At 64.6% G+C, this 56,512-nt stretch carries 55 protein-coding genes and 1 pseudogene (2 of these 56 only partly in view); 33 read left to right on the top strand and 23 right to left on the bottom strand.

The window, feature by feature from the left end; all coding sequences use genetic code 11:
* From QQL24_RS13790 to QQL24_RS13740, 11 genes are all read left to right on the top strand, one after another.
* Positions 1-874, top strand: the 3' portion of a protein-coding gene (locus QQL24_RS13790; protein WP_284312742.1) for an aromatic amino acid lyase. 626 nt of this gene lie to the left of the window's left edge; 874 of the gene's 1,500 nt are visible here — the last part of the coding sequence; its start codon lies beyond the left edge, outside the window; it ends in the stop codon at positions 872-874.
* Positions 874-2,235: a UbiD family decarboxylase gene (locus tag QQL24_RS13785; RefSeq protein ID WP_284312741.1), complete on the top strand. Its 1,362-nt coding sequence runs from the start codon at positions 874-876 to the stop codon at positions 2,233-2,235. The genes QQL24_RS13790 and QQL24_RS13785 overlap by 1 nt, the downstream gene beginning before the upstream one ends.
* Positions 2,236-2,504: 269 nt before the next feature.
* Positions 2,505-3,074 (top strand): UbiX family flavin prenyltransferase, encoded by a 570-nt coding sequence (locus QQL24_RS13780; protein WP_284312740.1) that lies wholly within the window; start codon positions 2,505-2,507, stop codon positions 3,072-3,074.
* Position 3,075: 1 nt separating this feature from the next.
* Positions 3,076-4,320: an N-carbamyl-l-glutamate amidohydrolase ErtE gene (gene ertE, locus QQL24_RS13775; RefSeq protein ID WP_284312739.1), complete on the top strand. Its 1,245-nt coding sequence runs from the start codon at positions 3,076-3,078 to the stop codon at positions 4,318-4,320.
* Between the two features lie 109 nt (positions 4,321-4,429).
* Positions 4,430-5,704, top strand: coding sequence for an NAD(P)/FAD-dependent oxidoreductase (locus QQL24_RS13770; RefSeq protein WP_284312738.1), 1,275 nt, complete (start codon positions 4,430-4,432; stop codon positions 5,702-5,704).
* 166 nt (positions 5,705-5,870) lie between these two features.
* Positions 5,871-6,761, top strand: a complete 891-nt coding sequence (locus QQL24_RS13765) for an ABC transporter permease (protein ID WP_284312737.1) — start codon at positions 5,871-5,873, stop codon at positions 6,759-6,761.
* A complete protein-coding gene (locus QQL24_RS13760; RefSeq protein ID WP_284312735.1) occupies positions 6,758-7,600 on the top strand; it encodes an ABC transporter permease in 843 nt (280 codons plus the stop codon). The genes QQL24_RS13765 and QQL24_RS13760 overlap by 4 nt, the downstream gene beginning before the upstream one ends.
* Positions 7,601-7,726: 126 nt before the next feature.
* Positions 7,727-8,794, top strand: a complete 1,068-nt coding sequence (locus tag QQL24_RS13755) for an ABC transporter substrate-binding protein (protein WP_284312733.1) — start codon at positions 7,727-7,729, stop codon at positions 8,792-8,794.
* A 156-nt stretch (positions 8,795-8,950) separates the two neighbouring features.
* The gene (locus QQL24_RS13750; RefSeq protein WP_284312899.1) at positions 8,951-9,547 is read left to right on the top strand and encodes a cupin domain-containing protein; all 597 of its coding nucleotides are present in this window, start codon (positions 8,951-8,953) and stop codon (positions 9,545-9,547) included.
* On the top strand, positions 9,537-10,601 hold the full coding sequence (locus QQL24_RS13745) for an ABC transporter ATP-binding protein (RefSeq protein WP_284312731.1): 1,065 nt from the start codon (positions 9,537-9,539) through the stop codon (positions 10,599-10,601). The genes QQL24_RS13750 and QQL24_RS13745 overlap by 11 nt, the downstream gene beginning before the upstream one ends.
* A gap of 31 nt (positions 10,602-10,632) precedes the next feature.
* Positions 10,633-12,063, top strand: coding sequence for an aldehyde dehydrogenase family protein (locus QQL24_RS13740; protein ID WP_284312730.1), 1,431 nt, complete (start codon positions 10,633-10,635; stop codon positions 12,061-12,063).
* Between the two features lie 144 nt (positions 12,064-12,207).
* Here QQL24_RS13740 and QQL24_RS13735 read toward each other — a convergent pair whose 3' ends face one another.
* Complete coding sequence (locus QQL24_RS13735) at positions 12,208-12,525, bottom strand: hypothetical protein (RefSeq protein WP_284312728.1); 318 nt, start codon at positions 12,523-12,525, stop codon at positions 12,208-12,210.
* Positions 12,526-13,134: 609 nt separating this feature from the next.
* Here QQL24_RS13735 and ku point away from each other — a divergent pair.
* From ku to QQL24_RS13700, 7 genes and pseudogenes are all read left to right on the top strand, one after another.
* Positions 13,135-13,944 carry a non-homologous end joining protein Ku gene (ku, locus tag QQL24_RS13730; protein ID WP_284312726.1) on the top strand — a complete coding sequence of 270 codons (810 nt, stop codon included), beginning with the start codon at positions 13,135-13,137 and terminating at the stop codon, positions 13,942-13,944.
* Between the two features lie 179 nt (positions 13,945-14,123).
* Positions 14,124-14,264, top strand: a pseudogene (locus tag QQL24_RS13725) (arginase family protein); the annotation flags it as partial.
* A gap of 825 nt (positions 14,265-15,089) precedes the next feature.
* The gene (locus QQL24_RS13720) at positions 15,090-16,388 is read left to right on the top strand and encodes a porin (RefSeq protein WP_284312725.1); all 1,299 of its coding nucleotides are present in this window, start codon (positions 15,090-15,092) and stop codon (positions 16,386-16,388) included.
* A 709-nt stretch (positions 16,389-17,097) separates the two neighbouring features.
* On the top strand, positions 17,098-17,403 hold the full coding sequence (locus QQL24_RS13715) for a helix-turn-helix domain-containing protein (protein ID WP_284312724.1): 306 nt from the start codon (positions 17,098-17,100) through the stop codon (positions 17,401-17,403).
* Between the two features lie 974 nt (positions 17,404-18,377).
* Entirely contained in the window at positions 18,378-19,607 is a 1,230-nt protein-coding gene (locus QQL24_RS13710) for a CynX/NimT family MFS transporter (RefSeq protein WP_284312722.1), read from the top strand.
* Positions 19,604-20,020: an ACT domain-containing protein gene (locus QQL24_RS13705; protein WP_284312720.1), complete on the top strand. Its 417-nt coding sequence runs from the start codon at positions 19,604-19,606 to the stop codon at positions 20,018-20,020. Before QQL24_RS13710 ends, QQL24_RS13705 begins: the two co-directional genes overlap by 4 nt.
* Positions 20,017-20,640 carry a uracil-DNA glycosylase family protein gene (locus tag QQL24_RS13700; RefSeq protein WP_284312719.1) on the top strand — a complete coding sequence of 208 codons (624 nt, stop codon included), beginning with the start codon at positions 20,017-20,019 and terminating at the stop codon, positions 20,638-20,640. Before QQL24_RS13705 ends, QQL24_RS13700 begins: the two co-directional genes overlap by 4 nt.
* Positions 20,641-20,915: 275 nt before the next feature.
* Here QQL24_RS13700 and mug read toward each other — a convergent pair whose 3' ends face one another.
* The 5 genes from mug to QQL24_RS13675 form a co-directional block, all read right to left on the bottom strand.
* Entirely contained in the window at positions 20,916-21,422 is a 507-nt protein-coding gene (gene mug / locus QQL24_RS13695; RefSeq protein WP_284312717.1) for a G/U mismatch-specific DNA glycosylase, read from the bottom strand.
* Positions 21,423-21,428: 6 nt separating this feature from the next.
* Positions 21,429-22,067 carry an alpha/beta hydrolase family protein gene (locus QQL24_RS13690; RefSeq protein WP_284312716.1) on the bottom strand — a complete coding sequence of 213 codons (639 nt, stop codon included), beginning with the start codon at positions 22,065-22,067 and terminating at the stop codon, positions 21,429-21,431.
* Positions 22,064-22,426 carry a DUF488 domain-containing protein gene (locus QQL24_RS13685; RefSeq protein WP_284312715.1) on the bottom strand — a complete coding sequence of 121 codons (363 nt, stop codon included), beginning with the start codon at positions 22,424-22,426 and terminating at the stop codon, positions 22,064-22,066. Before QQL24_RS13685 ends, QQL24_RS13690 begins: the two co-directional genes overlap by 4 nt.
* Positions 22,423-22,947: a peptide-methionine (S)-S-oxide reductase MsrA gene (gene msrA, locus QQL24_RS13680; protein ID WP_284312713.1), complete on the bottom strand. Its 525-nt coding sequence runs from the start codon at positions 22,945-22,947 to the stop codon at positions 22,423-22,425. The genes QQL24_RS13685 and msrA overlap by 4 nt, the downstream gene beginning before the upstream one ends.
* A 349-nt stretch (positions 22,948-23,296) precedes the next feature.
* Complete coding sequence (locus QQL24_RS13675) at positions 23,297-23,815, bottom strand: methylated-DNA--[protein]-cysteine S-methyltransferase (protein WP_284312711.1); 519 nt, start codon at positions 23,813-23,815, stop codon at positions 23,297-23,299.
* A 195-nt stretch (positions 23,816-24,010) separates the two neighbouring features.
* Here QQL24_RS13675 and QQL24_RS13670 point away from each other — a divergent pair, with 195 nt between their 5' ends.
* Entirely contained in the window at positions 24,011-24,985 is a 975-nt protein-coding gene (locus QQL24_RS13670) for a pyridoxal-phosphate dependent enzyme (RefSeq protein WP_284312710.1), read from the top strand.
* 109 nt (positions 24,986-25,094) lie between these two features.
* Here the strand turns inward: QQL24_RS13670 and QQL24_RS13665 are convergent, their stop codons facing one another.
* From QQL24_RS13665 to QQL24_RS13655, 3 genes are read right to left on the bottom strand one after another with little or no spacing between them, the layout of a single operon-like run.
* Positions 25,095-26,279, bottom strand: coding sequence for an acetyl-CoA C-acetyltransferase (locus QQL24_RS13665; RefSeq protein ID WP_284312709.1), 1,185 nt, complete (start codon positions 26,277-26,279; stop codon positions 25,095-25,097).
* Positions 26,280-26,305: 26 nt separating this feature from the next.
* Positions 26,306-27,007 (bottom strand): SDR family NAD(P)-dependent oxidoreductase, encoded by a 702-nt coding sequence (locus QQL24_RS13660; RefSeq protein ID WP_284312708.1) that lies wholly within the window; start codon positions 27,005-27,007, stop codon positions 26,306-26,308.
* 36 nt (positions 27,008-27,043) lie between these two features.
* Positions 27,044-27,628, bottom strand: a complete 585-nt coding sequence (locus tag QQL24_RS13655) for a TetR/AcrR family transcriptional regulator (RefSeq protein WP_284312707.1) — start codon at positions 27,626-27,628, stop codon at positions 27,044-27,046.
* A gap of 380 nt (positions 27,629-28,008) precedes the next feature.
* Here QQL24_RS13655 and QQL24_RS13650 point away from each other — a divergent pair, with 380 nt between their 5' ends.
* The 3 genes from QQL24_RS13650 to QQL24_RS13640 all read left to right on the top strand — a co-directional run bounded on the left by QQL24_RS13650 (position 28,009) and on the right by QQL24_RS13640 (position 29,813).
* Entirely contained in the window at positions 28,009-28,398 is a 390-nt protein-coding gene (locus tag QQL24_RS13650) for a GntR family transcriptional regulator (protein WP_284312706.1), read from the top strand.
* Entirely contained in the window at positions 28,395-29,282 is an 888-nt protein-coding gene (locus QQL24_RS13645) for a slipin family protein (RefSeq protein ID WP_284312705.1), read from the top strand. Before QQL24_RS13650 ends, QQL24_RS13645 begins: the two co-directional genes overlap by 4 nt.
* 168 nt (positions 29,283-29,450) lie before the next feature.
* Positions 29,451-29,813 carry a hypothetical protein gene (locus QQL24_RS13640; protein ID WP_284312703.1) on the top strand — a complete coding sequence of 121 codons (363 nt, stop codon included), beginning with the start codon at positions 29,451-29,453 and terminating at the stop codon, positions 29,811-29,813.
* A gap of 117 nt (positions 29,814-29,930) precedes the next feature.
* Here QQL24_RS13640 and QQL24_RS13635 read toward each other — a convergent pair whose 3' ends face one another.
* The 12 genes from QQL24_RS13635 to QQL24_RS13580 all read right to left on the bottom strand — a co-directional run bounded on the left by QQL24_RS13635 (position 29,931) and on the right by QQL24_RS13580 (position 44,525).
* Positions 29,931-30,575: a cysteine hydrolase family protein gene (locus QQL24_RS13635; protein ID WP_284312702.1), complete on the bottom strand. Its 645-nt coding sequence runs from the start codon at positions 30,573-30,575 to the stop codon at positions 29,931-29,933.
* A 95-nt stretch (positions 30,576-30,670) separates the two neighbouring features.
* Positions 30,671-32,515: a cytochrome c biogenesis protein DipZ gene (locus QQL24_RS13630; RefSeq protein ID WP_284312701.1), complete on the bottom strand. Its 1,845-nt coding sequence runs from the start codon at positions 32,513-32,515 to the stop codon at positions 30,671-30,673.
* Between the two features lie 96 nt (positions 32,516-32,611).
* Positions 32,612-33,106: a peptide-methionine (R)-S-oxide reductase MsrB gene (gene msrB / locus QQL24_RS13625; RefSeq protein WP_284312700.1), complete on the bottom strand. Its 495-nt coding sequence runs from the start codon at positions 33,104-33,106 to the stop codon at positions 32,612-32,614.
* Between the two features lie 162 nt (positions 33,107-33,268).
* A complete protein-coding gene (locus QQL24_RS13620; protein WP_284312699.1) occupies positions 33,269-34,333 on the bottom strand; it encodes an FUSC family protein in 1,065 nt (354 codons plus the stop codon).
* Between the two features lie 421 nt (positions 34,334-34,754).
* The gene (locus tag QQL24_RS13615) at positions 34,755-35,840 is read right to left on the bottom strand and encodes an ABC transporter ATP-binding protein (protein WP_284312697.1); all 1,086 of its coding nucleotides are present in this window, start codon (positions 35,838-35,840) and stop codon (positions 34,755-34,757) included.
* A 30-nt stretch (positions 35,841-35,870) separates the two neighbouring features.
* Positions 35,871-37,028, bottom strand: coding sequence for an exo-alpha-sialidase (locus tag QQL24_RS13610; protein ID WP_284312696.1), 1,158 nt, complete (start codon positions 37,026-37,028; stop codon positions 35,871-35,873).
* Between the two features lie 11 nt (positions 37,029-37,039).
* Positions 37,040-38,260, bottom strand: coding sequence for a sialidase family protein (locus tag QQL24_RS13605; protein WP_284312695.1), 1,221 nt, complete (start codon positions 38,258-38,260; stop codon positions 37,040-37,042).
* Positions 38,261-38,315: 55 nt separating this feature from the next.
* Positions 38,316-39,782, bottom strand: a complete 1,467-nt coding sequence (locus tag QQL24_RS13600; RefSeq protein WP_284312694.1) for an aldehyde dehydrogenase family protein — start codon at positions 39,780-39,782, stop codon at positions 38,316-38,318.
* Entirely contained in the window at positions 39,779-40,654 is an 876-nt protein-coding gene (locus QQL24_RS13595; protein WP_284312693.1) for a carbohydrate ABC transporter permease, read from the bottom strand. The genes QQL24_RS13600 and QQL24_RS13595 overlap by 4 nt, the downstream gene beginning before the upstream one ends.
* A complete protein-coding gene (locus tag QQL24_RS13590) occupies positions 40,654-41,571 on the bottom strand; it encodes a carbohydrate ABC transporter permease (RefSeq protein WP_284312692.1) in 918 nt (305 codons plus the stop codon). Before QQL24_RS13590 ends, QQL24_RS13595 begins: the two co-directional genes overlap by 1 nt.
* Before the next feature lie 90 nt (positions 41,572-41,661).
* Entirely contained in the window at positions 41,662-43,023 is a 1,362-nt protein-coding gene (locus tag QQL24_RS13585) for an extracellular solute-binding protein (RefSeq protein WP_284312691.1), read from the bottom strand.
* A gap of 440 nt (positions 43,024-43,463) precedes the next feature.
* Positions 43,464-44,525, bottom strand: coding sequence for a GlxA family transcriptional regulator (locus QQL24_RS13580; RefSeq protein ID WP_284312690.1), 1,062 nt, complete (start codon positions 44,523-44,525; stop codon positions 43,464-43,466).
* A gap of 275 nt (positions 44,526-44,800) precedes the next feature.
* Here QQL24_RS13580 and QQL24_RS13575 point away from each other — a divergent pair, with 275 nt between their 5' ends.
* From QQL24_RS13575 to QQL24_RS13540, 8 genes are all read left to right on the top strand, one after another.
* The gene (locus QQL24_RS13575; protein WP_284312689.1) at positions 44,801-45,763 is read left to right on the top strand and encodes a dihydrodipicolinate synthase family protein; all 963 of its coding nucleotides are present in this window, start codon (positions 44,801-44,803) and stop codon (positions 45,761-45,763) included.
* A 6-nt stretch (positions 45,764-45,769) separates the two neighbouring features.
* Positions 45,770-46,069 (top strand): UxaA family hydrolase, encoded by a 300-nt coding sequence (locus QQL24_RS13570; RefSeq protein ID WP_284312687.1) that lies wholly within the window; start codon positions 45,770-45,772, stop codon positions 46,067-46,069.
* On the top strand, positions 46,062-47,288 hold the full coding sequence (locus tag QQL24_RS13565; protein WP_284312686.1) for a UxaA family hydrolase: 1,227 nt from the start codon (positions 46,062-46,064) through the stop codon (positions 47,286-47,288). Before QQL24_RS13570 ends, QQL24_RS13565 begins: the two co-directional genes overlap by 8 nt.
* A gap of 38 nt (positions 47,289-47,326) precedes the next feature.
* Positions 47,327-48,343, top strand: coding sequence for an ABC transporter substrate-binding protein (locus QQL24_RS13560; RefSeq protein WP_284312685.1), 1,017 nt, complete (start codon positions 47,327-47,329; stop codon positions 48,341-48,343).
* An 87-nt stretch (positions 48,344-48,430) separates the two neighbouring features.
* Positions 48,431-49,198: an ABC transporter ATP-binding protein gene (locus QQL24_RS13555; RefSeq protein WP_284312684.1), complete on the top strand. Its 768-nt coding sequence runs from the start codon at positions 48,431-48,433 to the stop codon at positions 49,196-49,198.
* A complete protein-coding gene (locus QQL24_RS13550; protein WP_284312683.1) occupies positions 49,185-50,006 on the top strand; it encodes an ABC transporter permease in 822 nt (273 codons plus the stop codon). The genes QQL24_RS13555 and QQL24_RS13550 overlap by 14 nt, the downstream gene beginning before the upstream one ends.
* A 26-nt stretch (positions 50,007-50,032) precedes the next feature.
* The gene (locus QQL24_RS13545) at positions 50,033-51,112 is read left to right on the top strand and encodes an Ldh family oxidoreductase (protein WP_284312681.1); all 1,080 of its coding nucleotides are present in this window, start codon (positions 50,033-50,035) and stop codon (positions 51,110-51,112) included.
* Positions 51,109-52,608 (top strand): aldehyde dehydrogenase, encoded by a 1,500-nt coding sequence (locus QQL24_RS13540; RefSeq protein ID WP_284312680.1) that lies wholly within the window; start codon positions 51,109-51,111, stop codon positions 52,606-52,608. Before QQL24_RS13545 ends, QQL24_RS13540 begins: the two co-directional genes overlap by 4 nt.
* 111 nt (positions 52,609-52,719) lie before the next feature.
* Here the strand turns inward: QQL24_RS13540 and QQL24_RS13535 are convergent, their stop codons facing one another.
* Entirely contained in the window at positions 52,720-53,610 is an 891-nt protein-coding gene (locus QQL24_RS13535; protein ID WP_284312679.1) for an FHA domain-containing protein, read from the bottom strand.
* A gap of 102 nt (positions 53,611-53,712) precedes the next feature.
* Positions 53,713-53,988, bottom strand: coding sequence for an arginase family protein (locus QQL24_RS13530; RefSeq protein WP_284312678.1), 276 nt, complete (start codon positions 53,986-53,988; stop codon positions 53,713-53,715).
* Between the two features lie 259 nt (positions 53,989-54,247).
* On the opposite strand from QQL24_RS13530, the gene QQL24_RS13525 reads away from it, so the two are divergent.
* From QQL24_RS13525 to QQL24_RS13515, 3 genes are all read left to right on the top strand, one after another.
* Positions 54,248-54,733 carry a hypothetical protein gene (locus QQL24_RS13525; protein WP_284312677.1) on the top strand — a complete coding sequence of 162 codons (486 nt, stop codon included), beginning with the start codon at positions 54,248-54,250 and terminating at the stop codon, positions 54,731-54,733.
* Positions 54,730-55,335: a L,D-transpeptidase gene (locus tag QQL24_RS13520; protein WP_284312675.1), complete on the top strand. Its 606-nt coding sequence runs from the start codon at positions 54,730-54,732 to the stop codon at positions 55,333-55,335. Before QQL24_RS13525 ends, QQL24_RS13520 begins: the two co-directional genes overlap by 4 nt.
* Before the next feature lie 284 nt (positions 55,336-55,619).
* Positions 55,620-56,512, top strand: the 5' portion of a protein-coding gene (locus tag QQL24_RS13515) for an amino acid ABC transporter substrate-binding protein (protein ID WP_284312674.1). It continues 124 nt past the right edge of the window; the window shows 893 of its 1,017 coding nt (coding positions 1-893); it begins with the start codon at positions 55,620-55,622; its stop codon lies off the right edge, out of view.

Here is a 56,512-nt window from a genome sequence, read left to right as displayed (position 1 = left end):
CAACGCGGCGACGCTGGCGGGCGCCCTGTCGATGGAAGGCTTTCGTGGCAATTTGCGCTCCTGGCGCGAGGAGGTCGATCTGGCGCGTGGCCAGCCCGGGCAGATCCGCTCCGGCAGGGCGCTGCGCGAAGCGCTGGCGGGAAGCCGACTCTGGCAGACGGGCGAGGCGCGCTTCCTGCAGGATCCGCTCAGCTTCCGCTGCATCCCGCAGATCCATGGCGCGGCGGAGGCGGCCTATGATTTCGCCCACGCCATCTTCGAGGCCGAGTTGTCGGCGGCCTGCGACAATCCGCTGATCGATGCCGCCACCGGCGCCTTCCTCTCGCATGGCAATATGGAGACCAGCGCCTGCTGCCTTGCCATGGACACGCTGCGCCAGGCTCTCGCCAAGCTGATCGAAGCCTCGGGCCAGCGTATCCACAAGATCCAGTGGCCGGGCTTCACCGGCCTGCCGACCAGCCTCGCTGTCGAGCCGGGCGCCATCGGCGGCGTGCAGTTCCTCAATCTCGGTCACCTCGCCGGTGCCAATGTCGGCGCCGTCCGACAGGCGGCCTTCCCGGCCCTGCTCAATTATTCCGGCCAGCTCGACGACGGTGTCGAGGATGTCGCCGGCAATGCGCCGCAGTCTGTGGCCGAGACGGTGCGCAGCCTGGTGCCGGCCTGGAATGTCGTCACGCTGGAGGTGGCCTGCGCCGTCTGGGCCGTGCATCGCCGCGACGTGCCGCTGGAAGCCCTCGGCAAGGGTCTGCAGCCCCTCGCCCGCGAGATCCTGGCTTTGCTGCCCATCGGCCGCGAGGGCGAGGCGATCTTCGATCTCGGCCCGCTGGTCGAGGTGGTAAAGGCGGCCGCCGGCCTGCCCGCGGGGGAGAAGTGATGGCTGACCAAAGCTTTCGCGGCACCCTGGAGCGCCTGGCCGAGTGGGGCGAGTTGCACACCGTCGAGCGTGAGGTCGACCTCCGCTTCGAACTCGGCGCGGTGCTCGGCCTGCGCCAGCACGACAAGCCGCAGCTCTTCGCCAAAGTCGCGGGGCATGAGATGAAAGTCGCCGGCAATGTCATGAATTCGCGTGAGCGCATCGCAAGGCTGCTGGATACGGATCGGGCCGGCCTGCCCGGCCGCATCCTCGATGCCCTCAGGAGGCAGATCCCGCCTGTCACGATCGAGACCGCGCCCGTGCAGGAGGTGGTCCACCATGCGCCCCTCGACCTTGCCGCGCTGCTGCCCGTGCCGACTTGGTTCGAGCATGAGACCGGGCCTTACATCACCGCCGGCGTCATCGTCGCCCGCGATCCCGAGACCGGAAGGCGCAATGTCTCGATCGCCCGTCTCAGGCTCGACGGCGGCGGCCGGGTGATGGTCGGCATCGCCAGGAACCACCATCTCAATCTTCTTGCGGAGAAGGCGAAAAGTCTCGGCCAGCGCCTGCCGATCGCGGTAGCCATCGGCAATCATCCCGCCGTGCTGCTGGGCTCGCAGATGTATCTCGGCCTGGGCGATGACGAATATGACGTGGTCGGCGGCCTCCTCGGCGAGCCCTTGCAGCTCGTGCGCTGCCTCACCGTGCCGCTGGAAGTCCCCGCCGGCGCCGAGATCGTGCTGGAGGGTTTCATCGATGCCGGCGACCTTGTGCCGGAGGGCTCGGTCTCGGAATTTCACGGCTTCTACGTCAATTACGGACCGGGCACCGGCGGCGCCATCGGCTGCGTGACCCATCGGCGGGACGCGGTCTACCAGGCCATCCTGCCGGGCTATGCGCCGGAACATTGCTTGCTCGGCGCCGTCGCCATCGAGGCGGTGTGCTGCGAGGCGCTGAAGCGCGTGATCCCCGCCGTGCGGCGCGTGGTCGTCACCGATGGCGGCATGGGGCGCCTGCACGCGGTGATTGCCATGCACCGCCCGCGCCCCGGCGAGGGCAAGCGCGCGGCGATCCTGGCGATGGGACAGATCAACCTGTTCAAGCTGGTGATCGTGGTGGAGGACGATGTCGACCCGGAGGATGCGGCGGAGGTCGAGTGGTCGCTGGCGGCGCGCTTCCGGGGCGACGAGGACCTTATCGTGCTGCCCGGCATGAAGGCCGACCGCTGCGATCCCGTGCATCAGAGCATGACCGTGACCAAGATCGGCCTGATCGCGACGACCCGGCCGGGCGATGGCGAGCGGGAGAGCCGTTCGGAATTTGCCCGCGCGCCGGCCGAGGTGCTGGCGCGGGTGCGGGCAGAGCTGGGGGAGTATTGAGATCAGATGCCGGTAAACGCAAACGAAGGTCGAGCAAGGCGCGGCACTCCTTCCCCGACTACGGGGAAGGTGGCATTGCGCAGCAATGACGGAAGGGGGAGGGTGGCGCAGGCTTCAAAGGCCCCCTTGCCCGAGCGTCGCGCCGCTCTCCCCCTTCCGGCGCTACGCGCCACCTTCCCCGCAGTCGGGGAAGGATTGCGGCGCGCCTCACGATTCAAGGTGGCGTTTCCAAGAGGCCGGCAGGATGCTGGCGGTCCCAGGAGTGCCCTATGAGTCGGCCCAAACGCCTCATCGTCGGCGTCAGCGGCGCCTCGGGCTTCGATTATGGCGTGCGCATTCTCGAAATGCTGCGCGGCGAGAGCATCGAGACCCATCTCGTCGTCTCGCGCGCCGCCATGACGGCGATGGCGCATGAGAGCGAGATAACGGTTGCCGGCCTGAAGGCCCTCGCCGATCACACCTACGACAACCGTGACATCGCCGCGCCCATCGCCAGCGGCTCTTTCCGCACAGCCGGCATGATCATCGCGCCCTGCTCGGCCAAGAGCCTGGCCGAGATCGCCATGGGCACGGGCGGCACGCTGATCGCCCGCGCCGCCGATGTGGTGCTGAAGGAGCGCCGCCGCCTGGTGGTGCTGTTCCGCGAGACGCCGCTGCATCTCGGCCACTGCCACAACATGCTGCGCCTCACCGAGATGGGTGGAATCGTCATGCCGCCGGTGCCGGCCTTCTACCCACGGCCGAAGAGCCTTGACGAGATGGTCACCCATACGGCCGCCCGCGCGCTCGACTTGTTCGATCTGGAGATCCCGATGGATGGGCGCTGGAAGGGAGGCTGACATGCCGGAAGACCGCCTCTGGCAGGACCTCATGGCCCTTGCCGAAATCACCGATCCCGCGAAATCTTATACGCGGCGCTGCTTCACCGACCGCTTCCTGGAGGGCCGGCGCTGGCTGGAGCGGCGGTTCGCCGAGGCAGGGCTCACCACAAGGCTCGACGAAGGCGGCAACCTGATCGGACGGCTGGAGGGTGGGGTTTCGGGCCTCAAGGCGCTGGCGATCGGCTCGCATTCCGACACCGTGCCTTCGGGTGGCCGCTTCGACGGGCCGCTCGGCCTCCTGGCCGGGCTGGAGGTGGTGCGCCTCCTCAAGGACCGTGACGTCGCCCTGCGCCATCCCCTGGAGATCATCGACTTCCTGTCGGAGGAGCCGAGCGACTATGGCCCTTCCTGCATCGGCAGCCGCGCCATGACCGGCTTTCTCGATGCCGGCATGCTCGGCCTGCGCAACCCCGCAGGCGAGCCGCTCCAAGAAGCGATGACGCGCATGGGCGCGCTGCCGGAGCGGCTCACCGCACCTCTGCGCAACGACGTCGCCGCCTTCCTCGAGCTCCATATCGAGCAGGCGCGCGTGCTCGAACAGGGCGGCCTCGATATCGGCTTGGTCACCGGCATTGTCGGCATCGCAAGGGTGGAAATCGAGTTCACCGGCTCGGCCGATCATGCCGGCACCACGCCGTTTCATCTGCGCCAAGATGCGCTGGTGGCGGCGGCCGACCTCATCCTGCAGGCCCGCCGGCTGGGCGAGCATTTTTCGCGCACGCGCAACGGCTATTTCATCGCCACCACCGGACGCATCGAGGTGCATCCCAACGCCTCCAATGTCGTCCCGGGGCTGGCGCGGCTGATGGTGGAGGCCCGGGCCGAGCAGGCCGCGCATCTCGACGCCTTCCTGGAAGAACTCGCGCTGGCCAGCCTCGCCGCAGCCTCTGCTGCCGGTGTGGAGCGCAGCGCCTTCCGTCCGATCTCGCGCTCCGAGCCGTCGCCCTGCGACGGGCGGTTACGCGATCATCTGGCGGCGGCTGCGGGCGAGCTATCGCTGAAAACGATCTCGCTCGCGAGCGGCGCCGGCCACGATGCGGGTTTCATGGGGAGGATTGCGCCCATGGCCATGATCTTCGTGCCAAGCCGGGAGGGGAGGAGCCATTGCCCGGAGGAATGGACGGAGCCGGCCCAATGTGCAGCCGGGGCGCGGGTCCTGTACGAGGCGGTGCGACGAATCGATGGGGACATCGCCTTCGGGTGACGGGCGGGCCTTTCGGCTGCGAGGCCACGCGCATGCGAAACGCGCATTGCAATCCGGAATTTCTGATATATGAAAATCTAAGATCATATTTCATTTTTCGGGGCAGCCCATGCCGTTCATGCAGCCGCTTTGGTCTCCAGGCGCGCAGATGGTCGCCGCAACGCCTCTGGCAGATCTTGAAGCGCCCCATGTTACGGTCGTCGGCGGAGGCATCCTCGGGCTGTCCTGCGCGCTGCATCTCGCCCGGGCCGGCCGCTCGGTCCGCGTCCTCGAGGCAGCCCGCATCGGTGCCGGGGCATCGGGGCTGAACGGCGGGCAGGTCATCCCGGGCCTCAAATATGACCCGGATCAGCTGCTGCAGCATTATGGCGAGAAGCGTGGTGAGCAGGTCATCGATTTCGCGGCCTCGACAGCCGATCGGGTTTTCGATCTCATCGCCGCCGAAAAGCTCGACATTCCCTGGCAGCGCAAGGGCTGGATCCAGGCGGCCCATACCGAGAAGGCCGCGGAACTCGCCTGGCGGCGGGCAAAAACGTGGACCGGGCGCGGTGTCGCTGCGCGTGCGTTGTCGCGCGACGACGTCGCGACCTTGACGGGCGCCGAAGGCTATGTCGGCGGCTGGCTCGACCCGCGTGCCGGCGTCATCGATCCCCTGGCCTATACTCTGGGCCTCGCCAAACTTGCGGCGCAGGCGGGGGTTCTGATTGCCGAGGACGCCAGAGCCTTGCAACTCCGCCGAGATGGCGCGCTCTGGCGCATAAGGACAAGCACGGGCGTGGAACTGCGTTCGAGCCACGTCATCGTTGCAACCAATGCCTATGCGGACGGGTTGGTGCCCGGCCTTGCTCGTACGCTCCTGCCGCTACACTCCTTTCAGATCGCGACCTTCCCGCTTGAACCGTCGGCCCTGGCGCGGATCCTGCCCGGCGGGCAGGCCGTCTCGGATTCGCGGCGCATCCTTGTCTATTATCGCAAGAGCCCCGATGGCCGCTTGATGCTGGGCGGCCGCGGCTCGATGGCCGAGCCCTCGCAGCCGCGGGCATGGGCGCATCTCGAACATGCCCTCGTCCGCCTGTTCCCTGGCCTGCGCGGCCTGGCCATCGAGAAGCGCTGGTTCGGGCGTGTCGCCATGACGCTCGATCACCTGCCCCATCTGCACCAGCCGGAACCGGGCCTGACGATCGCTGCCGGTTGCCAGGGGCGCGGCGTTGGCCTGATGACGGCGCTCGGTCCCAGGCTCGCCGATTACGTCCTCTCCGGAGATCCCCGGACCCTCCCCTTCGATCTCACGCCCATCCGGCCCATCCCGCTTCATCGCTTCCGCCATATCGGCATGGGGGCGGCGATCGCCTGGTATCGGTTCCTCGATGCACTCGATCGCTAGAGCAAAAAGCGTTCAGGTGGGAGCGAATTTGGAAATTAACTCACTGGTATCAAAAGCATTTTGCGATTCTTGGTGATTCGATCTGAAAGTAAGACGCTTTAGTTGTCGCGATTGACTTTTTTCATAAATGTGAAAATTATCGTCTCGTTTCACGGCGCGATGTGACATGACGGTCGCTTCCTCATCCCTGCCATCGGCCCGTTCTCGAAACCGGACCTGGCTGTTCAATGTCCTCATGTTGCTTCCGGGGGGCTTGGCGACCTGCGTGCTGGTGCTGTTCGCGCTGGCGATCGTGCTGATGCTCGGCTTTCGCCTCAATGACGGCTCGCTCCTGGGCAGCGGCTTCACGCTCTCCAATCTCGCCAGCGCCATTTCGGATCCGCTTTATGCCGCCGTCCTCCTGCGCTCCCTGGCGATCGCCGGCGTCGTGACGCTTGCCACCGTGGTGACCGCCTATCCCGTGGCCTATTATCTGGCATTCCATGCCGGCGCCCGGCGTGGCCTGCTGCTCTTCCTGGTCACCCTGCCATTCTGGACCAGCTATCTCCTGCGTGTCTTTGCCTGGAAGATCGTGCTGGCCTTCAACGGCGTGCTCAACTCGGTGCTGCTCGGCACCGGCATCTTGTCCCAGCCGAGCCTCGCCTTCCTCAATACGCCCGCGGCGGTGGTGGTCACCTTGGCGCATGCCTATGCCGCCTTTGCCATCCTGCCGATCTATGTGGCGCTCGAGACGATACCGCGCTCACTCCTCGAGGCGGCGTCCGATCTCGGCGCGCATCCCTTCGCCCGCTTCCGCCGCGTCGTGCTGCCCTTGTCGATGCCTGGCGTGCTCTCCGCCGCCCTCGTCGTTTTCGTGCCGACCGTCGGCGACTATGTCACGCCCGCCCTCGTCGGCGGCCCCTCCAGCACCATGATCGGCTCGATCATCCAGGCTCAGTTCGGCAAGGCCAATGACTGGCCCTTCGGCGCCGCTGTCTCCACGCTGGTCATGCTGGTGATCGCGGCAGTCATTCTGCTGGTGGCCATGGCCAGCAGGCGTTTCGGACGTCGATCATGAACAGAACCGGGTCTGAGCAGGGCAATCGCTGGCTGGGCGCCTATGTGGGTGCCTATCTCATCTTCCTCTATTTGCCGATTGTCCTCATCCCGCTGTTTTCATTCAACGATTCCATTCAGATCGCCTTCCCGATCAAGGGCCTCACCCTCTCATGGTATCAGAGCCTTCTCGACAATGAGGCGCTGCATGGCGCCCTCGTCACCAGTCTCGTGGTTGGCCTGAGTGCGGCGGCGCTGGCAACGCTCCTCGGCGTCACCATCGCCTATATGGAGATCAGCGGCGGGGGAAGGCTCGCGGCGACGATATCGGTGCTCTCGCGCCTTCCCATCCTGATACCGGGGGTGATAATCGGCATCGCCCTGCTGATTCTCGTCAACCTGGCCGGTCTCGGTCCGTCGCGCATGGCCATGATCCTCGGCCACACCCTGGTGGCCCTGCCAACGACCGTCGTGGTCATGCGCGGACGCTTTTCCGTCCTGCCGCGCAGCCTCGGCGAGGCGGCCATGGATCTTGGCGCCCGCGAATGGACGACCTTCCGGCGGGTGATACTCCCGCTCAGCACGCCGGCAATCGCCTCCGCCTTCATGCTCTCCTTCCTCACCTCGTTCGACGAGTTCGTCGTGGCGTTTTTCCTGGCCGGCACGGAGCCCACCCTGCCGGTCTTCATCTGGGCCCAGCTCAGATTTCCCAAGGCTTTGCCCGGCGTCATGGCGCTGGGCACCGTCATCCTCACCGTCTCCATCGTCTTGGCGACGGCAGCCGAACTTGTCCGTCGCCGCGGACTGAGTGGAAAGGCCGCGATACCGACCGGCGCAGTCGGTCCGCTGTCAGCATCCTAAAGCAAAATGCGCTCAGGCAAGAGCGGGTCTACAAATTAACTCGTTGATATCAGAAGCATTTTGCGATTCTTGCTGATTCGATCTGAAGGTAAAGCATCCTAGAAGCACACAGAGAGGGAACTAATCATGCCAATGAAGAAACGATCCGTCCTGGCTAGGGGATTGGCCCTGCTCGCCCTGGCTGCCACCGCGATGACCGGCCCGGCGGCACAGGCCGCGGACAAGCTCAGCTATTTCACCTGGTCCGGCTACGAGCTGCCCGATTTCAACAGGAGTTTCCTCGCTGCCCATCCCGACGGCGTCAAGGCCTCGGTGTTTGGCGACGACGACGACGCCTTCACCAAGGTCAAGGCCGGCTTCAGCCCGGACATCGCCCATCCCTGCTACGACAAAGTCTCGCGCTGGCAGAACGCGGGCCTCATCCAGCCCATCGACACCAAGCGAATCAAGAAATGGGACACGATCTTTCCCGTCTTCCGCAACCTGCCCGACCTCCAGGCCGGCGACGGCAAGGTGTGGATGGTGCCGTGGGATTGGGGCAATACCTCGATTCTCTATCGGACCGACCTGATCAAGAATCCGGAGCAGAGCTGGAACCTGCTGTGGAACAAGGATTATGCCGGCCGCATCGCCACCATCGATGCGGTACATGACACGCCGATCGTCGCCGCCCTGCTCGCCGGGATCAATCCCTTCGACATGACACCTGCCGAGATGGACAAGGTCGCCGACAAGCTCAGAGAACAGCGCCCCCTGCTGCGCAGCTACACCACCGACATGACCTCTGTGGAGCAGTCGCTGGCGAGCGGCGAGCTCGTCGCCGCCATGACCTGGAATGCCTCGGCGACCACCCTGAAGAAGCAGGGCGTATCGGTGGAGTTCATGAAGCCCAAGGAGGGCATGCTCACCTGGGCCTGCGGCATCGTGCTCCTGAAGGATGCCAAGCATGTCGATCTGGCCTATGACTTCATAAACAGCCGCCTCGAAGCTGAATCGGGCAAGGAACTCATCACCCAGTATGGCTATGGCAGTGCATCGAGCGCCGCCTTCGCCCTGGTGCCGAAGCCCGATCTCGATCGTCTGCAGCTTCCCTCCGATCCGGAAGTGGAGCTGAAGACGACCATCTTCACCGGGCCGATGAAGCAGAACGAGGATCTCGCCAAGATGTTCGAGAAGATCAAGGCAGGCGGCTGAAGCGTTTTGCGATTTGCCGGACTCGGTGAGAATCGCAAAGACGCGTCGAAACAAAGAGTTAGAGCGGATGCCGCCATGCCCTTTTGCGGCATGGCGGTTCCACAGGAGAGATCGATCGTGAGTTCGGAAGATTTCAGCCAGACGCTCGACCCGACGGTGCCGCGCCTGGCGTCCGAGGTGACGGAGGCCGATGTCCGTGTCGGGCGCCGGATCAGGGCGCTCCGGCTCGAACGCAATCTCGGTCTGATCGACGTGGCGCAGCGGGCCGGCATTTCCGTCGGGGCCCTCAGCCAGATCGAGCGCGGCCTCAGCTCGCTGCGCGTCCGCGTACTCTGGCCACTCGCCGCGGCCCTCGACGTCGAGCCGCACAGCCTGCTGGTCGATGGGGCCGACCAGGAGAGCGATCTCTATTGCGTGAGGTCGGCCAATCGGCGCGTGCTCCCGGTGTGGTCGGAAGGCATCCGCAAGGAACTGCTTTCGCCGCCGGGCGCCACTCTCACCGGCCTGCTGGTCTATATCGAACCGGGTGGAGGGACTGCCGAAGCCTATGCCCATGCCGGCCATGAGTTCGGCCTCGTGCGGACGGGTGAGGTGGAGCTGACGATCGACAATGTTCTCTATACGCTCAAGGCCGGCGACAGCTTTGCCTTCAAAAGCACCCTGCGCCATTCCTTCTGCAACACCGGCTCGCAGCCTTGCGAGATCGTGTGGGTCAACACGGTGAAGCCGTCGGAGGTGCGCAATGGCGCTTGAAACGCTGCTGCGGCTGGAAGCGGTCTCCAAGATCTTTCCCGGTGGTGCCGTCGGCCTCGACGCTGTCGACCTCGATATCGGCCAGGGCGAGTTCCTCAGCCTGCTGGGCCCTTCCGGCTGCGGCAAGACGACGAGCTTGCGGGTGGTCGGTGGCTTCGAGCAACCGAGCTCCGGCCGCGTGCTCCTCGACGGCCAGGACATCACGGGCCTGCGTCCCTACGACCGGCCGGTGAATACCGTCTTCCAGGATTATGCGCTCTTCCCGCATATGAATGTGGAGGAGAATGTCGGCTTCGGCCTGTCGCTGCGCGGTCTCGGCGCCGCCGAGACCGGCAGGAGGGTGAGGACGGCGCTCGATCTGGTCGGGCTGGCCGACAAGATCGGTGCCCGAGTTTCCGCCCTTTCCGGCGGGCAGCGCCAGCGTGTCGCCCTGGCGCGCGCGATTGTCTGCGAGCCCCGGGTGCTGCTGCTCGACGAGCCTCTTTCGGCCCTGGATGCCCATCTGCGCGAACAGATGCAGGTCGAGTTGAAGCGCCTCCAGGCGCAGCTTGGCACCACCTTCATCATGGTCACCCATGACCAGACCGAAGCCTTGTCGATCTCGGACCGCATCGTGGTGATGAATCGGGGACGCATCGAACAGATCGCCTCGCCGGCCGTTCTCTACGACGCGCCGGCGACGCGTTTTGTTGCCGGCTTCATCGGCACCATGAACGTGCTGGAATGCCGGCTGGTCGAGCGCCGCTCCGGCACAATCATCGCGGCCGCGGGTCCTCTGACTTTCGAAGCGGGTGCCGGGGACAACGCCTCCGGGGGCACCCTCCTCGTCGGTATCCGGCCGGAGGATGTACTTATCGAGCCCGATGGCGTACCGGGGCGGGTGATCGGCACCGTGTTTCATGGCCGCACCCTGAGGCTGCATGTCGAATTGCTCGACGGCACCCCCTTGACGATCGACGCGCCGCGCAGCGATCTCAGTGCAGACTATGGTTCCGGCCAGACCATCCATCTGCGGGTGCGGCCCGGTATTGCCCGCATTCTGCGTCCGAACTGACCACCACTGCGACCCCTGAGAGTATCCCGACATGTCCAATCATCTGCAGTTCTATATCGACGGCGCCTGGGTGGACCCGGCCGTGCCGAACAAGCTCGATGTGATCGATCCTGCGCACGAAGAGGCCTACACCGCCATCTCGATTGGCTCGCAGGCCGATGTCGACCGGGCCGTGGCCGCCGCCAAGGCCGCCTTTCCCGCCTTCGCGCGGACCACGAAGGCGGAGCGCCTTGCTTTGCTTCGCCGCATCCTCGAAATCTACAATGAGCGGTTCGAGGATATCGCACAGGCCGTGTCGCAGGAAATGGGCGCCCCGCTCGCCTTTGCGCGCGAAGCCCAGGCCTGGGCCGGCCGCGGCCATCTTGAAAGCACGATCAAGGCGCTGGAGGACTACGCGTTCGAGCATCAGCGCGGCACCACGCGCGTCGTGAAAGAACCGGTGGGCGTGTGCGCGTTGATCACGCCCTGGAACTGGCCCCTGAACCAGATCGTCTGCAAGGTGGCGCCGGCCATCGCCGCCGGCTGCACCATGGTGCTGAAGCCGAGCGAGATCGCGCCGATCAGCGGCCTGATCTTCGCCGAGATCATGCATGCGGCCGGAACGCCGAAGGGCGTGTTCAATCTCGTCAATGGTACCGGGCCTGACGTCGGACAGGTGATGGCAGGGCATCCGGACGTCGACATGGTCTCCTTCACCGGCTCGACGCGGGCCGGCATCATCGTCGCCAAGACGGCAGCCGATACCGTCAAGCGCGTTGCCCAGGAACTCGGAGGCAAATCGGCCAACATCATTCTGCCCGATGCCGATTTCGCCACGGCCGTCAGCAAGGGCGTGGAAGGCTGTTTCGGCAATAGCGGCCAGTCCTGCGACGCGCCAACCCGCATGCTGGTGCCGCTCGATCGGCACGAGGAGGCGCTGACGATCGCCAAGGCAGCGGCGGAGCGCCACAAGGTGGGCGATCCACGCAAGGAAGACAGCGTGCTCGGCCCCGTGGTCAGCCAACTGCAATACGACAAGATCCAGCGGCTGATCCGCAGGGGCATCGAGGAGGGCGCCACGCTCGTCACCGGTGGCCCCGACCGGCCGGACGGTCTCAATCGCGGCTATTATGTTCGCCCCACCGTCTTCGGCGGCGTAACGCCGGACATGACCATCGCGCGCGAGGAGATTTTCGGGCCGGTGCTCTCGGTGATGCCCTACAAGGATGAGGAAGAGGCGATCGAGATCGCCAATGACACGGTCTACGGCCTTGCCGCCTATGTCCAGTCGAGCGATATCGCCCATGCGCGGCGCGTGGCCTCCCGGATGCGCGCCGGCTCCGTTTACCTCAACTATCCCGACTGGGACACCTTCGCGCCGTTCGGGGGCTACAAGCAGTCCGGCAACGGCCGTGAATATGCCGATTTCGGTATTCACGACTTCCTGGAGATCAAGGGCGTGGTGGGCTACGGCGAAGCCTGACCGCGCAAAGCCTGCGGATCGAGGCGCGCCACACGCGGAGTGTCGATCTCCACAGCCCCTTCGAGAGTCGAAGGGGTGAGATCGGCATTCCTGGAAACGATACGTGCCGAAAAGAAGATGTCGATCAGTGATCGACACTCCATTTTATGGATCGAGCCGCGGGAGCGTGCTGGCGCGATAGCGCTGCGCGGCCTCCCTGCGGTCCTCGTCCCGGGAGGGCAGCCAGGCCGCGACCTTGCGGTCGATCTCAGCCCGGCGACTGACCAGATCGGGCTTCAGCGAGAAACTCGCGGTGATGGCCCTCAGTGCATCGCATTCCAGGGCACGCCCGGAGCGGGTCCAATGCCGCCTCAGGAAGAAGGCGATGAGGGTCTCGACATGCTCCTTTGTCCGATTCTGGGCATCGTTGAAGTAGACCAGGGTCACGATGCGTGACCGCGGCCTGAACCAAAGCTTGCGCATGGAATGTTCTTCTGTGGAGGTCACTCTTCGTCTGCCGCCGCCGGTCAAGGCAGGCGTACAGATGTGCAGCATCGGCTGCAGCGGTTGTTCAAAACGCCACTCTCAGGAAAACCGCCTTGGCGGTCATTTACTTGTGTGGGATTTGCCGAGAAGAAGCCGAGCGGTTCCGATGGCATACGCCAAAGCAGGCGTTGCACGATTCAAGGAACTATTCGAATTATTCTGGGAAATGACGCGCCGGCTGCTGTAATCGCGACGGTTAAGGTCTTCGATGGAACTTGGCGATGGAGCCTTGTTGTTTTGTCCCGTCAATTGAAGATTTTGTAATTATAGGCCGACTGCGGCGCCTGACCCTGAGTAATTCTGTCGCAGTTGTCCGATTTTTGAAAATAGGGGTCCGGTGGGGCGCAGGTTTGGAGTGGCGGGCCTCACCCGGAAGGGCGGCTGATCTACGCTGCAGCCCCGTCCGCGAGCGCCTTCACCGCCTTCAGGTTCCTGACAAAATCGGCTTAGGCGGCCTCCCGGGCCGCCGCTGTGATGTCCGCGCTGCCAGGAACCAACCTCCCGGAAAGCACGTTCACTTGAGCTACAGCACTTCTTGGAGGCGTGATGGCCAAGCCGAGAGCCAATTGGAAGGGCGTCCTCAAGATCGGCGAGCTTGCCGCCGGCGTGGCGCTCTATACGGCGGCGAGTACCACCGAGCGGGTCGCCTTCCACATGCTCAACCGCAAGACCGGACATCGCGTGCAGCGCCAGTTCGTCGATGCCGAGACCGGCAAGCCGGTGGAGCGGGACGACCAGGTCAAGGGGTATGAGACGCCGCAGGGCGAGACCATCATGCTGGAGCCCGAGGAGATTGCCGCGGCGGTGCCCGAGAGCGACAAGACGCTGACGGTGGCAGGCTTCGTTGCGCTGGACGCCATCGACACCGTCTATTTCGACCGGCCTTATTATCTCGCCCCCAGCGACGAGAGCTCCGCGGAGGCCTTCGACCTGCTGCGCGAGGGCATGCGAAGCGTCAAGGTGGCGGCGCTGGCGCAGGCCGTGCTGTTCCGCCGCCTGCGTGGCGTGCTGATCCGTCCGGAAGACGAGGGCATGATCGCCACCACGCTCAATTTCGACTACGAGGTCCGCTCGCAGGAAGAGGCTTTCGCCGACATCCCCAAGCTCAAGCTCGACAAGGAGATGCTCGACCTCGCCGGCCACATCATCAAGACCAAAAGCGGCCGCTTCGACCCCGCCGCCTTCGACGACCGCTACGAGGCTGCGCTGGCCGAGCTGGTGAAAGCCAAGATCGAGGGGCGCAAGATCAAGCCGCAAGCCAGGAAGCGCGAAGGCAAGGTGGTGAGCCTGCTGGAGGCGCTTCGCGAGAGCGCCAAAGGCGGGGCGGTGGCGAAGCCGGCGAAGAAGCGGGCTTAGCGGCCGAGGATCGCCGATCCAGCGCACGGGAAGTGAGACGAACGATCTTTTCCCCCTATCTCGCCAGCGTTCGAACCGGCCCGGCACCGTTTTGGACCTCGGCAGATCCGCACCGAATCCTGCATGATCCGCCCCTACAACATGGCGACGCGGGCGGCCCCCCTTGACAGCCTGCAGGCGGCTGCTGGGGCCTCGACCTGGTAGGCTGCGACCTCGTGGAAGTGTCGCCGCCCTATGACCCGGCCGGCAATACCGCCATCACGGACGCCAACCTCCTGTTCGAGATGCTTTGCGCGCTGCCGGGCGTGCCGCGGTGCTGACCGACGACGGCCGGAGCACGGGAATAGCCGGACCAGAGATTGCATCGGCGTGTGGCTCTATCGAATTGCGCACCTCCTGCGTGCGGCCTTGATCCGAACATCCTCTGTCGGCCCGGATGTCTGCCTGCCTCGATTCCCGTCCCATCCCGCAGACTCGCAAGCCCGTGGGAATGAAAGGTATCCCCGCGTGCCGCCTGCCGGGATTCGCCGCCATGGTCATCCTCCCGACTCGCCCTTTCGGGCCGAGGGCCGATTTGAGGGCCTCGGATCCGACGCAAATCCCCTCCCGCTCCCAGTCTCGGCCTGTGGAGGCCACCGGGGCGTGCTCCACTCAGCAGGCCGCCGAGAGTCGTCAAACTACTGAATAAAAGCAGCTCGTACCGTTCTCGTGATCGCCTCACGGTCCTTGGGAAGAGAAGAACAGGCGACATGTTAGGACGGCGTCGGACGGTAGCTTATCGCCTATTTTTTGCCTCCGATATAATTCTTTATATAATAAAAATAGATACAGAATAAAGTATATGTATCATAAAAGACACAGATTTATGTATTTTATTACTTCGAGATTTTGCGAGATATACTATATTTATGCTTCAACTTAGGGTGTGTCTTTTCGGTGACATCGCGTTTATAAAGCGACTCTACTTGGTGATTCATCGCCAAAACGCTGTTGTGCAACCAAAAGGAGTGCACCAAGATCACGGCAACGATCCCTGACGGGTCGTGTCCGGATTGCAAGTTCTGCGTGTGATCGGGGTCTCGCGAATCGGTCGAAGCACCAAGCGGCGCTCTCGATCAAATAATAACTGTCTTGGAGGTCATCTAATGACGATGAAGTCTCTTCTCCTCGGCGCCGCTGCTGGTATCGCTGCTATCGGCGCTGCCCAGGCTGCCGATCTGCCCATGACCAAGGGCGAAGCCGTCGAGTATGTTAAGGTCTGCACGACCTTCGGCCCCGGCTTCTTCTACATCCCCGGCAGCGACACCTGCCTGCAGATCAAGGGCGAAGTTCGCGCTGACTACCGCGTTCGCGGCATCAGTGGTTCGGAGCGTCTCGAAACGATTGTCGACGGCGGCGCCGGCGTCATCACCCGCAACAGCCTCAACCTCACCCGTGATCAGGACCGCACCCGCTTCGGCGCTGAAGGCCGCATCGCGTTCGACGCCCGCACCCAGACCGACTACGGCCTGCTGCGCTCCTACTTCCAGATCAACGCCGACGGCATGAACGCTGCCGGTAAGACCCAGCAATTCACGGTTGACAAGGCCTTCATCCAGTTCGGCGGCCTGACGGCTGGTTATGCCCACACCTTCTTCGGCTATTACGACGCCAACTATGGCGACACGATCTGGGCGCCCTACTACGCCTCGTCGAACACCGTCAACCTGCTCGCCTACACCGCTGAATTCGGCGGCGGCTTCAGCGCCACTCTGGCTCTGGAAGACGGTCGCGGCCATCGCGTTGTCGGCCCGAATGCGCTGGGCTATGGCGGCCAGGTGAGTCCGGATATCGTCGGCAATATCGTGGTCGACCAGGGCTGGGCGCTTGGGCAGCTCTCCGCTGCCGTGCATCAGGATCGGGTGAACGAGGCTGCGCACCTCGCCGGTGGCGATGACAAGTGGGGCTATGCCGTCGGCGGTACCTTGCTCTTCAAGATCCCGGCTATCGACAGCGGCCACTTCATCGTTGAAGGTGCTTATTCGGACGGTGCGCTTGAATATCTCGGCACCAATTCGACGGCTTTCGGTGGCGACGACTTCTATGCCGGCCCGAACAACACCCGCAAGGGCAAGGGCTGGTCGATCGTCGGCGAACTCGGCGGCAACATCACGCCTGTGCTGAACGCCAACTTGGTCGCTAGCTATATCGACACCAAGTACAACGACCTGCCTGGTTTCGGTGGTCACGATCAGTTCAACAAGGAATTCACGATCGCCGGCAACCTGACCTACACGATCGTGAAGGGCCTGACGCTTGGTGCCGAAATTGCGTATACCCACGCCAGCTTCAATCAGCTTGAGAGCAGCACCACGGACGCAACGACGGAAGAGACGACCACGGTGTTTCACAAGGGCCACGAGAATATCTGGGAAGCTGGCATCCGCCTGAAGCGGACCTTCTGATCTCTCAAGTTCTCGACGGAAAAAATTGGGAGGCCCGGTCGTTACAACCGGGCCTCTTTCTGCGTCTGGGCCTTGCTCGCAAGGCCTGGCCCAGCGGCCCCACGCCGACCCGACCATCCCAGGAGCGACAGCGCGCTATTGCTTCGAGTGCAGGCGCTATAGCCCGTAGAATGTTTCTATCGATAGCTGGCGCGCATTTCCGAATCCAATGCCCGAGGCCTCGCATATTGCGTGCGTCCAACGCCCAGGAAATGGCAACGACAAAGGCGAATTCCGACCCTCAAAGCGCTTGCGCTGCGTGGTACGGCCTCCTTCCTTGGCAATTATTCATATTGTTCACGCGTACGCCATCGAACCGGAAGTTCAGCCATCGCCTTCGCCGCCAAGATTCCGCGCCGTTATCCCCAAGAACATGATCGTGCCGTACACCACTTTGTGATAACGATACTTTGATCGTTACTTGACCAGTATACCGCTGGGTGTGTCACGTAAAAAATGCATCTTATCAACTTGAACGGTATCTTTTTTAATACAATTAATCTATGGCTTCAACTGTTTATAAAATATATATTGTAACATACCCCTGAGTTATGTAATGTAAGAACCGATTTTAGATGTCTTGCATTCACTTGTAACAATCGTAGAAAAATTTCGACATACCTCTTTAGAGGGCATTCTGAGGTGGCAAGTGGACGGCACGAGCATTCAAATGACGCGCAATCTCGCGGGGCGACGCCCGCGTTCCGTACAGAAGAATATCACGCTGATGCAGGTGCACTGGCAGACCTTCGGCGATGATCTGCGGGCGGAAAGGACGAAGCGGGGCCTTACCTATCGGCAGTTCGCACAGCTTACCGGCGTAAACTTCAGCACGTTGGCACGGCTCGAGAGCTTTTATACACCCTGCAATACCGAGACGTTCATGACTTTGGTCATCGAGATGGACAAGGACCCGCGCGACTATATTTCGCGCCGTTCCGTCGGGTTTGCGGACTGGATCAAACAGGCGGACTGAATTCGTTCCAGAGTCTAGCCGGAGTACTTAGGGGCCGTTGGAAAATAAGTGAACCGGCAAGCCGGTGTCGGGAGTGCGGGAGAGGCGCGGTGCTTGAAGCGCTTGATCTTGAACGATCCCTTGGTCACCCGGTCAAACGTCTCGCCCGTGCTCGGATCAATCGACGGCGCTCTGCGTGGCATCCTCCTTCGCCAATGATAGAGGCGTTGGAGTACGTTGAACAGAATATGAACTAATATTGATTATTTCTCGTTCCCATGCTCTCATCCGTCTTGGAACGAAGCGTCAGCAGCCGGCGTCTGTACAACCCGGCCCCGAACGCCTCCATCCACCCCGACAGCCTATCCAGGTGGTAGGCGCATGCGGCGGTCCTGCTTCTCTCGAAGCCGGCCTCCAGGGGTGACGAGCGGGACAGAGGGATCGGCACCCCATGGAAGTGCCACGCGATCCCTGGACGGAGCGTGAAGGGCTTGAGCCCGGCACCGCCTTCGTCCCCATCTCCCGCCGATGCGGTGAAGACGGTTCATGCCACTGTCCGGCCAGGACTGCAGCGCTGAGCCCCTTTACCGAGCCGGCTGGCTCAGGTTCGGATGGTCCGTGCCATCCGCTCCCGGCTCGCCTCCGCCTTCAATAGGCGGAAAAACAGGTGGCCTTGCGCGCCTTGTCAGCGTGCCGGGCAGCCGGAACGGGGCGATGGCGGCTTGCACCGACAGTGCGGCCTGCATCTTCCATGATCTTGCTTTCACGGCTGCTCCGCAGCCGCCATCGCCCGGTCTCCTCATCAACCCAGCCGGAAAGGCGTGGGAACGAGGGCGCTTGCGCATGGCAGGTTCTTTCAAGACGGCGTCCCTGCAAAATCGCGGTTGAGCGGGTGCCGCTATAGGCCTATTTGATAGCGGGGCCTGCAGTCGGTTGGCGCCGTTCCCGATGGGATGTACCCTCGCTTTCCTGCCATTCCTTTCGAAACGAAGATTTTGAGCGACAAAGTTTTTGACACCGCGGCGCATTCGCCCGCCGAAGCATCTGCCGCCGCGGCTGCCGGCCCCCTGCTCGGCATCAGCCTGGTGCTGATCGCCTTCAATCTGCGTGCCGTCTTCTCCAGCCTGTCGACCGTGCTGCCCGAGGTTATCAGCGACACCGGCCTCGGCCCGGTCTGGGCCAGCGTGCTCACCACGCTGCCGGTGGTGTGCCTGGGCGTCTTCTCCTTCCCGGCTCCGGCCTTGTCGCGGCGCTTTGGGCCGGAACGTGTCATCTTCGCTTCCATGCTGCTGGTCGCCGTCGGCACGGGGCTGCGCGGGCTCGGCCTGCCGCCCTTCCTGTTCGCAGGCTCGTTCCTGGCCGGCGCCGGCATCGCGGTGATCAATGTCCTGCTGCCGGGCCTGGTGAAGCGCGATTTCCCGCGGCGCGTCGCCATGATGACAGGGCTCTACACCATGGCGCTGTGTGGCAGCGCGGCCGCCGCCGCGGCCTTCACGGTGCCTTTTGAAAGGTCGCTGCCCGGCGGCTGGCCGGCGGCCCTGGCTTTGTGGGGCCTGCCGGCCCTGGCGGCGGCCCTGATCTGGGCGCCGCAGGCCCTGAAGACCGGCCGGCACGCCACTGGCGCGAGGCCTGCGGTCCACGGCCTGTTCCGCGATCGCCTCGCCTGGAAGGTGACGCTGCTCATGGGTCTGCAATCGGCCATGGCCTATATCGTCTTCGGCTGGATGGCGCCGATGCTGCGCGACCGTGGCATGGAGGGCGCCAGCGCCGGCTTCGTCCTCTCGCTCTGCGTGGTCTTCCAGATGCTGGCCTGCCTCGCCTTGCCGGCACTCGCCACGCGCGGTCGCGATCAGCGCTGGGCCTGCCTCCTGATGTTCGGCTTCGCGGCGCTCGGCTTTGCCGGCTGCTACTTTCTGCCGCTTTCGCTGGCCTGGATCGGCGGCGTGCTGAACGGCATCGGCCAAGGCGGCCTGATCGCACTGGCGATGACACTGATCATCCTGCGCTCGCCCGACGCCAATGTGGCCGCCCGGCTGTCCAGCATGGCGCAGGGCATCGGCTATATCCTCGCCGGCTTCGGCCCGCTGCTCGCCGGCGTGCTACGCGGCGCTACCGGCAGCTTCGCCGCGCCGACCCTGCTGTTTCTCCTCATTGCCCTCATCGGTTCCTGGGCCGCCCTGGAGGCTGGGCGCAACGAGATCGTGAAGGCGCGCGTGGAACCATGAGTGGCGAGACCGATCTTGCGCGCCTTCTCGCCACCATGACGCCTGTGCTCCAGCCCGGCCGCTTCGTCTTCGTCACGCTGCCAGCGGGCGCTGAAACGCCTACTGCCATCACCCCGGTGATGTCGTTCCGGGAGGCGGAGGGGCTGACGCTGATCCTGTCGGAGGAAGCCGCCGCCCGGTCGGGACTGCAGGGCGTCTTCCCCAGCCGCATGATCACCCTAGAGGTGCATTCCTCGCTCGAGGCCGTCGGCTTCCTTGCCGCTATCACCGGCCATCTCGCCGCCGCCGGCATGGGCGTGAATCCGGTCTCGGCCTTCTACCACGATCACCTGTTCGTTCCCGCCGAGCGAGCCGAAGAGGCGATGCGCCTTCTCACCGAGCTTTCGGCGGCGGCTCGCGAGGGCAAGGCTTGAGCGCCGCGCTCGACAGCCTGCTCGCCGAGCTTCGCGCCTGCCGCATCTGCCGGGACACGCCGCGCTACGGGCCCGCCTTGCCGCATGAGCCGCGTCCGGTGATCCAGGCTTCCAGCGAGGCGCGGCTCTGCATTGCCGGCCAGGCGCCCGGCATCCGCGTGCACAGATCCGGCCGCCCCTTCACCGACCCCTCCGGCGTGCGGCTGCGCGGCTGGCTCGGCATCGGCGAGGAGGTGTTCTACGACTCCAGCAAGGTGGCGATCGTGGGCATGGGCTGCTGCTTCCCGGGTCTCGATGCCCATGGCGGCGACCTGCCGCCACGGCGCGAATGCGCGGAGATCTGGCGCAACCGCATCTTCGAGCAGATGCCGAAGATCGAGCTCCTGCTGCTGATCGGCCATTATGCTCAGAATTGGCATCTTGGAGCCCAGTTTCTCGCCGGGGGCATGACGGAAACGGTGGCGCGCTGGCGAGAGATCTATGCCGGAGAGAGCCACCCGCGTATGCTGGCGCTCCCCCATCCATCCTGGCGCAACAGCGGCTGGCTGAAGCGCAACCCCTGGTTCGAGACGGACCTGCTGCCGGTGCTCCGAGCGGATGTGGCGCGGCTGCTAAAATAAGGGCAGCCAGTGGCTAAAACACAGCGTAAGCCTGAATGGCGCGGGCAATCCTTCCCCGGCTTCGGGGAAGGTGGCATTGCGTAGCAATGACGGAAGGGGGAGAGCGACGCGACATAGCCGGGGTTTGGGAAAGGTAGGCGCCACCCTACCCCTTCCGGCCCGGCTTCGCCGGTCCACCTTCCCCGAAACCGGGGAAGGATTATCCGCGCCTCGTCTTGTGAAGTTCAGCTGTGTAAATTCGAGAGCCACCAAGGTAGGAATGAGCGCGCGCGCTTCTATCCAACCGCCAGCCGGAGCGCCCGGTAGGCTTCCACCAGCGCTTCCAGCGTGAAGGCGCGGTTGAGGCCGCTGGGATTGGGCAGGACCCAGACCGAGGCGCCGCCGAAGCGGTCGGGCTGCGGCCCCCACGGGATCACGGCCTTGCCGGCAATGGCTCCATAGGCCGGCTTGCCGAGAAAGGCCACGAAGCGCGGCGCATAGCGGCTGATCTTGGCCTCGAGCGCCGCGCCCGCCGCGACCAGTTCGCCGCGCGACAGGTCCGCGGCGCTGCGGGTCGGCCGGCCGACCGCGGCGGTGAGGCCGTAGCCATACTCGACGAGCGTGGCATCGTCCTGCGGGCGTAGCTGCAGCGGCGTGAAGCCGGCGAGGTGCAGCGCCCGCCAGAAGCGATTGCTGGGGCTGACGAAACTATGGCCGGCAGCGGCAGCGGTCGCCCCGGGATTGATGCCGCAGAAGATTACCGACAGGCGCTCAGCCAGGATATCGGGAAGCGTGTCGGCCATGATGTGTCAGGGCGCCACTCTTGCAGCCCAGGCCGAGACGGCGTTCGCCATGGTCTTCATGTGGTCGGCGGCGGTGAAGCCCGACACCGCCTTGCGCGGCTTGAGATCATGGTCGCCGTCCTCCAGCCAGAGGATCTCGATGGCCTTGGAGAGGATATAGGCGGAAACCTCCTCCCGTGTGCCGAAGGGATCGCGCGTGCCCTGCACGATCAGGGCTGGTGTCTGCATCGCCAGGAGGTGAGCGGTGCGCAGCTGTTCCGGCTTGCCTGGCGGATGGAAGGGGTAGCCGAGGCAGAGAAGGCCGGCGATCTTGCCCTGGTCATGGAGTTCGTCGGCGATCATGCTGGCGACACGCCCGCCCATCGACTTGCCGCCGATGATCAGCGGCCCCTTGGCGCCGAGCGCTTCGACCGCGGCGTGGTATTCCGGCATCACTTTCTCCGCCTTGGGCGGCGGCTTGATACCGGCGCCGCTGCGGCGGCCAGCCATATAGGCGAACTCGAAGCGGGCGACGCGGAAGCCCGCCTGGGCGAGCGCCGCGGCGCTGGCCGTCATGGCGGCCGAATCCATCGGCGCGCCGGCGCCATGCGCGAGAAGGATGGTGTGGCTGCTGTCACTAGGCCCGTCGAAAAGGAAGCTCGTCATGGCCGCTCATTCTCACTGAGATAGTCGACCAGCGCCTGCGCGTTGTTGTGAAGCGTGTCGTGGGCGCCGTAGAGAAGCGTGACCGGGCCGGCTTTGACAAGTCCGCGCAGCGTGGCGACGGCGCTTTCATTGGCATCGAGCTCGGCGTGGTAGCGGCGGCGGAACTCGTCCCAGCGATCGGGCTGATGTCCGAACCACTGGCGAAGAGCCGTGCTCGGGGCGATCTCCCTGAGCCAGAGGCTCAGGGATGCCGTCTGCTTGCTGATCCCGCGCGGCCAGACCCGATCGACCAGGACACGCTGCCCGTCCTCGGGCGAGGCGGGATCATAGATGCGCTTGATGCGCAGCCTTTCCGTCACTCGGCCGCCGTGGCCTGCCTGCGCACCGGCAGCTTCCAGTTGGGGCGGACGAAGTGGCAGGTATAGCCATCGGGATAGCGCAGCAGATAGTCCTGGTGCTCGGGCTCGGCCTCCCAGAAGGGGCCGACGGGCACGACTTCGGTCACCACCTTGCCGGGCCACAGGCCGGAGGCCTCGACGTCGGCGATGGTGTCCTCGGCGATGCGCTTCTGCTCTTCGCTCGTATAATAGATCGCCGAGCGATAGCTCATGCCGATATCGTTGCCCTGGCGGTTGCGCGTGGTCGGATCATGGATCTGGAAGAAGAACTCCAGCAAATTGCGATAGCTGGTCTTCGTGGGATCGAAGATGATCTCGATGCCCTCGGCATGGCTGCCGTGGTTGCGATAGGTCGCGTTCGGCACATCGCCGCCGGTATAGCCCACCCGGGTTGAGATCACGCCGGGCTGGCGCCTTACCAGATCCTGCACGCCCCAGAAGCACCCACCGGCCAGGACTGCCCGTTCAGTTGACGCTGTCATGTCTAACTCCCTGAGCTTGATTTTGCAGAGCCGGATATAGGCACTGTAACCTGCACTTTCGAGCCGGCACAACTTTTGTTGATCGGAGGGGAGGGCGGCGGAGCTCGGCCTCGATTGCAAACGTCGCGTAGCCCCTCACCTCTATCCTCTCCCCGTAAGAACGGGGCGAGGGGACTTCGACGATGCGCTTATTTCTCAAGCGTCTCATCTCGCGCAACGGTTGGGCCAGATGAGCCATCGTCGAATAAACTCGACGATTGCGCCCCCTCGCCCCGTTTTTACGGGGAGAGGATAGAGGTGAGGGGCTACGCGACGCTTGCGAGATTCTCATAAACCGAACAGTGCCAACTCAAGCCGCCCTCTGCGCCATCGCCCGCCGCTCGCGTTCCAGCAGCGCCCGCTTCCTGCGCACGCCCCAGCGATAGCCGGAGATCGAGCCGTCCTTCTTGAGCACGCGGTGGCAGGGGATGAGGATGGCGAGGGCGTTGTCGGCGATCGCCTTCGTCACGTCGCGGGGGTCGCGCGTGCCGAGCCTTGCCGCGAGCGCGCCATAGGAGATGGTCTCGCCCGCCGGGATCTCGCGCAGGAGCTGCCAGACCTTGAGCTGATAGCCGTTGCCGCGAGGATCGAGCGGCAGACCAGGATCCTCCTCGGGATGATCGATGAGGCGGGCGAGCCTGGTTACCGTCTCGGCAAGGCCGACATCGTCGGGTTCGAGCGTCGCCTCGGGCAAACGTTCCTGGAGGGCGTCCAGCAACCCCTCCCATTCATTGCCGAACTCGAAAGCGACCAGCCCCCTGTCGGAAGCAGCCACCAGGAAATCGCCGAGGGAACTGCTGCCCCAGGCATGGCGAATAAGGTCGGACATCACACTCTCCTCTTGGGTCATTGAGCTTGGGATCATGGATAGCGCCGAATATCCGGGCTCACGACCCGGTTCCTGCTTTGCCTGGCATGCCGTCGTCGCTGCTTCACTTTTTCACCGATTGGCTGGCTTCCCCTCGCCAGCCCGATGCTCTACGGCCTCTTTGTCACGCGGTGATTGATCGCCAAGGGAGCTTCCATGCAGGCTGACGTCTTCGATATGGCAGCGCGCTCCGTGCAGGCGCGCCAGCGCATCCGCGATTTCATCTACGAGACGCCGCTGATCCCCTCGAGGGCGATCGGCCTGGAAAGCGATTCCGCCGTCTTCTTCAAGGCCGAGAACCTGCAGCTCACCGGCTCGTTCAAGATCCGCGGCGGCGCCAGCAAGATGACGTCGCTGCCGCGGGACCAGGGCGTGATCACCGCTTCCTCCGGCAATCACGGCATCGGCGCGGCACGGGCGGCGCAGGCGATCGGACAGAGCCTCACCGTGGTTCTGCCCGAGACTGTCACGCCGGCCAAGCTCGACCTCATCCGTTCCTTCGAGGCTGAGATCATCCTCTACGGCGCCGAGACCGGGCAGGCCGAGCGGCACGCCCGCGCGCTAGCGGCCCAGCGGGGGCTGGTCTATGTCTCGCCCTACAATGACGAGGAGATCGTCGCCGGCCAGGGCACCATCGCCCTGGAGCTGATCAAGCAGGTCCAGCCGCTCGACACTGTCTTCATCGCCATGGGCGGCGGCGGCCTCATCAGTGGCATCGGTTCCGTGTTGAAGCATTTCAGCCCGAAGACGCGGGTATTCGGAATCTCCGCCGCCAATTCCGCGGCGCTGGCGGCCTCGATGACGGCCGGTCGGGTGGTGGAAACCGAGCATCTCAACACGCTGGCCGATGCGGTTTCGGGCGGGCTCGAGGAAGGCAGCATCACGCTCGGCCTGGCGATGGCTGTGATCGACGAGGTCATCACCTGTTCGGAAGAGGAGATCGCGACGGCGATGCACGATCTCCTGTTCAAGGAGCACCTGCTCGTCGAGGGCGCCGCGGCCCTTGCCCTCGCCGGCTTCCGGAGGGTTGCCGGCCGGCATGGCGGGCAGAACAATGTCATCCTGCTGTGCGGGGGGAATGTCGATGCTGGGAGCGCTATTGCGGCGATGACGAAACGGGATCATCGCTAGCTTTTTGGGGGGCGGGTCTTCAGACCCGGCTCTTGTGCCGGCGTGTGCGGTCAAGAGCCGGGTCTGAAGACCCGCCCCCCGACTGCACCACCATGAGGGGTTCCAGCCCTCACATCGTCTCCAGCGCCAGCGCGATGCCCTGGCCGCCGCCGATGCACAGGCTGACGATGCCGCGCTTCAGGCCGTCGCGCTTCATCGCGTGGAGCAGGCGCGTCGTCAGCACCGCGCCGGTGGCGCCGATCGGATGGCCGTGGGCGATGGCGCCGCCCTCGACATTGACGATGTCCTCGGGCAGGCCGAGTTGCTTGATGGCGGCGAGGGGCACGGCAGCGAAGGCCTCGTTGATTTCCACGCGCTCGATATCGGCAAGCTTCCAGCCCGCCCGCTCCAGGGCGATGCGGATGGCCGGCACCGGGCCGAGGCCGAACAGGCCGGGTTCGACGGCAGCAACACCATAGGCGACGAGGCGGCCGGCTGGCGTGAGCCCTTCCTTCTCGGCGAAGGCGCCGGAAGACACGATCATCGCCGCCGCGCCGCTGTTGAGGCCGGGCGCGTTGCCGGCGGTGATGGTGCCGTCCTTGCGGAAGGCGGGCCGGAGCTTGGCAAGCACCTCGGCCGTGGTGTCCGGGCGCGGCGCCTCGTCGGCCTTGAAGCTCTCCGGACCCTTCCTGCCCTTGATCTCCACCGCCACGATCTCCTCGGCAAAGTTGCCCGCCTTCTGCGCGGCGGCGAAATTCTGTTGCGAGCGGGCGGCGAAACGGTCCTGCGCCTCGCGGGTGAGCTGCACTTCTCTGACCAGGTCCTCGGTGTGCCAGCCCGAATGCTCGCCGGAGAAGGCGTCGTTCAGCCCATCGGTCAGCATGCTGTCGAGGATTTGGGCCGGACCCATGCGGTAGCCCCAGCGCCCGCCGTCCATCAGATAGGGCGCGCGATCCATGTTCTCCATGCCGCCGGCTACCGCCGCCTCGATCTCGCCCGCGAGGATCTGCTGGGCCGTCGTCACCACCGCCTGAGCACCGGAGCCGCAGACGCGGTTGACGGTGAGCGAGGGCACGGTAACCGGCACGCCGCCGCCGATGGAGGCCTGCCGGGCCGGGTTCATGCGATTGCCCGCCTGGATGACATTGCCCATCACCACCGAGCCGATCTTGCCGGCATCGAGACCGGCGCGGCGCAGCGTCTCGCGCACGACGGCTGCGCCGAGCTCGGTGGCCGGCGTACCCTTGAGGGAGCCGTTATAGGCGCCGATCGCCGTGCGAACGGGATGGCTGAGAACGATATCGGCGCGTGCCATGGCAAAACTCCTGAAGATATGAGGGCTCAGAAATGCTCGACCCAGGGCCTGAGCTCGACTTCGAGCGACCAGGCATCGCGCGGCTGGCGGATGAGATCGAGATAGGTCTGGGCGATGCCTTCGGGCGACAGGGTGGAATCAGGCCGGTCGGCGGGATCCGGGCGCGCGGCGCTGCGCACTCCGCCGTCGATGACGATATGGGCGACATGGATGCCCTTCGGCCCCAATTCGCGCGCGCTGCTCTGGGCGAGGCCCCGGAGGGCGAACTTGCCCATGGCGAAGGCCGCGGATTGGGGAAAGCCCTTGACGCTGGCGCTCGCGCCGGTGAGCAGGATGGCGCCGCGCCCGAGCTGTAGCATGCGCCGGGCCGCCTCGCGGGTGACCAGGAAGCCGCCGAAGGCGCTCACGGCGATGGCGTTGCGCACGGTCTCCGGGTCGAGCTCGGCGATCGGCCCATGAGCGCGTGCCGAGGCATTGTAGACGACGACATCGGGCGTACCGATTTGCCGGCTTACCTTGTCGAAGACATCGGCGATGGCAGAGGCATCGGTCGCATCGGCCGGCAGGGCGAGCCCGCCGATCTCGCCGGCAAGGCCGGCCAGCTTGTCGGCATTGCGTGCCACCAGGGCAACCTTCAGCCCCGCGGCGGCGAATTTCCGCGCCACGGCGGCACTGATGCCCTGGCCGGCGCCGACGATCAGGGCGGTGGAATAGGGGATATCGGTCATGAAGGATCCTCCGGCGGCGATCAGCCGCTTCGAATTTCAGGGGGTTTGCGATGATTCCCGGGTCAACAGCGCCCGCCGGGCCGCGGCGAGAATCTCTTCGGAGAGATGGGGATCGTCCACCGCCCGCGCCAGCACCACGGCGCCCAGCATGGTGGCGAGGCCAGCCATGGCCCGCTCGCGCTGGCTGGCCGGGCCACGGGCCGGCAAGAAGCGGGAAAGCCTGGCGATGGCGGCCTCGATGCCCTCCCGAAACACGCCCCGGACCGGCCTCTCGCGCCGCCCCGTCTCGCCGGCGAGGGCGGCATAGGGGCATCCGTCGGCGGGATTGTCCCGGTGCGCCATGGACAGATAGGAGGAAACCAGCGTCGCCAGCGGATCTTCCTCACGCCCCAGCAGCCGGTCCCAGCGGCGCTGCGAACGCTCGGCCGCCTGCCGGCAGGCCGTCTCGATCAGCGCCTCCTTGGAGGCAAAGCTTTTGTAGAAGCCCCCACGCGTCAGCCCGGCCGCGGCCATCAGGTCATCGATGCCGACGCCATCGAAGCCGCGCTCGCGAAAGAGCCGGTCGGCCGTTTCGATGACCCGCTCCTTGTTGCGGGCAGCCTGTTCACGGGAGACGCGCAAGGAGGGCTCCTGGGTTGGATATGTTTTGGAATTTAGATGATAATTGACATCTAATTCAAGTGCTGTGGCTGCATGGCTGGGTCGCGGGCCGAGCACGGAGCCATTAGAAGCGCCACTCGTCCGATAGAGGCGGGCCAAACGCGGAGCGTCGATCACCGATCGACAATCTTGGAACCGGTACGCTTGCAGGGAAAAGAAAGATGTCGATCCCGCCCTAGCGGCGGACCCCGCGGACCCGGCTCGTGGCGGAATGTTGCCCGACTCTTGCAAAGATGGTGGCGACAGCAAAATTCCTGACGTTACGATACCTGTTCGGACACATCCTTGACACCAGGTTGGACTCATAGCACTGTATGAATGTTATCATACAGGCATACGTGATGTTGGAAAGGTTTCACATCGAGCCCTCCGGTGTCCCGATCTATATCCAGATCCGGGACCAGGTCCTGCGGGTGATCGGGGCCGGACTGCTTAAGCCCGGCGAGCAGATGCCGACCATGCGCCAGGTCGCCGTCGCGCTCCGGATCGACCTCAACACCGTCAGGCATGCTTATGACGCCCTCGCCCGCATGGGGGCCCTGACAGTTCGGCCGGCGCGCGGCACCTTCGTGGCAGAACATCCGCCCATGCTGGATCTCTCCGTCGAGGCCCGGCGCCTCGACGATCTCGCCCACCGCACCATCGCCTCTGCCAAGGCCGGCGGCATCGATCCCGCCGAACTTGCACAGCGCATTCTCGCCATCAGCACATCGGAGGAGAGCGACCAATGAGGAATATTTCTGTCTCGGGCAGCAATGCCCTCGCCACTTTGCTGTCGACGATCTTCCTGGTGCTCGGCGTCCTGGCCGCGGCGGCCGGCTATCGCAACGACCAGACCGCGCTCTATATCCTGGCCGGCCTGCTCCTGATCATCAGCTTCCTGATCCCGCGCAGCCTGGTGATCGCCGACCAGTGGGAGCGCAAGATCGTACTGCGGCTCGGCCGCTACCAGGGTCTTCGCGGCCCCGGCCTCTTCTTCATCATCCCCTTCATCGACACTGTCGCGGCCTCGATCGACCAGCGCATCCAGACCGTGGCCTTCAATGCCGAGCAGGCGCTGACGCGCGACACCGTGCCTGTCAATGTCGACGCCATCATCTTCTGGCAAGTGCACGACACCGAGCGCGCCGCGTTGGAGATCACCGATTATCGCGGCGCGATCTCCCAGGTGGCGCAGACCTCGCTGCGCGAGATGATCGGCTCGACCGATCTCAGCAGCCTGCTCTCCGAGCGAAAGAAGAGCGACGAGCGCCTGCGCGAGGAGATCGGCGCCAAGACGGCCGAATGGGGCGTCAGCGTCATCACCGTGGAAATCCGCGACGTCGCCATCCCCGCCGCTCTGCAGGACGCTATGAGCCGCAAGGCCCAGGCCGAGCGCGAGAAGGAAGCCCGCGTCATTCTCGGCTCCTCCGAGCAGCAGGTCGCGCAGACCTTCGTCGCGGCCGCCGAGATCTATGCGAAAACCCCGGGCGCCATGCAACTGAGGGCAATGAACCTGATCTACGAGGCCACCAAGGAACGCGGCATGACCATCGTCATCCCCTCCAGCATGGCCGACAGCATGAATCCCGGCCTGCTGGGCGGACTTGTGGGGGCGGGGACGATCGGGGCCTGAGGTTGATTCGGAGTGGCGGTCGAAGACCGCCATTCTTTCACGCGCGGCGTTTGAAGAAAGGAAGATGGCGGTCGGAGACCGCCACTCCGCGTTTCCTGCGCCTCCATTGCTGGAGCAGCGCATTGCCCATGGCTGCTCGGATCAGCCATCCCACCGTGCCTTGAGACGATGATACCGCCCGTCATCACAAGATCGTGCCACGCCGAATTTCCGGCTTGCCCCATCTTTCCGCTCGACTATGGTGCCCTCTCGATCGGAACGCTCTGGTGGGAGCACGGCATGGCGGTGAGTGCCTTGAAGGGGCCGACGCAGCAAGGGCTGGCGGAGGTCGCGGCGATCGCACGGGCCAATGTGAAATCGGCGGTCGTTGCCAAGGCGACGATCGTCGATGACCGTTATGCTCTGACATTCCGCGTCTCGCCGTCCGACGATGCCGCCCGGGCGAAAGTGCTCGACGAGATGGAGCGGGCGCTGAACAGCCAGCGCTCCGACCCCGAGGATGCCACCGGGGTCGAGTTGCAGTTCGATTGACGGCCGGCGGAGACAGACACGAGGGCTGAAGGCGGGATCGCCATCTTTCTTCGGTCATCGTTTCCAGGAATGTCGACCGGTGATCGACATTCCGCGTTTGGCGCGTCTCTCCCGCCCTCAGGCCGCCTCGTAGCCGCGCGACCTGGTCTCGACGCCGCCGGCGCCCTTCAGCTCCGCGAGAAACTCCTGGTGTGTCATCGGCCGGGAGAACATCGGATAGTTCTTCTCCACCGCCAGACGCTGCTCTTCCTCGCTCAGCGTCGCCGTGCAGTCCTTCAGGGTGACGACGTCGTAGCCCTTCTCGTAGCCGGTGCGCATGGTGGATTCGACGCAGCAATTGGTCAGGAAGCCGCCGAGGGCGATGGTCTGGACGCCGCGGCTGCGCAGGATGAAGTCGAGATTGGTGGTGGCGAAGCCGCACAGGCCGCGCTTGCCCTCGATCACGATGTCGCCGGGCTCGGGCTTGAGCACGTCGACGATCTCGGCGCCCCAGGAGCCCTGGCGGAAGGACTTGCTGTCGACGACGCCCTTGAGGATGCCATACGGGCTGGGGCGGAGTTCGTGATAGTCCTCGGTGAAGGTGATCGGCGCAAAGACGATGGTGGCGCCGGCGGCCCTGGCCTGTTTTACGGTCTCCACCGTGTTGGCCAGCATATTGGTCTGGTCCATCACGCCTTTCACGGCCCCATGCAGGGTGCCGCCTTCGGTGGTGAAGTCGTTCTGGTATTCGATGAGAACCACGGCTGTCGATTTCGGATCCATAGGTCGTCTCCCGGACTTGGCGAAGTTCGCGCTATGTATGGAGCAATATGACGCCAAAGGCGAGACCGCTTCCGGCGATCGTGGTCAGGAGGCCTTCACCCGAAGGTGAAGGCGAAGGCCTGGGCGCCAGGGTCCTGGAAGTCGATCTCGAAGGTGTGGTCCGCGACCGGCTTGTTCTGGCGGATCAACTGGTAGAGCCGCTGGTTGGTGATGGTGCCGTTGCCGTCGGCATCGATGTCGACGCCATGATCCTCGCCCGGCGCCTTGCCGTCGACCAGAACACGGAAGCGCACCGGCTTGCCGTCGCTGCCCGGCCCGAGCACCAGATGCAGGTCGCGGGCGTGGAAGCGATAGGTGATGCTGCCATTGGCGGCGTTGAGGGTCGCCTTCTCCTTGTCGACCGTCCAGTCGCCCGATAGCGTCCACTGGTTGAGGTCGAGCGGACCGGCCTTGGCGTAGACCTGCGACTTGTCGACGACCATGCCCGAAGGCGCGATGAAGTTGTCGGCGCGGTCATAGCCGATATAGGTCTCGGGCGAGATCACGTCGCTCATGTCGGCCGCGGCTTCCGCGCCCTTGGCATCGACCGAGACGACGCCCTGCGCGACATTGGTCTTGCCGGCTTCCCTCAGCAATTGCTGGATGATCTGCTCGGACTTGTCGTAGTCGCCCTCGCCGAAATGGTGGCCGCGGACGCGGCCCTGCGCATCGATGAAGTAATGCGCCGGCCAGTACTCGTTGTTGAAGCCCTGCCAGATGGCATAATTGTTGTCGACGGCGACCGGATAGTCGATCTTCAGATCCTTGATGGCCTGCTTGACATTGTCGGCATTCTTCTCGAAGGCGAATTCCGGCGCGTGGACACCGATCACCACCAGGCCCTGATCCTTGTATTTCTCCGCCCAGGCCCGGACATAGGGGATCGAGCGCAGGCAGTTGATGCAGGAATAGGTCCAGAAATCGACCACCACCACCTTGCCGCGCAGGCCCTCGGCGGTCAGTGGCGGCGTGTTGAGCCATTCGACCGCGCCCGAGAGCGACGGGAGTTGCCCCTCGACTGGCAGCGTCTCGCCGCCCGCGGCGGGCTTGGCCTTCATCATCATGGCCGGATTGGCGCTCATCGTCATCGAGTTCTGGTCGCCGGAATTCTGGTCACCGGAATTCTGGTCGCTCTTGGCAATCACCGAGGAAGTCGGCTGGGTGTCGGAGGGAGTGGGCCTCACCTTGTCGACCAGGCCTTGTTCGACGGCCGAGGTGCTGGCCAGCGAGACCTGTGTCAGGAAGCCGGTATCGAGGCCGAGGGCGATGGCGCCGACGCCGGCGATCACCAGCACGCCGAGGCCACGGCGGATCCACTCGCCGACGCCGAGCGATTTCTTCATCGCCGTGAACACGCGCCCGCCGATCAGCAGCGCCAGGGCAAGCGAGGTCGCTGCGCCGAGGGCATAGGCGAGGAGCAGGATCGTGGTCTGCACATTGGCGCCCTGCAGCGCGGCGCCGGAGAGCACGAGGCCGAGGATCGGGCCGGCGCAAGGCGCCCACAGCAGGCCGGTGGCAATGCCGAGCAGGAAAGAGGGTCCAACCGAAGAGCCATTGCCGTCCTGGCTCGACGCCGCCTGAGACAGGCGCGAACCGGCCGAAACCAGCGGACGCGTCAGCCAGTCGGACAGATGCGGGAAGAGCAGCGTCACGCCGAAGATCGCCAACAGGCCCATGGCGATCCAGCGGCCATATTCATTGGCCTGCACCGCCCAGCCCCCGCCCACCGCGGCGAGCGTGGCGACGGCGGCAAAGGTGAGGGCCATGCCGAGCAGCAGCGGCAGGCCGCTCTTGATGAAAGGCTTGTCGGCCCTGGCGAACACGAATGGCAGGACCGGCAGGATGCAGGGGCTGAGGATGGTCAGCACGCCGCCGAGATAGGACACGATAAAAAGCAGCATCGTAGAGCCTTAGAAGGGAAGGAACGCACCAATCCGGCCGGATGCATCGCGGCCCGGCATCGGCACCTTCCGGAAACACAGCAGCGCCGGAAAAATTCAGGCCGCCGCCGCCACGAATTTGAGCGCCACGCCGTTCATGCAATAGCGCAGGCCGGTCGGCTTCGGACCATCGTCGAAGACATGGCCGAGATGCCCTTCGCAGCGCCGGCAGGCGACCGCGGTGCGGGTCATGCCAAAGGAGTTGTCGTCCTTGGTCAACACGGCATTGTCGAGCGGCGCCCAGAAGCTCGGCCAGCCCGTGCCGCTGTCGAACTTGGTCTTGGAAGAGAACAGGGCAAGATCGCAACCTGCGCATGTGAACACACCGGTGCGCTCTTCATGCAGCAGCGGGCTGGTGAAGGGACGCTCGGTCGCCTCTTGCCGCAGCACTGCATATTGATCGTCGGTGAGACGCTGGTGCCATTCGGCATCGCTCAGCTTGAGATGATCCGCGCCGGCGGCAAGCGCGGCGCCGTTGCCCAGCATGCGGCCAGCCGCGAGGACGGCGATGGCGCAGACGCCGGATTTCAGAATCGTGCGACGGTTCAGCATGGTGCTTCTCCAGGATTGATCGGTGGATTGGAACCACCCGCAATCGGCTACGAACGCATACGCTATTTCGTTACGGGAATAACGCCCGTCACGACGAGTTGATCGTTTCGTGAGAGCCGCCGGCCCCGCTTCGCGGATAAATTGCTGCCGGCTTTTGCCTCTTCACGGATCGGCAGGCGATTTTCGGTGCCTCGAAAACAGGGGTCGCAACAGGACCGCGGCGGCCATGCCCAGCGTGCCCCCGACGACCGTCTCCCAGGTGCGGGCGGCAAGCTCGTAGAAGGAGTGTTCGCCTGAGACGGCCAGCGTCACGATCAGGGCGAAGGCATAGGCCCCGCAGGCGATATCATAGCGCTCCGGAAAGGCCATGGCGTAGATGATCATGGCAATGGCCGCGACAGCCCAGACGAGGAGCGGCGCATTGATGGCCAGCGGCAGGAAGGCGATGGCAAGCGGCACGCCGACCATGGTTCCAAGAATGCGGCTGCGTATCCGGGCAAGCGTCGTCACCGTCGAATTGGTGATGACGAAGGTGCAGGCGCATATGGCCCAGGACGATTTCTCGAGGCCGAATTCGCCATTCAGGGCCACGATCACCAGCGCGGCAGCTGCGGCCTGAAGACCCATGATGAACTCGATAGGCAGCCAGTCGTCGAAGTCGGTCGAAACCGGCGTCGTCACCGCCAGGATCGGATGTTCGGCCGGCCCGCTCAGAAGGCGCGGCACGACAGCGGCGACCATCGCGATCACGGTGGCAATAACCACCACGTCGACATCATCCAGGCGCAGTCCGGCGTTGTAGGCCAGGAGCTGGCCGATGAAGATCTGCGAGCCGATGCCGGCGCTGAAGGGCGTGAAGCGCTTGAAATAGCCCACGCAGAAGGCCCCGCTGACCAGCGGCAGTTCGAGCCCCGCCGCCCCGACGACATTGAGCAGGCGGACGAGCACCACATAGCTCAGGGCGCCAAGGCCGGCACTGCCGCAAAAAAGCACAAGGTCCCGCGAACTCTGCCAGCGGTTGGCACGATTTTCCGAAACGCTCGCCCAGAGCGCAAAGCTCCCGGCGATCACGCTCAGCGTGACATTATGCCCGGCATGCTGTGCGATCTGCGGCATCAGGCCGAGCATGGCCGCGATGCCATAGGCCGTGACGAGCCTCAGGCCCCGGATGCGGCGATGCGTTCCCGGATCGAGCCTTTCCAGCCAGTCGAGGACCACCATTCCCATGCGCGCCTCAGGCAAGACGTCAGACTTGGAAAGCCAGTATTATGATCGTTAAGAGACGTCGCCTCTACATGCAAGACCCGCTCTGGAACCCAACATCGGCACGACTCTACAGAAAAGGCCACCGCGGAGGAGAAATTTCCTTAACCTTCAAAGCTTAGATCACAACACCAAATTGACGGCAAAGCGCCACGACTTCGAACGCTTGCAGCAACGAAGGCCGCGAATTCAGGAAATGTCAGGCCGCTATCGTGACAGCCCGAGACAGGAAAGGCTTGACCATGCTCGCATCCACCCTGGTGACCGCTGTCTTTCTCGCCATCCTCGTCGACCTGCTGGGGGCGACGTGAACAAGATGCTCTCCGCCATTGCGAGCGAAGCAATGATGGAATGGGCTGCGCTTGCGACACCCGAAGGCAGAACATCATGACAACCTCTGCCCCTCCGTCGTAAAGACATGGCATCTCTCGCGCGGGATGCCGAGCATGAGAGTGCCCTGCGGCGCCTGGGTGCCCGGGCAGCGTATGGTCAGGCGGCCCGCCTCATGACTGGGTGCGTGGAGATACATGGCGCCGCCGATATATTCGCTGAACTCGACCCGGACGGGCAGGCGTGCCGCGCCGCCCTCGCCGATGAGCAATTCGTCGGGCCTGATGCCGATTTCGATGCCATCGCCAACGGCCAGCGAGCCCCTTTCCAGCAACGGCAGGGTCAAGTGAGCGGGATCGATGCCGGGAATGGCGATCTCGACCGCATCCGGCGGCAAGGCCGTGACGCGCCCGGTCAGGAAATTCATGCGGGGTGAGCCGATGAAATTGGCGACGAAGCGGTTCACCGGCCGCTCATAGAGCTCGGCGGGCGAACCCACCTGCTCGATCTGGCCGTCATGCAGCACGACGATGCGGTCGGCGAGCGTCATCGCCTCGACCTGGTCGTGGGTGACATAGATCATGCTGGTGTTGAGCCGGCGATGCAGTTCCGCGAGTTCGAAGCGCATTTCCACGCGCAGTTCCGCGTCGAGATTGGAGAGCGGCTCGTCGAACAGGAACAACGAAGGCGCGCGCACGATGGCGCGTCCGATCGCCACGCGCTGGCGCTGGCCGCCCGAGAGTTCGCGGGGGCGGCGGGCGAGCAGGGGGGTGATCTGCAAGGTCTCGGCCGCCTTGGCGACCTGCGTCGCGCGTGCCGCCTTGGGCACCCCGGCCATCCTGAGCGCAAAGCCCATATTATCGGCCACCGACATATGCGGATAAAGCGCATAGGATTGGAACACCATCGCAAGCTTGCGCCCGGCCGGCGGCACGCCACGCATATCGCGGCCGTCGAAATGGATGGTGCCCTCGCTCGGCACCTCCAGCCCACAGATCAGCCGCAGCAAGGTGGACTTGCCGCAGCCCGAGGGGCCGACGAAGACCGTGAAGGCGCCGTCGGGCATGGCGAGGTCGATGCCGCGAATGGCTTCGAAGGTACCGAACCGCTTGACCACGCCGGCCAGTTCAACATGCGACATGAGGGCCACCCTGGGGAAAGCTTGCTGGAGTCATGAGAGCCTCGCCGTCAGGCTGTGAATACCGGTCACGCCCTCGCGATCCCTGGCGTAGAATACGACCATGAGATTGCCATCCGAGCGCCTGACAACTGTTGGGTAACCGAGATCTTTAGTCGGCAAATCACCCACGAGTGTCATCGGCCCTGCCCCCCAGCTCAGGCCCTGGTCGCGGGAGAGATGCAGCATGATGCCGAAGGGCGGCGAGCGCTGCCCGCTGACGCAGGCGATTTCGCCGCCGGGCAGAGCGATCAGCTGCGCGGGATAGCTGCCTATGCCCGTCGGCACCGGCTTCGACCAGCTCAGGCCGCCATCGTCGGAAGCCACGGCATGCAGGATGCGGCTGATATTGTCGCGCAGCAGCATCAGCATGCGCCCGGAGGGCAGCAGCAACGGCGCCGGCTCCTCGAATTCGTGCCCCTGCCCCGCAGCTACGAGCATCGGGGCGCCCCAGCTATCGCCGCCATCGCGCGAGCGCACCGTGAAGACCGCCCGGTAATGCGGCACGTCCGAGAGCGGCAGCAGGATATCGCCATCGGGCAGCTCCAGCGCGCCGCGCAAGCCGTAGCCGCCGCTGAAGGGCAGTGTATCGATATGGGAGGTGGTGATGAAGGTCCGCCCGCCATCGTCGGACAGATGCACCACCGTCTCGCCGCCCCCGCGCGCCCAGGGGAAACTCTGTTCAGCGAAACTCTGTTCGGCAGAGAGCCCGCCGGCGGTGAAGCTGTCGAGCTCGGGTGAAGCAGCGAGATGGCGCATCAAGGTTCCCGGCAAGGTGAGATCGGCGCGGCCCAAGGTGCGGGCGAGCGGCAAGGGCAGCCATTCGAAGCGCCATTGGTTGAGCAGGACGCGGCCGTTGCGCAGCACCGTCAGCCCCGCGCATTCGACGCCGCTCCAGTCATAGGCCGGCACCACGGCGGGCGCGCTCCAGCTCCGGCCCTCATCCTCCGAGCGCATCAGCACATTGCGGAACTCCGGATCCTGCGGCGGGTGCAGCGTCAGCATCCGCCTCGGCGCCCGGTTGAACACCAGAAGGAAGGCGCCGTCGGTGGCGACGGCGAGATGCGGATGGGCGCAATAGGCATGAGGGTCCCGGTGGAGCACCCTGCGCTCCACCACCTCGACCCCGATATCAGCCACATCCGTCCGCATCGTGTCCGCCTTCAGACCCGGAAGCGCGTGCAGCGCACATATTGCAGCGGCTTCGGGTCGTCATTCCATTCATGATAGGAGCAGACCACAGTGCCGTCGGCGACCTGCGCCACGCTCGGATAGCCGATATGCTGGTAGATGCCCGGGTGGTGCCAGTTCACGCCGCCGCCGGCGATCTTGCCCGATTCCGGCGTCATGCGGCTGGAGCCGGGCGTATCGGTGACGGTCTTGCCCGGCACGCCGCCTTCGCGGATGACAAACTCGTTCTTCACGTCCCAGGTGACGCCGTCTTCCGAGATGAGGCCGCGCACGCCATAGGGCGGCCGGCGATAGCCGTAGACCATGAGGTAGCGGCCGTCCTGCAATGCGATCAGCTCGGCCGGATAACCCCAGATATTGGTCCATTTCGGCGGCGTCCAGGAGAAGCCGTCATCCTCCGAGATGGTCATCACCATATTCTTGGCATCGCTGCTCGGCTGGGTGTGGGTGCGCATGAAGCAGACGAGGCGCCCGTCCTTGAGGCGCAGCAGCGCCGGCTCCTCATAATCGATGATGCTGGCGGGATCATAGGCGAGCGTCGAGAAATATTCCCAATTGTCGCCGCCATCGTCCGAGCGCATCAGGGCCGAGCGCGTGGTCTCGCCCTCGCCCTCCTCCTCATAGCCATGGATGCGGCCATAGAGGCCCATCAGCAGCGAGCCGTTCGGCAACTGCCAGGAGCCGAGACGGCAGCCGCCATGCTTGAGCGGACGGACATTCACGGGGATCGGCCTGGTCCAGGTGGCGCCCTTGTCGGTGGACTTGATCACATAGGTGCCGAGCCAGCCCTGCAGCTTGTAGGTCCAGGTCCAGTCGCCCCATTCCGGCGTGATCGGATGGGAGGACCAGGAGGGCTGCTCCGGGCGCACGCCGCGCTTGAAGAAGCCGGTGATGGTGAGGTTGACCAGCAGCGTCCCGTCTTCCAGCTCGCAGATGCCGCAGTCCCAATTGCCCTCGGTGGCGCTCCAGGGCAGCACGACATGCGGCTCGCTCCAGGTCTTGCCGCCATCGGTGGAGCGGGTCATCAGTGTCTGGCCGCTGTCATGGTGGAAGGGGAAGCGCTCTTCGTTGAAGACCGCCAGCAGGTCGCCATTCCTAAGCGTCCGCATGGCAATCTGGTTCACGCAATGCTCGGGGTGGCGAAAGATATCGTGATGCTCGATCTGGCTGATGCCGCCCACAATCTGGTCCATGACTTCTGTCTCGCGTTTCCTGTTGGAGGTTTGGGATGGCTGAATGGCACCCGGCCTAGAGGCGGATGCCGACATTCTTGATCTGCACATAGTTCATGATGCCGGGCAGCCCGCGCTCGCGGCCGACGCCGCTGTCCTTGATGCCGCCGGTCGGGGCCTGCTGGCCGCCGATGAACCAGCCATTGATCCACACGGACCCGGCTTCGATATCCTGGGCGAGACGCAAGGCGCGGCCGATGTCCTGGGTGTAGAGGCCGGCGACGAGGCCGTAGCCGAGGCCGTTGGCGAGCGCCTTCGCCTGCTCTTCCGTCTCGAAGGAGAGCGCCACCGCCACCGGGCCGAAAATCTCCTCGCGCGCCACCACATGGGAGGGCTCGACGCGGTCGATGATAGTCGGCTCGACGAAATAGCCGCGGTCGAGATCCCGTGGCCGGCCGCCGCCAAGCCGCAGCCGCGCGCCCTCGCTCAGCCCCTTTTCGAGATAGGCGTTGACGCGCTGATACTGCTCGGCCGAGACCACGGGACCGAGGTCGCGATCGGCGAGGCCGGGACCCACCGTCAGCCCCTTCGCCGCGTGGGCCAGCCGCTCCAGGAACGCGTCATGGATCGCGCGGTGCAGGATCAGGCGCGAGGAGGACGAGCAGACCTGGCCGGAATTGCCGAAGGCGCCATCGAGGATGTCGACGACGGCGCGGTCGAGATCGGCGTCCTCGAACAGGATCACCGGGTTCTTGCCGCCGAGTTCGAGCACTGCCGGCTTCAGCCCGCGCGCCGCGCCTTGATAGACCAGCCGCCCGGTCTCGACCGAGCCGGTGAAGGTGATGCCGCGGATATCGGGATGGGCGACGAGGGCCGCGCCGGCCTCCTCGCCATAGCCGGTGACGACATTCACCACGCCCTTGGGAAGGCCGACCTCGCGGCAGCATTGCGCGAATAGCAGGGCGCTGAGCGGCGACTGCTCAGCCGGCTTGATCACCATCGTGCAGCCGGCGGCGAGCGCCGGCGCGACCGAGCGGGCGAGCATGCCGAGCGGATAGTTCCAGGGCACGATATGGGCGGTGACGCCGGCCGGCTCCAGCAAGGTGAAGTCGATCACCGAACGGCCGAGCGGAATGGTGGCGCCTTCAAGCTTGTCGGCGGCGCCGGCATTGTAGCGCAAGGTGGCGACGACGCCGTCGACATCGCCGCGCGATTCCCTGAGCGGCTTGCCGACATCCAGCGTTTCGACCCGGGCGATCTCGTCCTTGCGGGCCGCGATGGCATCGGCGAGCTCGAACAGCATCCGTCCACGCTGGGCCGGCGTGAGGTCGAGCCAATCGCCCTTGGTCGCGCGTTTGGCGGCGGCGACGGCCCGGTCGACATCGGCGGCACCACCGCGGGCGGCCTGGCCGAGCTCTCCTTCGGTGCTGGGATCCACGGTGGCGAAGGTCTCGCCGGAGGCAGCCGCCGCGAAGGCGTCGTCGATGAACAGAGAGCACGGCAGATCGAGGCCGAGCGCGGCATCTCGGGATTGGACGGTCACTGCTTGATACTTCCTTGCGAAATGCCCTGAATGAAGTAGCGCTGCAGAAAGAAGAACAGCAGCAGGCTGGGAACGCTGAGGATGGTCACCGCCGCCATGGCAACGGAGAAACCTTCGAGCTGGGTGTGCGTGCCGACCACCGGCGTGAAGGCGGCGATACCGACAGGCAGGGTCTTCATCGATTCATCGAAGGTCACCAGCAGTGGCCAGAGGAAGTTGTTCCAGTTCAGGGTGAACAGGATCACGGTGGCGGCGATCGCTGGCGCACGGGCGAGCGGTAGGGCGATCAGGAAGAACAGGCGCAGCGGCCCGGCGCCGTCGACCCGCGCCGCCTCCTCGATCTCGCGCGGGAAGGAGAGGAAGAACTGGCGGAAGATGTAGACGCTGAAGACATTGCCGATGGTCGGCAGGATCAGCGCCTGGTAGCTTGAGGCCCAGCCGAGTTTGATGAAGCCGAGCAGCATGGGAACGATGGAAACCTCGGTCGGGATCATCAGCGAGGCCAGGAAGAGCGCGAACAGGGCGTCGCGCCCAGGGAATTTGAGCCGTGCCAGCGCATAGCCGGCCATTGCCCCGAACAGCACCGAGAGCGCGGTGGACGTCACGGCCTGGATCAGGCTGTTGAGCCCCCAGCGCACCACGGGATAGCTGAAGACCTTGACATAATTATCGAAAGTGACGCGGCGCGGAAGCCATTCGATCTCCTGCGTCATCACGTCGGCCGGGTATTTCAGCGAAGTCGAGACCATCCAGATGAAAGGCGCGAACCAGGCCACCGCCACGATCATGCCCAGCACCCAGATGGGCAGGTCGACCGCCGTCATCCGCCGCTCGTCGAGCCAGTTCCGCATGCTTCTCGGCATGACGCTCATCAGGCCCGCTCCGAGAGAAGGAAACGCTGCAGGAAGGTCAGCACCAGGATGCCGATGAAGAGTAGGATGGCGATGGCCGAGGCATAGCCGAACAGGTTGCGCACGATCGCGGTCTGGTAGACGTAGTAGATCGGCGACTGCGACGAGGTGCCCGGGCCGCCATTGGTCATGACATAGACCTGGCTGAAAATGCGCAGCGTCGAGATCAGCTGCAGCGTCACCACCATCGACAGCACCGGACGCAGATGCGGCAGGATGATGAAGCGCAACCGGTTCCAGCGCCCGGCGCCGTCGACCATGGCAGCCTCGGTGAGATCGGACGGAATGTCCTGCAGCGCCGCGAGGAAGAGCACGAAGGCCAGGCCGAGATCCCACCAGACCGAGGCGATGCTGACGCCCACCAGCGACCATCGCGTCGAGGTGAGCCAGGGCACGCCCTCGATGCCGAAGAAGCCGAGATAGTGGTTGAGCAGGCCGTATTGGGTGTCGAGCAGCCACACCCAGACGAGGCCGATCACCGTGGCCGAGACGACATTGGGCGCGAAGAACAGCGCACGTGCCAGACCCGAAAGCGGATAGCCCCGGTTGACGAACAGGGCGAAGACAAGGCCGAGCGCCGTTACGCTCGGCACGATCAGCAGGCCGTAAAGCAGCGCGTTCTCGAAGCCGACCCAGACCCATTTATCGTGGAAGGCCTGCGTATAGTTGTCGAAGCCGATCCAGCGCGGGCTGCCGACGATACTCCAGCGGGTGAAGCCGACATAGATGCCGAAGAACACCGGCAGGATGTTGAACAGGAAGAAGGGGATGGTGAAGAAGGCCACGAAGAGGTAGCCGACCGCATCGATGCGCCTGTCGTCATCCGCTTTGGGGGCCCGGCGGGCTGGCTGCTTGTCGATGAGGGTTGCGGTACTCATGGCCTACATCCAGACGGCAGTTCCAAGGTCCGGCAACCAGTTGCCGGACCACGCTTGTCGATGTCACGATTAATGCGCGCACGTTAGGGCTCAGCCCTCGTCGAGGCCGCGCTGCCACTGGTCCTGGATCTGCGACATGGCTTGGTCGATGGTGGTCTGGCCGGCCCAGACGCCGTCGAGCGTCTTTGCCAGGAAGTTGCCGCCCGAATAGATAGTGAAATCGGGGCCGGCGACGACCGGTATCTCGCCTTCGGTCGCGAAATCCATGCCCTCGACGAAGGGACCGCGCACGTTCCAGGGCGCGCCTGCCGTCTTGTAGTCGGGACGGGACAGGATGGATTTGCGCGGTGAGGCGCCCCGGCCGACCGTGGTCCACAGGAAACTGTTGTCCGACAGCCATTTGACGGCCTGCATGGTCGCCTCGTAACGGCCCTTGTCGGGCTGGACGTAGAGTTCGAGACCGCCCTCCTCGCGATAGGTGCGCAGCGTGCCACCCACATTGGGGAAGAACGAGGTCTGGAAGTTCAGCTTCTGGCCGAGATAGCCATTGAGCGTCCACGGCCCCGTCCAGAAAATGCCGCCCTGCCCGGTACCGAAGGCCTTGTAGCGGTCGGTGACGTCGCGGGTGGAGACCCTGTGCTTGTCGAAAAGGTCGAGCACCCATTGCATGGCGGCCTTGCCGGCATCGGGATTGACGCAGGCCGTCTTGAGATCGTCGCTGGCGCGGCGGAAGCCCAATTGGGCGGCGATGATGCCCCAGGTCACAGTCGTCTGCACGCCGGAACCCGTCATCATGATGCCGGAGCGCGTGACCTTGTCGCCCTCGCGCTTGGTCATCGCCATGGCCCAGTCGAGCAGGCTCTTGGCATCTTTCGGCGGCTTGGAGGGGTCGAGGCCTGCTTCCTTGGCGATGTCGAGATTGATCTCGGGCTGCAGGCTCATCAGGTCCATCGGGACCATGAAGAGCTTGTTGTCATATTTGGGATAGCGCGCGGCCGTCAGCGAGGATTCGGAGAAATCGGACAGGTCGAGGCCGGCCTGCTTGGCGAGGTCGTCGAGCGCAACGGTGACCTCGTCGCGTGCCATGGCAGCGCCCTTGCCGGCTGTGCCCCAGCCGAAGTCCGGCGCCTTGCCGGTGGCGGCGGCGGCCAGGACCTTGGTGACATATTGCTCCTCGGGCACGACTTCCATACGGATCTTGACGCCCTTGTCCTTGTGGGCGTCGTTGAAACTGTCGATCATCTTGGCCCAGACCTCGCCGTCGGAGGCGGCGAGCCAGCTCCAATGCACGATCTCGACCGGATCGGCGGCGATGGCGGGGCGTGCGGCAAGGAAGGGCGTGCTGGCGACGAAGGCCGCCGCGCCGGCCCCGACCAGGAATTCGCGCCGGCTGGCCCCAAGCAGGGGCAGGCCCGCCAGGGCGGTGCCAGCCAAGTCTGTTTTGATCTTCATCTCTATCCCTCTCCGGCTCGAGCTGATGCTCGCTCTTTCTCGTGGACCTCGCGAAGTTTTGATCTTGTTCATCGCAGAGGGTTGGCTTTGAGGCACGACTGGACGCAAGGCAATGTCAGGTTTTCGAAGCAGCCTTAGACTTGATGACGACAAAATTCGAACGTTCGCAGAAACACCGTTTCTGCGTGGCTATCGGTTTCATTCTCTTTCTAGTCGCGACGGGCGTGAGTAACTCTACGGACTATTTGCCGCTCACAACCCCAGGCTGGATGCTATAGTGAACCAGTTTGCCACGCAGAGTTGACCAAAATAGTCTCACTGTTTGCTTTTATGGACAGCGCAGGGCGCTATCATCATGGGATCGTCATTTATTTGGGGGCGAGAGGACGCGAGCGGCGAGCTTCATTCTCAGCCGCTTCATCTCGCCCGACTGGCATGGATTACTGCGCCTCGCCCGTTGGCGGCGTGATCGAGAGGCGCCGCACCTCGGGCCGGTAGGTCTGGCTCTGGCCCCGGCGCAGCGTGTCGCGGAAGGCCCGCGGCGACATGCCGAACTGGGCGAGGAAGGCCCGCGCGAACACCGACGGGTAGGAAAAGCCGCAGGCCGTCGCCACGTCCTTGATGCTGAACTCCTCATAGAACAGCATGTTGCGCGAGGCCTGCAGGCGGATGCGCAGATAGAGCCGCATCGGCGTCTCCTCGAAGCTGCGCTGACATTCGCGCAGCACCGTCTTGTGCGACACGTCCAGGCGGTGGGCGATCTCCTGCAGCGAGAGCGGGAAGTCGAGATGACGCTCCATCAGTGCGAGGATGCGGTCCGACAAAGTCAGCTTGGCGAGCTTGGGGCGATCGTCGAGCCGCTGCGGCGCGCTGGCCGGCCGCGGCGTATGCACCAGGGCGTTGGCGACTTCATTGGCCAAGGTCGGCGATTTCAGCCGGCCGATGATATCGAGCATCATGTCGAGCGTGGCGACACCACCGGCGCAGGTGATGCGCTGGTTCTCGATGAGATAGATCTGGCCGTTGACGCCGACCTGCGGAAAACGCTCCTTGAAGGAGGGCACGGCCTCCCAGTGCAGCACCACCTGGCGGTCGTCGACGAGGCCGGCCTGCGCCAGCGCGAAGGAGCCGGTATCGACGGCGCCGATGGTGGCGCCGAACCGCGCCACGCCGCGCAACTGGTTGAGAAGCCTCGGCGAATTGCGCTGCACAGGCAAATTGCCCTCGAAGACGAGGTAGTAATCGGCATGCGGCATGGTCTGCAGGCTGTCGTCGGCCGACATCCACATGCCGTTGCTGGCCCGCACCGGCGCGCCGTCCTCCGAGACGAAGCGCCAGCGAAAGAGTTCCCGGCCGCTGTTCTGGTTGGCGATACGCAGCGCCTCACTCGCCAGGATGAGGGCGTTCAGCGGAAATTCCGGCTGCATGATCAGGTTGAAGGCCGGCGCCGGCGTATCCGCCCCGCTTGTGCCATGCGCCACCTGCGCACCGCTAACAGCCATGGCTCACCGTCCCTAAAACATCACGCGAATGCGCGATTGTCTAAAAATGTCCATTCACTGTCCAGGAAAGTCAACTCTTTCGGCTCAATCGTGTGAACTATGATGGCAAGCTATCGTTCAGACGACATAGCGGCCGCCGGCTCGGCGGTCGCCACGAGCAGCCAACGGACATCGAAGCGACTGCGAACACGGCGGGACTTCCCGCCGCGAACCTTGGCGCTTTGCCAGGTGCCGACGCTTCAAGATGCCGACGCTTCAAGGGAAAGAGAACGGCCGTGCAGACCGACGTTTTGAAGAAGAAGCTCGAAGGTTGCTACGTGACGGTTCCGACGCCGTTCCGCGACGTGGAAGGCTTTCCGATCGACGAGGATGCCCTGCGCACCTATGTGCGCTTCCTCATCGATGGCGGGCTGACGGCCGACAATGCGGTATTCCTGGCCGGCGGCGCCGCGGGCGATTTCTCGACCATGACCTTCGAGGAGCGCGTGCGCGTGGCGGAGGTGGTGGTCGAGGAGGTGGCCGGGCGCGTGCCTGTCGCCATGGGAGCGCAGACCACGTCCACGCTCGAGCTCGTCCGCCTCGCCAAGGCGGCCCAGCGCATCGGCGCCGATTTCATCCAGGTTTCCTGCCCGTTCTACTTTAGCCACACCGAAGGCGATTTCGAAGAATTCGTGCGCGAGGCCGCCGAGGCCGCCCCCGATATCGGCATCATCATCTATAATACGTTCTGGACCACCACGAACATCTCCTTCGCCATGGTCGAACGTCTTGCCGAGATTCCCAATGTCGTGGGCCTGAAATGGGCGACGCCGCGCACCGACGCCATGGAGTTCGAGAGCGTCACCGCTCGCTTCTCCAAGCGCTTTACCATCATCGACAACAATCTCTTCTTCGCCTTCAGCCCGATGCCGGCCCTGGGCGCACGCGCCTTCGAAGTGCATCTGTGCAATTTCTGGCCGCAATGGGGGCTGAAGCTGGTCCGTGAGATCGGCGCGGGCAACTATGCGGAAGTGGCGCGCATGCTCGTGGAAGAAGCCATGCCCTTCTACAAGCTCTGGGTCGAGATCGAACGCGATTTCACCAGCGGCGACGGCTATCTCGACAAATTATGCATGGAGCTGGTCGGCCTGCCCTCCAGCCGCTGCCGCCCGCCGACACGCGATGCGCGCCAGCGCTACCGGGCCCCGACGCTCGCGATGATGCGCGCCATCGGCACGCCGAACCTGGTCGAGGCCTGATGATTCATGGCTGAAGCTGCCGCCAACATGGTGATCCTTGCGCCGAGCGACAATGTCGGTATCGCGCTACGGGATATCGCGGCCGGCAGCCTCGCTTGCACCATCGCCGGCATGGCGCTCAAGGCCGGGGAGGCCATTCCGCAGGGTCACAAGATCGCCCTCGCCGACATCGCCGAGGGCGCGCTGATCCTGCGTTTCGGCGTGCCGGTGGCGGTGACCAGGGCCGATATTCCGAAGGGACGGCTGGTGCATGTCCACAATGTCGCCAGCCGCTACCTCAACAATGACGAGGACCACTATGAATAGCCTCGCTCATGCTTTCGAGAACGCCGGCGCCATGCGCGGCTATCTGCGCCAGGACGGGCGCAAGGGCATCCGCAACTATCTCGTCGTCGCCTATCTGGTCGAATGCGCCCACCATGTCGCCCGTAGGATCGCCGCGCCCTATGAGGATGACGGCGTGCAGCTCATCGGTTTTCCCGGCTGCTATCCCAGCGACTATGCCCATCGCGTGATGACGGATCTGTGCACCCACCCCAATGTGGGCGCGGTGCTGCTTGTCTCGCTCGGCTGCGAGGAGTTCCAGCGCCGCAAGCTGAAGGCGGCGATCGAGGCCTCCGGCCGGCCGGTCGAGCTCTTCACCATCCAGGGCTCGGGCGGCACTGCCGGCACCACGCAACTCGGCCGCGCCTGGGTGGAGGCGCAGCTTGCCGCCCTCAAGGCCGCCGCCACCGTGCCCTTCGGCTTCGAGGATCTCGTCATCGGCACCAAATGTGGCGGTTCGGACGGGCTCAGCGGCGTCACCATCAACCCGGCCGTCGGCCATGCCGTCGACCTGCTGGTCGATGCCGGCGCCGCCGTGATGTTCGAGGAAACCTGCGAGCTGATCGGCTGCGAGGAGCATATGGCCGGGCGCGCCGTCACCCCCGATCTCGGCGAGGCCCTGCGCGAGGCGGTGCGCAAGGCCGACCGCTACTACAGCGATCTCGGCCATGGCAGCTTCGGTGGCGGCAACATCAAATACGGCCTGTCGACGCTGGAGGAAAAATCCCTCGGCGCCTATGCCAAGAGCGGCTCGCGCCCGATCAGCGGCATGATCAAGCCCGGCGTCCGGCCGCCCCACGGCGGGCTCTATCTGATGGACACCGTCAATGACGGGCCGGTGCGCTACGGCATTCCCAACATCAACGACACGCAGACCATCACCGAGATGGTGGCGAGCGGCTGCCACCTGATCGTCTTCACCACCGGCGCGGGCTCGGTGGTGGGGCAGGCCCTGGCGCCGGTGATCAAGGGCGTATCCAACAGCCGCGTCTTCCAGCGCATGGAGGGCGACATGGACGTCAATGGCGGCACCATCGCCGATGGCCTGGAGACGGTGGAGGATGTCGGCCGCCATGTCGTCGAAGCCGTTGTAACCGCCGCCTCCGGCACGCCCACCAAGTCCGAGGCGCTCGGGCACCAGGAATTCGTACTCGCCTACAAGATCTATGAACCGCTCGGCCCCGGCTGCCTGCCGGTGTGAGAAAAAAGAGACTGCTATCCAGACCAGAGGGGATCGTCATGACCGGATTGCGACTTTGGACGAAGCGTACCGCCATCGCGTTGCTGGCGGTAACGGGGATAGCCGGCGCCAGTGCGGCGCGGGCTGAGGACGCGGTGCGCCTGCGCCTCAACTGGATGTGGTACGGCTCGCACGCCGCCTTCGCGCTCGGCAAGGACAAGGGCTTCTTCAAGGATGCGGGCATCGACCTCGACATCCGCTCCGGCAATGGCTCGGGCTCGGCGCACCGCCTGGTTGCCAATGGCGACAGCACCTTCTCCTATGGTTCCTGCGCCAGCATGGTGAACCTCGCAGCCAAGGGCGCGCCGCTGATCTCGGTGGCGGTGATCGACGCCATGGGCACCGACGCCATCATCGTGCGCCCCGATGCAGGGGTCAGCAAGATCACCGACCTCAAGGGCAAGAAGATCCTCACCACCGCCAATGCCGGCGTGAACACCTTCTTCCCGCTGGTGCTCAAGAATGCCGGTCTGTCGGATAGCGATATCGGCGTCACCAATGTGCCCGACGGCGCCATCGTGTCGAGCTATCTGCAGGGTGCGGGCGGCACGGTCGGCATTCTCGGCGGCCTCGACGACAAGCCGGCCGAGATTCTCGCCAACGGCGGCAAGCCGCCAGTGACCTTCGCCTATTCGGACTTCGGCGTGAACCAGATCGGCTACTGCATCGTCGCCACCAAGAAACTGGTCGCCGATAATCCGGACCTGGTGAAGCGTTTCGTCGGCGCGACCATCAAGTCCTACAAGGCGGCAGAGGCCAATCCGCAGGCGGCCGTCGACGCCATGGCCGATATCGTCGGCGGCAGCATGGCCGAGGATGCCGGCAAACAGCAGGCCCTCGCGGTGCAGGCGGTGACCCTCGGCATCCTCTATTCCAAGGCCAACAAGGACAAGGTGCTCGGGCTCAACGTTCCCGCCGACTGGAACGACATGCTCGACCTCATGAAGAAATATAACGGCCTCGAGACCAACAACCCGGCCAGTGCCTTCTACACCAATGATTTCCTGCCGAAATAAGCGGGCTGTCCCTGCCCCGGGTGCCTGCGCGGTGCCTGGGGCGCTTTTAATTCTATAAGGCCCGACAGAACGGACCCATCCAGCGCCATGGCAGCGACGATCGAACTGCGTTCCCTTGCCAAGACCTTCGGCTCCGGCCCGCAGGCGGTGCATGCCTTCGGCCCGGCGGATCTCACCATCCCCTCCGGCGGCTTCGTCTCGCTGCTCGGCCCGTCCGGCTGCGGCAAGTCCACCCTGATGCTGATGATCGCCGGCCTGCTCGATGCCTCGCGCGGCGAGATCCTGGTCGACGGCAAGCGCGTCGCCGGGCCGCAGACCGATATCGGCATCATGTTCCAGGACAACACGCTGGTGCCCTGGCGCACGGTGGAGGGCAATGTCGCGCTGCAACTCGAAATGCGCGGCCTCAGTCCGGGCGCCCATGCCGGCCGCATCAGCGAATTGCTGCGCTCCGTTCGCCTCGAAGGCTTTGCCGGGCGCTATCCGCACGAACTCTCCGGCGGCATGCAGCAGCGCGCCGCCTTCTGCCAGGCGCTGGTGCACGATCCCGACACACTGCTCTTGGACGAACCGCTCGGCAAGCTCGACGCCATGACGCGCGAGGGTATCCGCACCGACCTGCAGGCGCTGTGGATGAAGCGCAGGCCCACAGTGGTGTTCGTCACCCATTCGATCGAGGAGGCGGTGCAGCTTTCCTCCACCGTCTGCGTGATCACCCCGCGCCCGGGCCGCATCGAATGCGCCATCGACATCGACCTGCCCTGGCCGCGCGATCTCGACGTCAAGAGCACGCCTGAATTCACCGGCCATGTCCATCGCATCCAGGGGATTTTCCGTGACTATGGCGTCATCTGAAAAGCCCGCCGAAACCGGCCGCCTCCCGGCCCTCCTGCTGCGCCTCGCGGCCTCGCTGCAGCGCTCCTGGCCGTTTCTGGCCTTCTTCGTCGGGCTGTTCCTGTGCTGGCAATGGTCGGTCGATCTCTTCAGCATCCCGGCCTATATCCTGCCCAAGCCCTCGGAGATCGTCGCCAAGGGCTGGGCCGATATTCCCCGCCTCTCCAACTATTTCCTGATCACGGGCCTGGAAAGCTTCCTCGGCTATTTCCTCGCCATCGCCGTCGGCCTGCCGATGGGGCTCGCCATCGCCTTCTCGCCGATGCTGCGGCGGACGATCTATCCCTTCTTCGTCAGCCTCGAAATGGTGCCGAAGATCGCCTTCGCGCCGCTGTTCATCTCCTGGCTCGGCTTCGGCCTGCTGCCCAAGGTGATCATCGTGGTGCTGGTCTGCTTCTTCCCGGTGGCGCTCAACGCCATCCACGCGTTCGGCTCGCTGAGCGACGAGCTGACGCGCTTTTGCCGCTCCACGGGCGCAGGTCCCTGGCGGACCTTCTGGAAGGTGCGCCTGCCGGCGGCGCTGCCGCAATGCTTCGTCGGCTTCAAATATGCGGCCGTCAACGCCACCGTGGGCGCCACCATCGCCGAGTTCATCGGCAGCGACCAGGGCCTCGGCTTCTACATCCAGATCGTCACCGGCAATATGCGGCCGGACCTCGCCTTTGCCGGCATCTTCTTCCTCACCGTGCTCGGCCTCCTGCTGTTCGGCATGGTGACGCTGGCCGAACGCCTGCTCATCCCCTGGCACATCTCCGTGCGCCGGCATTGAACCCACCGCTCCCGGGAGACGAAGCCATGGAACCGCGCTACCGCTATGAAGACCTGAAGCAGCTTGCCGCTACGGCGCTGGAGGCGGCGGGCCTCGGCGAGAAGCCGGCCGAGGCGGTGGCGCAGGGCCTCATCGAGGCCGATCTCCTCGGCCATACCACCCATGGCCTGGCGCTGCTGGCCGACTATGTCGAGGAACTCGACAACGGCACCATGGAGAAGAAGGGCCTGCCCGCCATCGTCGTCGACCACGCCGCCATCGCCACCTGGGACGCCAGGCGCCTGCCCGGCGTGTGGACGACCATGCTCGCGGTGGAGGAGGCCGCGAGACGCGCCGAGCGCTTCGGCATCGGTGCCGTCGCCGTCCGCCGCAGCCACCACATCGCCTGCCTCGCCGCCTTCCTCGAAGAGCCGGCGCGCAAGGGGCAGATGGTGCTGGTACTCTCGTCCGACCCCAGCGATTCCCATGTTGCGCCCTTCGGCGGCCTGACGCCCGTCATGACTCCCAATCCCATTGCGGCGGGTATACCCACGGACGGCGACCCCATCCTCATCGATGTCTCCACCTCCATCACGACGGCCGCCCTGTGCGGACGCACGCGCGCGGCCGGCGGACGATTGCCGGGCGCCTGGGTGATGGACGAGCATGGCATCGCCACTGATGATCCCACCGTCATGAAGCAAGGCGGCTCGATCCTGCCCGTGGGCGGCCTCGACCACGGCCACAAGGGCTACGGCCTCTCCTTGATGGTCGAAGCGCTTACCCAGGGCCTCGGCGCCTATGGCCGCGCCGACAAGCCGACCGAATGGGGTGCCAGCGTGCTGGTGCTGGCCTTCGCGCCCGATCTCTTCGGCGGCCTCGATGGCTTCACCCGCCAGACCGGCTGGCTCGCCGATGCCTGCCGGGCCGCGCGCGTCCCCGCCGGCAAGCCGCGCGTGCGCCTGCCCGGTGAGGCCGCCCTCGGCCGCAAGCGCGAGGCGCTGGCGAAGGGCGTGCGGCTCCACCCCGGCATTGCCGGCGACCTCGAACGCCTTGCCACCCGCTTCGGCCTCGCCATGCCGACCGCCATCCCCGAATCCGAACCAGCTCCGGAGCCCGCCCGATGACCTCACCCTCTTCCGCCGCCGATTATCGCGTGATTGCCGGCCGCCTCGCCTTCCCTTCGAAGGCCTATATCGATGGCGGCTGGCATGAGGCCGCCTCGGGCAAGGTGTTCGAGAACATCAACCCGGCCACCGGCGCTGTCCTCGGCACGGTCGCCCATGGCGATGCCGCGGATGTCGACAAGGCGGTGGCCGCCGCGCGCCGCTCTTTCGAGGATGGCGCCTGGTCGCGCGCCGCACCCGAGGAGCGCAAGGCCGTGCTGCTGCGCCTCGCCGATCTCGTACGCGCCCATGCGGTGGAATTGGCGGTGATGGAGAGCCTCGACAGCGGCAAGACCATCAAGGACTGCCTCAACGAAATCGGCCATGAGGTGCCGACCTTCTTCCAATGGTATGCCGAGCTCGCCGACAAAAGCTTCGGCAAGGTGGCGCCCACCGGCGAGAAGACGGTGGCGATGATCGTCAAGGAACCGGTGGGTGTCGTCGGCCTGGTGCTGCCCTGGAACTTCCCGCTGCTGATGGCCGCCTGGAAACTGGCGCCGGCCCTCGCCGCCGGCTGCTCCGCTGTCCTGAAGCCCGCCGAGCAGACCCCGCTCACCGCGCTCCGCCTTGCCGAACTCGCCACCGAGGCCGGACTGCCCGCCGGCGTGCTCAATGTCGTGCCCGGCTTCGGCGAGACCGCTGGCCAGGCGATCGGCCGGCACAACGATATCGATGTCGTCTCCTTCACCGGCTCGACGGAAGTCGGCGCCTACTTCCTCAAATATGCCAGCGAGAGCAATCTCAAGCCGGTAGGCCTCGAAATGGGCGGCAAGAGCCCCTTCATCGTGCTCGAGGATGCCGATATCGACGATGCCCTGATCGCCAGCGCCATCAACGCCGCCTTCTGGAACGGCGGCCAGAACTGCTCGGCCAATATGCGCCAGATCATCGACCTCAAGGTGAAGGACACCTTCCTCCACCGCGTGCTGGAAAAGACCAGGGCGCTGGTGGTCGGCGATCCGCTCGATCCGGGAACGGATCTCGGCTCGATGGTCAGTGCCGAGCATCAGAGCCGCGTGCTCTCCTATATCGAGGCCGGCAAGAGCGAGGGCGCGCGCCTGCTGGCCGGCGGCGGCGCCAGCGCGGGCCTGCCCGGCTGCTTCGTCGATCCCACCGTGTTCGACGGCGTCACGCCGGCGATGCGGGTGGCGCGCGAGGAGATCTTCGGCCCGGTGCTCGGCGTCATCGGCGCCAACGGCGTCGACGAGGCGCTGAAGATCGCCCGCGACACCGATTACGGCCTGCACGCCACCATCTTCACCCGCGACATCGACAAGGCCTTCCACCTCGCCAAGCGCCTGCCCTGCGGCACGGTGGCGGTGAACGGCTTCACCGAGGGCAACGTCACCACCCCCTTCGGGGGCTACAAGCGCTCGGGCTCCCTCGCCCGCGACAACGGCACCGAAGCCGTGGAGCAATATCTGCAGACCAAGACGATCTGGGTCTCGCTGCGGTAATCAGCTTGGAGCGGCATGTATTTTCCCGGAATCGCCGGGATCCCCAAATCGATCGAGACGATTCAAGATGGCCGCGGAGGCTGGAGGTCACGGTGGACGAGGCCGGCCCGGTCAGCCCGAGATAATTTCGTAGTGAAGGATCTGGGCGTCGCTGAGGGATGAGCGCAGTCCAGGCGAGATGACGCCGGAGCCGACGAGGAGAACGTCTTCGCGGCGCACGAATACTTCATGGTCGGATCCCGTCGACAAGAATGTGCCCGACGAGCTTCGCTCGGCAAGCCGGGCCCTGCCGTTCGAAATGGTGAAGGTCGCGTGATGCCTTGAGACCCAGGGCCGCTGGATGACGATATCGCATTCCGGGGATCGGCCGATGGTCACGAATTCGTTCTGACGGCAGGATCGCAACTGATCTCCATAGCGGATGACCAGATTGATGTGCTGCGGCGGGGCGGAGCGCCTATTGATAATGGTCGTCCCACTGACGATCTGCGTGCTGAGGGCACCATCATCGCTCCACAGGGTATAGACGTCGAAGGGCTCCTGCTTCCCCTTGAAGGCCATCTTGTCGAGGAGCCGCAAGGCACTGCGGCTCCCCGCGGGAAGAGCTTCGAAGAGGCTCTGGCTGATCAGCGCTTCCCCGGGGTTGGCCGTGGTGGACAACCTTGCGGTGACATTGATGACGTCGCCGAATACCTCGCCCCGCGTGCGAATGACCGCTCCGAAATGCAATCCGATCCGGACGCTCAACGACCCTTTCGTCAGCCGGCCCATGATTTGGCAGACGGCCGTCAGCGCCCCCTCGGGCCTCTCGAACAGGCTGAGCACGTCATCGCCCTTCGAGTGAATGAAATCACCGCCGTTCCGGGCGGCGATCTCGCGCATCGCGTTCAGGCAATCCGAGATCTGCTGCAGAGCGGCTTTGTCGCCAATGCGCTCATAGAGCGGCGTGCTGCCCACGACATCGGCCAAGAGGACTGCGGCTAGAACTCTTTCTTGATCCATCAACGCGCATCCGCCCCGAGAACGCAACGTGCATAACATACCAAAATTGCGCTTAACTTATCTACCTGGAGTCTAAAATCGGACAAACGGCTTGCCGTAGGTTTACGAGGCAATCGCCCCCAGGACGACGACCTTGTCCGGCGCTTCCTTTCCAAGGATTTGTTCTGCGCGGTCGAGCTGCTGCAGCAGGGCGCCGCGGGCGACAATGCCGTCCTCCCGCATGAGCTTGGAGCCGTCGGGTTCCGCCACCTCGACTGTCGCCACCAGGCCATTCGCTGCCGGTGCCAGCCATGCCAGCAATTGGGCGCCGAAGTGATAGGCTTCAAGATTTCCGCCCTGCCACTGTGGTATGTGCAGGCGTAATGTTTTCCCGCTCAAATCTTCCTCCTGCCGAACCTAGAATGAACCACAGCCTCAATAAGTTATGGCAACATTTCGAGGGATGCGCGCTGCCCTGGACAACTGAACCGCTGCTATGGATCGCATGCCGCCCGTCGTCCAATTCATCAAAACCACATGGCATGGGTCCTAGCCCCTTGCCGCCGCGCCCGCATCGTCTACTATGTTGCCGTTACAAGTTTCCTCCCAATGCCAATTCGATACGGTTCACCGCCGAATGCCACAGAGGACTGGTTTCATGCGCCCACATCTGCAGAGTTTCGTTGCCGCGGTACGAGGAAAGGGCGCCGGTGGCGTGCTGCTCTGTGCCATCGCCCTGGCGGGATGCAGTACTTCAACCCCCGTGGCCACGCCGCAATTTGTCATCACCGCGGACCAGCTCGTCGGCAAATGGGGCCTGGCCTCCTATCGCGCGGAGCAGGATCGGGTCCGGACCCAGGCGCAAGCGAAGGCGGCCTGCTCCAATCCCTATGTGATCGGCAAGGGTGCGAATGGCGGCGTGATGATGCATCTTGCCGATCAGGCGACGCCACAGGAACTCTTCGTGAAGGCGGCCAGCGACGGCGCTGTCTATATCGGCCCGCAGGGACCGGCGGGCGATCCGCACGACCGGCGCGTACTGTCCTATGACCCTACGAGCTTCACGGCCCTGTGGGTCGATCCGGACGCTGCCAAACGCTACGGCACGCTGGTCTATGTCCGTTGCGGGGCGGCAAAATCATGACGTGGACAGGCAGATACATGGCGCTCGCCCTGGGCGCCGTTCTCATCGTGGGTCCGGCGGCTCTCGCCCAGCAGCAGGGGCTGGACCCCAAATATGACCTGGAGCGGCCCGGCTTCGTTCCGGACCCGACGGAAGAGCAGCTCCTGCCGGAATACCGGCCGCAGCCCGTCTATTTCCGCTCCAACGAGCCGCCCGGAACGATCGTCGTCGAGACGGAAGATCGCTTCCTCTATCTCGTTCAGGACAACAAGACGGCGATACGCTACGGCATCGGCGTCGGGCGCGAGGGCTTCCAGTGGTCGGGCCTTCTGAAGATCAGCCGCAAGCAAGAATGGCCGGACTGGCGGCCGCCGCCGGAGATGATCAAGCGCCAGCCCTATCTGCCTCGCTTCATGGCGGGCGGCCCGGGTAATCCCCTGGGCGCGCGGGCGCTCTATCTCGGCGGCACCGACTACCGCATTCATGGCACCAACCAGCCCGAGACGATCGGCTATGCCGTTTCGTCCGGCTGCATCCGCCTGGTCAATCCCGACGTCATCAACCTCTATGACAAGGTCCCGGTGGGCACGCGCGTGGTGGTTCGACAGGCTCCCAAGGTCTGAGCTTCCATAGGTGTGATGCCCGTTTGCGAGCCGTCGACGGCGTGCTGGAGCGTTTTTGCCTTCAAATCGAACCACCAAGAATCGCGAAATGCATTCGATACCAACGCGTCAATCTGGCAATCCGGTCCCGGCTGATTGCATTTTGCTCTAAAGCGTTTTGCGATTTGACGGCATCGGCAAGAATCGCAAAGACGCGTCGAAACAAAGAGTTAGAGCATTGCAGCGTTTACGCTTAAACGCGCTTTGCTCTGGTTGTCTTCAAGCTGCGAGCGAGGGGAACGAAAATGAAGCGAATGTCCATTCAGGCCGCAGCCGTGATGCTTGGCCTGGCGGCGGCGACGGCTGCGGGCGCGCAGACGCTCGACACCGTAAAGGCGCGAGGCAACCTCATCTGCGGGGTCAATGAGGGCCTGGAGGGTTTCTCGAGCAAGGACGCCTCGGGCAACTGGTCCGGCTTCGACGCGGATTTTTGCCGCGCCGTGGCTGCTGCGATCTTCGCCGACAGCAGCAAGGTGCAATTTGTGCCGCTTTCGACCAGCGACCGGTTCGACGCCCTGCACAACGGCAAGATCGATATCCTGTCCCGCAATTCGACCTGGACGCTGTCGCGGGAACTGGACTACGGCCTGAGCTTTGCGGGCACGACCTATTATGACGGCCAGGGCTTCATGGTGCCGCGGGCCAAGAACGTCAATTCGGCGCTGGAGCTCACCGGCAGCAAGGTCTGCGTGCAGAAGGATACGACCACGGTGCGCAACCAGGCCGACTATTTCGACGCCAATTCGATGAAATACGATGTTGTGCTGACGGACTCGACCCAGGACTCCATCGATCGCTACAAGAAGGGCGAATGCTCGGTCGTGACCTCGGACGTCTCGCAGCTTTACGCCGCCCGCCTGGGGCTGCCGGATGCCGGGGAGCATATCATCCTGCCCGAGGTGATCTCGAAGGAGCCGCTCGGCCCGGCTGTGCGCCAGGATGATCCGAAATGGCGCAATCTGGTTCAGTGGGTGCATTTTGCCATGCTGGACGCGGAAGAACTCGGTGTGAGCCAGTCGACGCTCGACCAGGCCAAGGCTTCGAGCCGCCCCGCCATCCGGCGGCTGCTCGGCGCGGATGGCGACATGGGCGGGAAGATGGGCCTTTCCAAGGACTGGGTGGTGAATGTCGTCAAGCT

Source organism: Labrys miyagiensis (assembly GCF_030160835.1).
Lineage (GTDB): Bacteria > Pseudomonadota > Alphaproteobacteria > Rhizobiales > Labraceae > Labrys > Labrys miyagiensis.
This window is presented reverse-complemented; position numbering and strand designations above follow the sequence as displayed.

Bases quoted from the DNA above. Each gene is read 5' to 3' on its own strand.
- QQL24_RS13630 (WP_284312701.1), bottom strand. From the start codon at position 32,515: ATGCTGCTTTTTATCGTGTCCTATCTCGGCGGCGTGCTGACCATCCTC.
- QQL24_RS13720 (WP_284312725.1), top strand. From the start codon at position 15,090: ATGACGATGAAGTCTCTTCTCCTCGGCGCCGCTGCTGGTATCGCTGCT.
- QQL24_RS13570 (WP_284312687.1), top strand. From the start codon at position 45,770: ATGGCTGAAGCTGCCGCCAACATGGTGATCCTTGCGCCGAGCGACAAT.
- QQL24_RS13615 (WP_284312697.1), bottom strand. From the start codon at position 35,840: ATGTCGCATGTTGAACTGGCCGGCGTGGTCAAGCGGTTCGGTACCTTC.
- QQL24_RS13635 (WP_284312702.1), bottom strand. From the start codon at position 30,575: ATGGATCCGAAATCGACAGCCGTGGTTCTCATCGAATACCAGAACGAC.
- QQL24_RS13735 (WP_284312728.1), bottom strand. From the start codon at position 12,525: ATGCGCAAGCTTTGGTTCAGGCCGCGGTCACGCATCGTGACCCTGGTC.
- QQL24_RS13585 (WP_284312691.1), bottom strand. From the start codon at position 43,023: ATGAAGATCAAAACAGACTTGGCTGGCACCGCCCTGGCGGGCCTGCCC.
- msrB (WP_284312700.1), bottom strand. From the start codon at position 33,106: ATGCTGAACCGTCGCACGATTCTGAAATCCGGCGTCTGCGCCATCGCC.
- QQL24_RS13755 (WP_284312733.1), top strand. From the start codon at position 7,727: ATGCCAATGAAGAAACGATCCGTCCTGGCTAGGGGATTGGCCCTGCTC.
- QQL24_RS13780 (WP_284312740.1), top strand. From the start codon at position 2,505: ATGAGTCGGCCCAAACGCCTCATCGTCGGCGTCAGCGGCGCCTCGGGC.
- QQL24_RS13555 (WP_284312684.1), top strand. From the start codon at position 48,431: ATGGCAGCGACGATCGAACTGCGTTCCCTTGCCAAGACCTTCGGCTCC.
- QQL24_RS13785 (WP_284312741.1), top strand. From the start codon at position 874: ATGGCTGACCAAAGCTTTCGCGGCACCCTGGAGCGCCTGGCCGAGTGG.
- QQL24_RS13670 (WP_284312710.1), top strand. From the start codon at position 24,011: ATGCAGGCTGACGTCTTCGATATGGCAGCGCGCTCCGTGCAGGCGCGC.
- QQL24_RS13660 (WP_284312708.1), bottom strand. From the start codon at position 27,007: ATGACCGATATCCCCTATTCCACCGCCCTGATCGTCGGCGCCGGCCAG.
- QQL24_RS13760 (WP_284312735.1), top strand. From the start codon at position 6,758: ATGAACAGAACCGGGTCTGAGCAGGGCAATCGCTGGCTGGGCGCCTAT.
- QQL24_RS13745 (WP_284312731.1), top strand. From the start codon at position 9,537: ATGGCGCTTGAAACGCTGCTGCGGCTGGAAGCGGTCTCCAAGATCTTT.
- QQL24_RS13545 (WP_284312681.1), top strand. From the start codon at position 50,033: ATGGAACCGCGCTACCGCTATGAAGACCTGAAGCAGCTTGCCGCTACG.
- QQL24_RS13715 (WP_284312724.1), top strand. From the start codon at position 17,098: ATGACGCGCAATCTCGCGGGGCGACGCCCGCGTTCCGTACAGAAGAAT.
- QQL24_RS13770 (WP_284312738.1), top strand. From the start codon at position 4,430: ATGCCGTTCATGCAGCCGCTTTGGTCTCCAGGCGCGCAGATGGTCGCC.
- ku (WP_284312726.1), top strand. From the start codon at position 13,135: ATGGCCAAGCCGAGAGCCAATTGGAAGGGCGTCCTCAAGATCGGCGAG.
- QQL24_RS13610 (WP_284312696.1), bottom strand. From the start codon at position 37,028: ATGCGGACGGATGTGGCTGATATCGGGGTCGAGGTGGTGGAGCGCAGG.
- QQL24_RS13620 (WP_284312699.1), bottom strand. From the start codon at position 34,333: ATGGGAATGGTGGTCCTCGACTGGCTGGAAAGGCTCGATCCGGGAACG.
- QQL24_RS13595 (WP_284312693.1), bottom strand. From the start codon at position 40,654: ATGAGCGTCATGCCGAGAAGCATGCGGAACTGGCTCGACGAGCGGCGG.
- QQL24_RS13675 (WP_284312711.1), bottom strand. From the start codon at position 23,815: ATGTCCGACCTTATTCGCCATGCCTGGGGCAGCAGTTCCCTCGGCGAT.
- QQL24_RS13605 (WP_284312695.1), bottom strand. From the start codon at position 38,260: ATGGACCAGATTGTGGGCGGCATCAGCCAGATCGAGCATCACGATATC.
- msrA (WP_284312713.1), bottom strand. From the start codon at position 22,947: ATGACAGCGTCAACTGAACGGGCAGTCCTGGCCGGTGGGTGCTTCTGG.
- mug (WP_284312717.1), bottom strand. From the start codon at position 21,422: ATGGCCGACACGCTTCCCGATATCCTGGCTGAGCGCCTGTCGGTAATC.
- QQL24_RS13705 (WP_284312720.1), top strand. From the start codon at position 19,604: ATGAGTGGCGAGACCGATCTTGCGCGCCTTCTCGCCACCATGACGCCT.
- QQL24_RS13525 (WP_284312677.1), top strand. From the start codon at position 54,248: ATGCGCCCACATCTGCAGAGTTTCGTTGCCGCGGTACGAGGAAAGGGC.
- QQL24_RS13740 (WP_284312730.1), top strand. From the start codon at position 10,633: ATGTCCAATCATCTGCAGTTCTATATCGACGGCGCCTGGGTGGACCCG.
- QQL24_RS13520 (WP_284312675.1), top strand. From the start codon at position 54,730: ATGACGTGGACAGGCAGATACATGGCGCTCGCCCTGGGCGCCGTTCTC.
- QQL24_RS13580 (WP_284312690.1), bottom strand. From the start codon at position 44,525: ATGGCTGTTAGCGGTGCGCAGGTGGCGCATGGCACAAGCGGGGCGGAT.
- QQL24_RS13535 (WP_284312679.1), bottom strand. From the start codon at position 53,610: ATGGATCAAGAAAGAGTTCTAGCCGCAGTCCTCTTGGCCGATGTCGTG.
- QQL24_RS13650 (WP_284312706.1), top strand. From the start codon at position 28,009: ATGTTGGAAAGGTTTCACATCGAGCCCTCCGGTGTCCCGATCTATATC.
- ertE (WP_284312739.1), top strand. From the start codon at position 3,076: ATGCCGGAAGACCGCCTCTGGCAGGACCTCATGGCCCTTGCCGAAATC.
- QQL24_RS13550 (WP_284312683.1), top strand. From the start codon at position 49,185: ATGGCGTCATCTGAAAAGCCCGCCGAAACCGGCCGCCTCCCGGCCCTC.
- QQL24_RS13590 (WP_284312692.1), bottom strand. From the start codon at position 41,571: ATGAGTACCGCAACCCTCATCGACAAGCAGCCAGCCCGCCGGGCCCCC.
- QQL24_RS13565 (WP_284312686.1), top strand. From the start codon at position 46,062: ATGAATAGCCTCGCTCATGCTTTCGAGAACGCCGGCGCCATGCGCGGC.
- QQL24_RS13640 (WP_284312703.1), top strand. From the start codon at position 29,451: ATGATACCGCCCGTCATCACAAGATCGTGCCACGCCGAATTTCCGGCT.
- QQL24_RS13560 (WP_284312685.1), top strand. From the start codon at position 47,327: ATGACCGGATTGCGACTTTGGACGAAGCGTACCGCCATCGCGTTGCTG.
- QQL24_RS13645 (WP_284312705.1), top strand. From the start codon at position 28,395: ATGAGGAATATTTCTGTCTCGGGCAGCAATGCCCTCGCCACTTTGCTG.
- QQL24_RS13690 (WP_284312716.1), bottom strand. From the start codon at position 22,067: ATGACGAGCTTCCTTTTCGACGGGCCTAGTGACAGCAGCCACACCATC.
- QQL24_RS13540 (WP_284312680.1), top strand. From the start codon at position 51,109: ATGACCTCACCCTCTTCCGCCGCCGATTATCGCGTGATTGCCGGCCGC.
- QQL24_RS13765 (WP_284312737.1), top strand. From the start codon at position 5,871: ATGACGGTCGCTTCCTCATCCCTGCCATCGGCCCGTTCTCGAAACCGG.
- QQL24_RS13665 (WP_284312709.1), bottom strand. From the start codon at position 26,279: ATGGCACGCGCCGATATCGTTCTCAGCCATCCCGTTCGCACGGCGATC.